This window comes from Nostoc sp. KVJ20 (genome assembly GCF_001712795.1).
Taxonomy (GTDB): domain Bacteria; phylum Cyanobacteriota; class Cyanobacteriia; order Cyanobacteriales; family Nostocaceae; genus Nostoc.
In genome coordinates, this window is sequence record NZ_KV757566.1 from 1 (window position 1) to 52231 (window position 52231).

The following is a 52231-nucleotide window of genomic DNA, read 5'->3' on the forward strand; positions in this document are numbered from 1 at the left end:
GCACGTATGTTCATGTGGCTGTGTAATGGATAGAGATGAAAACGCAGCTAGAATTATCCTTAGTCGAGGATTGAGTACTGTAGGGCATACGGGAACTTTTGCGCTAGACGCAAGCAACGCTTGGGGAGATGAAACCGCTACTCATGTTGGTGAAAACCTGCATGAGCAAGTTATGTCTTAGATTCAAGAATCCCCGTCTCTTTAGAGCGGCGAGTGTCAACAACAAGGGAATTATTCAGGCATAGGATGTGAAGTCGCTTCTCTACGAGATGCTGCGCGTAACTTGCTTCTCTGAAAGAGTACGCTCCAATTAAAAATTCAAAATTAACGCCTTATGTGAGTTAACAATTTTCAAACAATATCAAAGGTTTCAACCTTATACCAATTTTGTATGAAGCTGCATAGAATTAGATCCCCCCTAGCCCCCCTTTTTAAGGGGGGGAACTGGAAAAACATCTATCAAAGTCCCCTTTTTAAGGGGGATTTAGGGGGATCGAGATATGTGCAACTTCACATTAAATTGGTATTAGCTTTAATCGTAAACTCCAGCCTTATAAACGAGACTACGTTGTTTCAGGCTTCAACTCACTTAAGGCGTAATTATTAATTAAAAATTGCAAGACGCTCCTACGTCGCTAATGCTGCTCCAGTATTATTGCAGATTTGGTGAGACAGCTTTCTATGCCAATCTTTACGACAGTTAGCAACGTACTCATGCAGTGAAGCTACGGACAAATAAATTTGTCCTATTCGCATCCCCCAGCTAAAGCATCGGGGCTTTACGCATCACGACTCGTAAACCTTCTACTATACCGCAAAATTTTTTTGTAAGAGACATCTCGTAGGATGAGAACTTAAGAGATTAAAAGCAATTAAATAAAAAAATATTGAAGTAAAACTCTCATAACTAGAGGTAATAAGAGAGCCAGAGACATAGTTTTGCTCGTTTCCGCCGCAGGGAGATGGGTCAATCATCACGTTTAGGAGAAACCGATGAGAAAGCTGATGAGAATCGTTCTTCTCGTGCTAGCCGGTGTGGTGATGGCACTGGCGTTCACGCTCGCCTCGTTTTCCCAAGACCGACCGGCAAAGGCGAAAGTCGTTCACCTGGATCAAGGTTGGTCTCAAGAGGATCGGCTACGCTATTACTACACCTCACAAGGTTCGGCTGCGATGTCTTACGACATCTTCCTAAACCTCGATGCGGCGAATAACCAGGGGCTATTCAGTGCCAATGATAACCTCGCCAAGTATGGATTTATCCCCCAACCCGCCGATTCCAAATACAACCCGGACGGGCTACCCATCGGCATAACCAATACAGTAGTAGCGGACGGACGATGGAAAGGCAAGTGGGTCGGATTGAGCTGTGCCGCGTGTCATAACGGACAGATCGAACACAAGGGAACCAAGATCAGTATTTCGGGCGGTAACAACGCCACACTTGATGTTCATGCCTTCATTGAGGGACTGGATGATACCCTGGCGGCAACGGCTGCCGATCCGCAAAAGTTCGCTCGGCTAGCAGAGAAACTGGGACAGCGCGATGATGCCGGCAAGGAAGCGTTACGCAAGCGCTTGGAAGAGGATGCCGCGGCAGTTCATGGCTATCGCGGCATCCTTGCGGTGACACCGACCGTTGTTGGCCCGGGACGCATGGATGCACTCCGCCTGATTCACAATCAGGTGCAATCCCGTTGGCTCGACATTCCGCAAAACTGGGTAGCGCCGATCGCACCAGTCAAGCCGTCTTTCGTCTGGAACATACCGCAGTCAGCCTGGGCACAGTGGAGTGGCGTCCTGTTTGACCCCATTCTCCGCAATCAGGGTGAATCTCTGGGGGTGTTTGCAAGGATGGACTTAACGTCGAAGACGCCAAAGTTAGGGCTGTTCGACTCTACCGTAGACCTTAAGGGCCAAATTGCCAGCGAGGCTCTCTTACGGAGACTTGCACCACCTCAATGGCCCGAAGCTGTTCTCGGCAAGATCGATCAAGAGAAGGCTGCCAAGGGAGCGCAACTGTTCACGCAAAACTGCGCCGGATGCCACTCCACCTGGCCGCATCGTTGGAGCGAACCTAAAAAGCAAGACAAGCGATTTATTGAGAATGCGATCGTCTCCGTTGATGTTATCGGCACCGATCCGGGGCAGTTCTCAAGTCCGCAGTTCGAGAGCAACCCGACGGTGAAGACTGGACGGATGAGTGAGTATTTGCCAGCGCCGGACAATGGGGCTGCGATCGCTCCACCGCCCGTTGTCTTCCAGGCGATACAGCGCGGGATCTTTGATAAGGCAGTAGCCAAGCTCAACCTCAGCGATGAAGAACTCGTCTCGGCACACGGCTATCGGGCTTCTTATCCAGAGCCGCCCGATCCGATTCCGGCGATCGGCTACAAGGCTAACCCGGCTGAAGGTATGTGGGCCTCGCCCCCCTTCTTGCATAATGGCTCAGTGCCGAATCTCTACGAATTGCTGCTTCCAGACAATGAGCGGTCTAAAACGTTCTTTATCGGGCGAGAGTTCGATCCGGTGAAGGTCGGCGTGGACACTTCTGGGAAATCTGGGAAGTTCTTATTTGACACCTCGCTGGTCGGCAATTCCAACGCTGGACATTCCTTTGAGAATAGACCTACCGAGAAAGGGGTTATCGGACGACTGCTGACTGAGGATGAGCGCTGGGCATTGGTCGAGTACATGAAGTCCATCCCGAACCAGTCCCGACAGATTGCCCCATTTGGCGGGCCAAAAGATCCTATTCGTGCTTGGCAAGATAAGACGTTTTTCCACGTCAAAAACCCAGGCACTTACAACGGCGCACCCCAATTGTCACCGGCTTCAACGACAAAACATGCTCTAGCCCAAGAATCGATCAATCCAGGCGAAATTGTCACCAAAAACTTGGGTCTGTTCGCGAAGCGTCTCGTAGAGAAGCCCCGTCTTTTGAGGACGGCTTTTTATCATCGGTGACAGGACTTTAAATGAGTAATGAGTAATGAGTGGATGAGAAATGGGTATTTACTCATTACTTATTACTTATTACTCCAGAATCACCGCGCCTCTGGGTCGGTGAGTATGTCAACTTTAGGAGGGATTAATGAGCAAGCTGATAAGAATCGTTCTTCTGGTGCTAGCCAGTGGGGTGATTGCACTGGTTTTGACGCTCCCTTCCTTCTCTAACCAACCCCGACAGATCACTCCATTTGGCGGATCGAAAGACCCCATCCGTGCTTGGCAAGATAAGACGTTCTTCCACGTCAAAAACCTAGGTGCTGACGACGGCGCACCCAAGGAGATATCGGTGCAAAAGCCAACCGTGCCCGCTCTCGCGCAAGAATCCATCGAGCCGGGTGAAAAGGATCTCATTGATTCGATCCTCAACGCATCGCTGGCACGACTGCACACCCAGTTTCCGCCCGGTACTCGGCCAGTCTTGCGCGACGCGCATCCGAAAGCACACGGCTTGGTATATGCCGAATTCATCGTGCTTGATAATCTCCCAAAAGAATTGCGCTACGGCGTGTTCAAGACGCCGCGCACGTTTGATGCCCTGATCCGGTTTTCTGCCGGGAATGTCGAGGTTCAAGAGGACAGAGTGCCACAGGCTGCCGGAATGGCAATCAAACTGTTCGGAGTCGAGGGCGAGAAACTGCTTGCATCGGAAAAGGATGCTAAGACGCAAGATTTCGTGATGATCAATTTCCCGACCTTCTTCGTAAGAAACCTCAAGGATTATGAACTCTTGCATCAGCAGATGTTGAAGGGTCAGATAGAGAAGTTTTTTGAGACTCGACCCACGGAACTCAAGGCGATCATGTCCATGCGATCGCAACCATTCTTCAATCCCGTCCAGATTCGCTATTGGAGTCAGACGCCATACTTGCTAGGGCCGAACGCGATCAAGTTCTCAGCTACCCCCATCTCCCGAAGCACTAACCGCCAGCCAAAGACGACGGGGCCAGACTTTCTGAGGGAAGTCATGAAGAAACAGGTCGGATCAGAAGACGTTTATTACGAGTTTGCTGTCCAGATCCAAGCCGATCCAATGACGATGCCTGTGGAAGATCCTCTGGAACTGTGGGACGAAATGGTGTCTCCCTTTCAACAGGTCGCGATCATTCGCATCCCGAAGCAAGACATTGACGCCAAGGGTAGGGTAGAGATGGCAGAGAACCTCGCGTTCACGCCCTGGCATTCCTTACCCGAACATCGACCCTTGGGTTCTATGAACCGATCGCGACTGCTCATTTACGAGAAGGTGTCTGAGTTTCGCCGCAAGATGAACAATGTGCCTCGCAAAGAACCGAATCAGATCCCCATAGAGAACGACAGGCCATACTAGTAGTTCGCCAACCCAAAATTGCTGGGTGGAGGTCGGCAGAGGAGCAGAGGAGAGGCTTATACCAAGTTCTTTCCCCTCTGCTAACCACCATGCAAAGTTTCCTTGGCAGACTACTAGAAAAAATTCACCGCTTGGGTTTGTGGCGGATGCGTCGGTTGAATCTATTGTAGAGAGAAAAGGCATCTGCCGAACTCGACCCGAACTTGACAATTAAGACTTCAGACAAAAGTATTGTAGAAATAATCAAAAAAATATGTTGTGTCAGGCATGGAAAACCGCTAAAGGTTGTGTTTCACTGTGAAAATTTGACATCAATACCGCAAAACCAATGCAATTCGCTGATGAATGGATAGTGCTTCATCGTCCACAATTGCAATGTTTCCTCCCTTAGCCAAGACAACTTCTATAATTTCATCGACGGCATCATCCATCACCTCTGTACCACCTGGTTGATCCACTAACTCAAACCTGCCGTCTTCAGTCAGGATTGCTGGTACATGGTAGTTTTTTTCAACCAAAAGCAATTTCCCTCGACCTTCATGCGCTAATCGCCACGTTTCCCCAATCGTAGAAACGACACTTTGAGTACCCATCGCGTCATCTAATGCCTGGAGTGCATCAGCCTGTTGCGCCTCCCGAACGGACTGCATGATTGTCCACACTTGAGGGGTCAGTTCATGAATCGTCGCTTTGTCAAAATTGCCACTCAGGCTTCCTGCGTAGGTGTAGCCCGTCGTAGACATCCCTTGAGTATCTTGTGAAACCTCCTGGAAGAAAGATATTTGCCGATCAACACCTCCCACAACCAATGGTAGCGACTCATTTGGATTCTGATAGAGCTTCAATAAAGTGTCTACATGCTGAAAAAATCTGCGATGCCTATCGTCTCGATAGCTAGAGTCAGCGTCAGATGGAAGCGGAGCCGTGGCCCCGGGCCCTGTCATTTGCATTGGGAAGTTTTCATCATGAACTTCCTCAAGGGTTTCTCCTGTTCCAGCTAATAAGCGCGTGGATGCCTGACTTAACAGCAAAACCCAATAGCGTAGCGCCCGATGCGTTCCATAGACCAAATCTCGTGTCGCGAAGGTTTGATCAATTACAACCCGCTCAGGTACAGGAAAGGGCAGGTAATAAAGCTTGGCAAAGTCATGGCTGATGTATAGCGCTAACCCATCCAGCGTGTGGCGATAGTCAATTTCGCTCACGAGGGTTTCGAGCCGCTTCAACAATGGTTCCAACTCGCGGTTAGTAAATTCTGTGGCAAGCCGCTTCGTTGCCTCATCTACCAGATTTTTCACCCGAATCGGATCTTGTTTATTATCAGGTGATGTCCGATGAGTTGGTAACAGGATGGAAAGCGCCGGAACATTGCTCAAAAATTGCAACTGCTTAAGAGCCTGACGAGTAATCATGGATATCTCTTATCGATTTTTAGTGGTGATTAAGCTGTTTCCAATGTTAAAGACAGAACCACTCGTAATTCCTCTACCAAAAAAAGGAGATTGCATCCGCAGTTTTAGCTACCTATCTAATTGGTATGCATAGCCGTAGTCACACAGATTAGGACAGTGTTGATTGCTCAAAGTCTTGAAAAAACTGGGTTTTTACTCATCACGGGCTAAACGCAATACGCTTGGGTTAAGGGCTAATGGCACTAAGAAAAACCCAAAAGCTTGTGTCGTCTCGTTCCCAGCCTCCAGGCTGGGAATGTATTTAAAAGAGGCTCTGCCTCAATTCAAGCTACTGGAGGCGGAGCCTCCCAGAATGGATTCCCAGCCTGAAGGCTTGTTCCAGTCAGAACAAGGGCTGTATCTTTTCTTAGTGCCATTCGGTTAAGGGCTAAGTGTACAAAATTGTGGGTTTTCTAGACGCGATAAATCGCCGTCTCTACAAGTATTTTGGTCTTATCTGAACCGTATTGGGGCTAAACGCCCCGCTACCGCTAACAGCACTTAGCTATAAGAGGAATGGCACTAAGAAAAGCGGAAATGCTTGCCAGATGAAGATTACAGCTTTTAATCAAAGAGTACCGAGTTAATGGACAAGCCTCCCATTCGTAGTTAGCAGAGCCGTGTTTAAATTCAACTGCTTTCTGCATATCTACGCTCTTAAATTATTTCTGAAAAGGAAAAAACCGTGAAACATAGTATTTGTTTCACGGCTTTCCGTGTGGTGTGAGGAGCTTAACTATATATCATGATAAAGTAACTGCCTAAGTACAATACACTCGTAACATTTTTGGTAACAGAATTTTTTTGCGATGACACTATCAGATGTGAGATTTAATCAAATTATGGCTTGCTAAACCAACGATATTGACCAATAAAAATGCACAGCGCATTGATATTTCAAAGCAAGGGAATACCGCAACGGATAAGCTATATACATGGGGTAATAACTCTGAATTATTTATCAAGGAAGGCAGAGGGCAGCTATGCTGGAGGCTCAGTTGGAATACTGTTTTCTGCTCTGGAGTCCGTGACAATCATCGAACTTGCGGTTTAAGACCCCCATCAAATTTTCTTGTTTTGTGGCCCCAATTAAGTATGGTGTTGAATTCCCTACAAAACATTGAACCTTCTGCCTTCTGCCTTCTTCAATTTCCCCTGTTTCCCAGTCCCTAATCCCCACTCTCTACTCCCTTTTCAAGAGAGCAAACTAGCAGAATTAACATCCAAAAATAACATCGCTTGGGATTGTTGACGGAGAACAGAAGCCGGACAATCTGTAGTTATAGCTCCTTGCAACATTTCTTTTACCACATTCGCTTTACGTTTTTCTGGAGCAAGGCAGATAATTTTTTTAGCTGAACAAATCGCCGAGATGGTGACAGTAAAAGCATATTGGGGAACAGTTTCTAGATTTGGAAAGTGACCTGTACTAACTTGTTGCTGACGGTTCACTGTATCTAGTTTCACCAGTTTCACACTGTAAGGGTCTTGAAAATTTGCTACTGCTGGATCGTTAAAAGCCAAATGTCCATTTTCGCCAACACCAAGACAGCATAAGTCAATTGGTTGTGCTTGCAATAATTTAGTGTAGCGATCGCACTCTGCCACTGGTTGCAATGTATCACCTTCTATATAGTGAAATTCTTTAGGAATAACCCGTTTCTCTACACGTTCTCGCATATAGCGCCGGAAGCTGGCTGAATGGTCAGCAGTAATTCCCAAATATTCATCTAGATGGAACAGTATAATCCGTGACCAATCTACACCACCCAATGCAATTAAAGCATCGAGAAATTTGAGTTGGGAATTACCTGTTGCTAACAATACAGCAGCCGTATCTTGTTCGTTGAGAGTCTGCTGTAAATACTTTTGTGCAATTTCGGCAACATTCTGGGCCATTTCGACTTCAGAGTTGTGAATCCGCACCAGTAAATCATCAACGCGAAAAAAGTTTAGATCGGCTAGCATTTGCTTACATGGAAGGTTATCAATTATACGGCAATTTGCTGAGAGGCTCTACTTATCTGCCCTTACAGTTTTAGGATTTAGCAGATTATTTGTCACTTTTTACCCTGTATTAACCAAGGAACAATCACTAAGGACAAAAAACAATATAAACTATTTAAATTAAGTTAACAATTATTTACATTTTACCCAAAAATTATGCTGGCTGCAATTCTCTTTGACCTAGATGGCACTATTGTCAACACTGACCCTATACACTACCTAGCTTGGCAGGAAATGCTGTTAAATTACAGTATAGAAATTGACGAAACATTTTATCAAACCCGCATTAGTGGGGGGCTAAATCCAGAAATTGTTAAGGATATTCTGCCACAATTATCAGCAGCAGAGGGGCAAAAATTTGCAGATGAAAAAGAAGCGCTTTTCCGCAAACTCGCGCCAAATCTCAAACCTTTGAATGGATTTTCTGAACTACTAGCCTGGACAGATACACATCAATTGAAACGTGCATTAGTAACTAATGCTCCGAGGTTAAATGCAGAATTTATGCTAGAGGTGTTGGGAATAAAAGAAGCTTTTCATACAATTGTTTTAGCGGATGATTGTATTGCAGGTAAACCCGACCCTGCACCCTACCAAGTTGCTTTGAATAAGTTGGGGATTACAGCAGAAGAAGCGATCGCCTTAGAAGACTCTCCTTCTGGGATTCGTTCAGCGGTGAGCGCAGATATCCGCACCATTGGCATAGCGTCTACCCATAATCCCCAAGCTTTGCAGGAAATCGGTGCATTTATGGCAATACCAGATTTTACTGATTTGCAGTTGTGGACATTTCTGAACTCACTCATTGAGAAAAATTCAAGTGCGATCGCTTCTAATCTTTGAACGTATTGGGCCTCCTGAATTGAGGCTACTGAACTTTCTTGACACTCCCCGAATTTCTAATTCGGGGATTCTTGCTTCAAAGGGATTCCAATGAATTCAGAGGATGTTTGAAAAGTCTCCTCGTCGGTATCAAAACGTTTTCGATCCCCCTAAATCCACGCCACTTGCTCATGGGGGAAACCCCCAAGACCGCAGTGGCTCCCCTTAAAAAGGGGGACTTTAAGGATTTTCCCCCCTTTTTAAGGGGGGTTAGGGGGGATCAACCAGTGCTTAAAATCACAGCTAACCACTTTTCAAACATCCTCTCAGCAAGCATCTTGACTGTATGCCCTACGGCTGCAAGCCCCCTAATAGCGACTACTTGAGCGGCTGCTTATGTCTCTATCAGTTGTATAGCCGCAATTTGAACAAATATGAGTACGTATGACAAGTTCTTTTTTACCTGTCTCAACTCTACAGTTAGGGCAAGTCTGACTGGTTTTTCGTGCATCTACTTTCTGAAATTTTAAAATGACCACGATTCGACACTCAAAACTATCCTGTTTGCAGTTCGGAGGCATTTTGATTATTGGCTTCTACAGGTAAGAATCCACCTGCCTGCATTTTCCATAACCTGTAGTAAGCACCACGGCGTGCCAGCAGCTTGGCGTGAGTGCCATCTTCGATAATGCGCCCTTGGTCAAATACCAAAATGCGGTCTAAATGGGCAATGGTAGAAAGTCGATGAGCCACCACGATGACTGTTTTTCCATCCATCGCTAAATCTAGAGTATCTTGGATCGCTTTTTCGGTAATGGAATCCAGGCTGGAGGTAGCTTCATCTAGAATCAGAATTGGTGAGTCTTTGAGGATTACCCGCGCGATCGCAATCCTTTGTCTTTGCCCTCCAGAAAGTTTGACACCGCGTTCGCCCACCAAAGAATCATACCCTTCCTTAATCTGAGCAATAAAATCGTGAGCATAGGCTTGACGTGCCGCCTCGACCACTTCCTCGTCGGTGGCATCCAGTCGTCCATAACGAATATTTTCTATCAATGTCCGATGGAACAGAGACGGATCTTGAGGAATCAAGCTGATCTGGGAGTGTAGGGCATCTTGCGTCATGTCTCGAATATCCACCCCATCAATAAGAATCTGTCCAGATTGGGGGTCGAATTGACGCAAAATCAGATTCACGAAACTGGATTTCCCAGAGCCAGAAAAGCCAACCAGTCCGACACGCTGGCCTGGTTGGATAGTTATAGACAGGTTGTCGAATACTTTTTTCCCAAGGGAGTAGCTAAAATTTACTTGGCGAAACTCAATCTGTCCCTGAGTAATTGAATGGGCGATCGCACTATCACGATCAATGATCTCGTGGGGTTGAACAATAGTAAAGACACCATTGGCAATATTGCCGATATGTTCAAAAAATTCTAGAAACCGTTTACTTAAATTTCGGGCTTCACTGATGATCAACAGTGACAAACTAGTAGCAACCACGAAGTCAGCAGTTGCGATCGTTCCCTGACTCCAAAGTGAGAGCGAGTAATAAAGAGTGCCGATTTTCAGAACGGCTGCTGAGATAAACTGAAACCAACGGATTCGCTCCGAGTACCAATTGGATTTTCTCACCTCTTTGAGTTCGTCCCTTAATTGCTCATTCAAATAGCGTCGTTCAAAACCCAGGCGAGCAAACAGTCGGCTACTATTGAGGTTTGTTACTGCATCTACAATGATGCCAGTTGTTTCACTTCTTGCGGCTGCGGCTTTTCGGGAGTAAATTCGGCAGCGAGTTGCTAGCCAGAACGAAATACTGATGAAAAGAACTGCCCACAACCCCACGAATCCAGCAAGTGGAGGATAGACGCGATACAGTAATATCGTCGTGACACTATACACAATGATTACTGGCATAAATTCAGTAATCAGCATTTGCATCGTCTGAGTTACACCTAAAGAAGTTTCGCTAATCCGATGTGCCAATGCCCCGGAAAAACTGCTGCTGAGGTAACGATGAGAATGATGCTGCAAGTAGGCATATAGCGATCGGACGATGTGCTGTCGGTGGATCGGATGGAGGATTGTCTGTAAGAGTCCAGCCGATCGCCCAAATACCACTTCACCCAAACTCAAGGCGGTGAATAACATCAGGGGTTGGCTCACGGTATCAAAAATCTGCTGACTCTCCCCTGGCGATCGCGTCACGCCCCGGATGATCTCACCAATGGCATAAGGTAACATGATGCCACAAGTTGCGTGTATTACCTCCAGAATCACCATTGCCACATACCACCAGCGAAACTGGTTAACGAAATAGCAGATGAACCTAAAGGTCGTCGCTGGCAAGTTGGGCGCGTCGGCAGCACGTTGAAAGGATTTCGATTGTTTGGACTTTTTCTTCATGAAAGTCGATCTCGTAGCATCTTTTTAGGCTTCTCTTTAACAACTCGATTTAGTGGGGACAAATAACATTGAATTGAAGAAGAATTCAGAAGTCAGAATCAAGACGCTACGCTATCCGCCACTAGTACAGAATTCATGCTGAATTCTGGCTCCTGAGTCCTGAATTCTGTTTCGATAAAGCTAGAAGACTTTGTTCACAGTGTCAAAGCTTTCTTAAGTAGCAATATTCAAACGATAAATATCCATCTCAACTCTATGAAATATCGTTCTTCTTTCGTGTCTCATACCCAACTTCCCAAGCACTCTGATCGATGCTGTGTTTGCTCGTTCGACAATGCCAAGGATATATGGAAATCCTCATAACTAATGAAACAAAATACTAGACCGAATGGCACTAAGTTAAAATACAGCCCTTACCCTAACTGGTTCCCAGCCTCCAGGCTGGGAAACCATTCTTGGAGGCTCCGCCTCCTCTTTCTTGACAAGAGGCAGAGCCTCTCGGAACTTGTTCCCAGCCTGGAGGCTGGGAACGAGAATACAATAAGTCTTTGGGCTTTTCTTAGTGCCATTCGTACTAGACCATAATTTCTGGCGGTGTGATCGCAGCATATAAATCAGGCGGAAGTAACGCATCTTGAATGTTGATTTTCTTCGGTATGACACCCTCTTTAAAGAATAAATCTGCTACACGCTGTTGTTCCGCTATCAGTTCAGGACTTAGGCCTCTGCGTCCTGCGAAAGTGCGACGAGACATTACCTTGTCGGCCACATCCTCATCGAGCTTTTGTGTGGCGATCATCAACTTTTTCACTTCATTTCGATTCGCCTCTGCCCACTTATCAAGGGCATGAAGTTCTTCAATGATAATTTTGAGCAAGCCAGGGTTTTCTTCGGCAAACTTCCTATCAGCAATATAGTAGCCCCCAGGAGAATCTAGCCCAACAGAATCTCTGAGGACACGAATTCGACCCATCTTTTGAGCGATCGCATAGTGGGGATCTCCAGTCATCCAAACGGGAATTCTCCCTTCGAGAAACGCACCCCGCGCCTCGATGGTCGCCATACTTTTGATTTTAATATCCTTGATGGTCAAGCCGATTGACTGCAAAGCTCTAAGAATAAAATAGTGCGATGCCGAGCCTTTTTGAAAATAAACTTCTTGCCCCTTGATATCCTCAAATTTCTGAAGGGGAGACTCTGGAGGTACAGCAATTACACTACTTGTTCCTGTTCTTGCGGTTCTTTGTGTACCGACGACATAAACAAGGTCTGAACCAGCGACTTGGGCAAAAATTGGCGGCGTTTCTCCTACTGATCCTACGTCAACTCTTTTCGCAGCCATACCTTCCATGAGTTGTGGCCCTTGGACAAATTGCGCCCATTCCACCTTGATTCCCAGTGGCTCCAAGCGTTTCTCTAAAACTTGCCGATTTCTGAACAGATCCCCTGCACTCTGATAACCCATGCGGAGAACTTTCGTTTTTATCCCAAGAGAAATTGAATTGCCACTAGTACTTGCTACATTCTGTTGGCCTTGTTGGTTACAACTTCCCAACAAATATGCCATAGAAAAACCGCCCAGACTAGATGTAGCAACATTTAGAAAACGACGGCGTTTAATCATAGTTGTTTGATAGATAAAATAGTTTGGATTGGTTGGAAAGGTTAAAAGAAAGCAAAACTAACGCAGAGAATCTCCCCTGCGATATTCAGCGGTGATGTCGTCGAGTTTTTGTTTCAAATTGTCGTCGAGTTTTAGTTCTACAGCTTTGAGGGTGTCAGCAAGTTGTTCTGGACGACTAGCACCAATAATAGGGGCAGTAATAATCGGATTAGCCAGCACCCAAGCTACAGCTAAGGTAGTGAGCGACAATCCAGCAAATTCCGCCACTGTGCGTAATTCTTCCACAGTATTGAACTCGCGATCGCGCCAGTAACGCTCTTGATAACGTTCTGCGGCAGCACCCAGAGTAAAACGAGTCCCTGCGGTGGGGCCTTGAGTAAGATTGTGTTTGCCAGTGAGTAGACCACCTGCTAAGGGATTGTAAGGAATTACACCTAATCCTTCTTCTTTCGCCAAGGGCAAAAGTTCTCGCTCAATTTCGCGGAACAACAAATTATAGCGGGGTTGAATCGAGACGAAGCGAGTTAAATTTCGCACTTCGGCGCGACCCAAGGCGCGGGCAAGTCGGTAAGCTAAGAAGTTAGAAACCCCAATGTAGCGTACCTTGCCAGCACGAACTACTGTATCTAATGCTTCTAAGGTTTCATCGAGAGGAGTTGAAGCATCATCAGAGTGCAATTGGTACAGGTCAACATAATCAGTTCCCAGTCGTTTGAGGGAAGCATCGATCGCATCCAAAATGTGTTTGCGCGAAGCACCCTGATCCCAAGGTGCAGGGCCAACTTTACCTACAGCTTTGGTAGCCAAAATAAAATGTTCGCGTTTGCCTTTGAGCCAGCGCCCAATGATTTCTTCGGTACTTCCAGCCGTAGCTAGCCCACCCCCAAGAGGATACACATCGGCTGTATCGAGAAAGTTAATTCCCGCATCGGCGGCGGTGTCAAGGATTCGCCTTGAGGTTTCTTCATCTGTCTGCAATCCGAAGGTCATTGTACCAAGACAGAGGCGAGAAACAGTCAATCCAGTTTGACCAAGTTTGGTAGTTGGTAAGGTCATGGAAACGTTTTTTATGTCGTTAAATTTTGATAAGAAAACGAACCGCAAAGGCGCAAAGGACGCAAAGAAAGAAGAAAAATTCTCTGCGTTCCCATGTCACCGAGTCTTTGCGTCAGCTTTAACCCAAGAGAAGTTTTTCTTTTTTGTATTCTTCAGACAGCTACAGAAGTACGACGACTTTGTGAAATTAGCCATTGTTGCAATTTCGAGTCACTGTAGACTTCATCGGCAATAAAATGATCGCCTTCAGGTAGTACAGTAAAATCTACGGTTCCCCCGACACCACGTAAGCTATCGACAATAGACTGTGTATTTTCAACAGAGAGCTTTTCGTCTTTTGCGCCTTGGAATATTTGGATAGGAATGTTTTTTAGGGCAGCTAGTTGGCTTGCTTCTAATGTCGTAGGTACACGACCAGACACCGCTACCAAACCAGCGAAGCGAGTAGGATGAGAAGCAGCGATATGCCATGCCCCAGCTGTACCTAAGCTGAATCCAGATAAAATCACACGGGACGGATCTATGGGTTGGGAGGTAATGAGATTATCCAACAAAGCAATTACGTCAGATTCTCGATCTACCCAGGTTTGTCCTTCAGGAAGTTGGGGGGCTGCAAAGACATAAGGTAAGGGGCTGGATTCATCTACAAAACGAGGTAAACCCCATTTGAGTAGTACATTTATATCTGTACCGCGATCGCGTGCGCCATGCAAAAACAATACAAGAGGCGCGGGTTTTTTGGCATCATCAGAGACGCGGGATAATAAATAAGGGAATAAACCAGAACGGTGTTCGATAGCCATAGTTATAATTCCTCTGTATGTTTGGTGGTCAGATACCCGACTTCTTAAAGAAGTCGGGTATCTCGTAACATCTCAATACCTTGGCAAAGATTTAAGCTACTACAAGGTTCTTGTCTTCTTGGAGAGTAGGTACTTTCGATTCAACCGCCGTACCCTTGAAGAAGTCAGGGTTCGCTTGGGTATAGAACTTGTAAGGATTATTGAATACATAAGCCTTAAAGTCAGCTTCAGAAATCACACCTTCTTGTACCAAATCCCAGCTTTCCGCTAGTGGATCGGTCAAATCTGGTACATCCCAGTGACCAACATCTGAGGAATAAATGGCGTTGATTTTCACACCCAAGGGATTGGCTTTGTCGTTGAATGCTGCTGCAATGGTGCGATCGTCAGACTCGGAACCAAAGAAGAAACTGTTCACCCAGCGATCGCGGATGTCTTCAATTGTCTCAATCCCGGCTGCGGCAAAGTCTTCCAATTCACTACCAACGGGTGAACGGCTATGACGGTTGAAAGAAGAACCCAAGACACTCTTTTTCAGTTCCTCTTTACTCAGAGGATGTTCTTGCAGGAATTCGCTACCAAAACGCTCGAACAACACGAACAACTCGTCAGAATTGGCGTTATCTGGGTTGTAGTTTTGTAGTCCTTTTAGACTGCGCTTGGAGAAACGATCTACTAAATGAATGTAGACGTGTGCGCCCCAATCTGCACCGCCTTCAAGCATAGCTACACGCAACTCTGGGAAACGTTTGGTAACACCACCAAAGAACAGTGCTTTGGCAAATGCTTGTGAGCCATCGGCAAAGTGACCGATGTGGTTGTTCATGTAGTTACTGATGGAGGAGCGTCCAGTCCAACCTTGACTGCCGTAATGGGTAGTAATGGGTACACCTAATTCAACTGCTTTTGCCCAGAATGGATCGTAGTCATATTCACTATCCAATCCGTAAAAGTCAATGTAAGAAGCATACTTGGCGATTTCAGGGTATTGATCTGCTGGATATTTATCAGCGATCGCTTTAATTGGCCGTTTCACACCACCAGGAATATTTGCTACTTTTAGCCCTAGTGTTTTTACGGCGAACTCCAACTCCTCAACGGCTTCTTGAGGATTACCCATTGGGATACCAGCGACAGGTGTCAGGCGATCGCTATATTTCCGATATAAGTCAGCATGATAGTGATTAACTGCCCGTTGCAGTGCTTGACGGTTCTCTTTACTTGCTCCAGCTGGTGCAAGAACATTGTTAGGAAACAACACCGAATAATCTGATCCTTGCTCCGCTTGACGCTCATAGAAGAGTTCAGGAAGAGTGTAAGTAGCAAGATCCAAAGTATTGCGGGTTACTCTCGCCCACCAAGGCGATCGAATTGTGCGGTTGTACTGGCGTTCTTCTGGAGTTTGTTGATACCAGTCTTTACCATTGCTCTTGGAATTGAGACGAGAAGCTTCCGCCTTGCGTAATTCATCTACAAGTTTCGAGCCACCGTATTTAGCAATGTAATCCTCAAGCGCTGGAGTGAAATCATTGGTATGAACATCGGTGTCAATTATCGGATAATCAAGGTTTGCTTTGATTGCGGCGGAACGAGAAGTTTTTAATCTGCTATATTCAGTCATGTTTTTTTCCTTGAATAAATGACAGAAGTAGTGCTGAGAAATGAGTTATGAGTGCTGAGTACAACAAATACAGACGAGAGTTAGTTGATATTTATCGCGCACTGACTCACCACAAGAGCATCTACAGCACTCGAAACTCACTACTCTTTTTGCTTGTAGTAAGGACTTTAGTCCTAAGTTCACCTAGTGGTTCGCCAAGTTTCCTTGGCGGGGTAAAGGGCAAGGGGAAAGGGAAAATATGTTTATTCCTTTAACCTTTAACCTTTCCCCTTTTCCCAGCCCTCACCTAACAATTTTGGGTTGGCAGACTACTAGTGTCTGCAAGAGAGAACTAAAGTTCTTACTACGAACGAATCCTATTTATTTACGCCAAAACCAATCTCTCATTCGCTTGTTTGACAACGAATTGATTACCCGGACGACGCAGCCCTAAGTTTTCCCGCAAAGTACTACCTTCATATTCAGTACGGAACAGTCCGCGTTTCTGCAAGATGGGAACGACCAAGTTAACGAAGTCATCCAACCCTGTAGGCAAAATGGGCGGCATGATATTAAAACCATCTGCTGCACCGTTGTTGAACCATTCCTCTAGTTGATCGGCAATACTTTCAGGAGTACCAAGTATAGTGCGATGTCCTCGTGCAGTAGCCAGAGACAGATACAACTGACGCAGTGTGAGAGTCCCACGAGTAGCTAAATCCCTGACTAATTTCAGACGACTCTTATTATTGTTAGTATCACTGGGCAGTTCAGGAGCTACATCATCTAAAGAATATTTCGACAGATCCACACCCTTGTAATAGTTCTTTAAAATACCCCAAGCTACATCAGGATGAATCAACGATTGCAGAAATTCGTATTTCTCTTGAGCTTCTTCTTCAGTACGCCCAATAATGGGGAAAGCCCCAGGCATAATTTTCAGATCCTCTGGAGAACGCCCATATTGCGCCAATCGGCCTTTGACATCAGCATAAAATTCCTGGGCATCGGCTAGGGTTTGATTGGCAGTGAAGATTACCTCAGCAGTACGCGCAGCTAAGTCCCGTCCGGCTTCCGATGCTCCAGCTTGTACAATCACTGGGTAGCCTTGGGGCGGACGACCGACGTTCAAGGGGCCTTTGACAGAAAAATGTTTGCCCTTGTGGTTGAGTATGTGCAGTTTGTCCGGCTCGAAATAGATACCAGATTCTCTGTCACGAATGAAAGCATCATCTTCCCAACTATCCCACAGTCCTTTGACCACTTTCACAAACTCTTCTGCACGTTCATAACGCTGGCTATGTTCCGGGTGATGCTCAAGACCGAAATTTAGTGCAGCATTCTCGTTACCTGTGGTGACTACATTCCACCCCGCCCGGCCTTTACTCAAGTGATCCAAAGAAGCAAACTTTCGTGCCAGGGTGTAGGGTTCTTCGTAGGTAGTCGAGGCGGTGGAAATGAAGCCAATGTTTTGAGTTACAGAGGACAAGGCCGAAAAGAGTGTCACTGGCTCGAAATGGACAAGTTTACCATTGCGTTTTTGAGTTTCTGGTTCGCCACCCCAAACTCCTGGACTGTCCGCCAGAAAAACTGCATCGAACAAGCCACGTTGGGCAGTCTGGGTAATTTCTTTGTAATGCTCAAAATTGAATCCAGCGTCTATCTGTGCATCTGGATGTCGCCATGCAGAAACATGATGTCCAGTGGCTTGAATGAATGCACCTAAACGAAACTTGCGTGTTTTACTCATCTGCTTTTTTGTGTATAGCTAAATAGCATCCAAATTAATGCTTCCAAACGACTTCAATTGTTGCTGTGAGTTCTTCTGTAAAGTGTCCAGAAGGCTCAACTGCTAGTAATGCTTCTTTGATATCTGCTTCAAATTCTTCGGCTTTATCGCCATAGAAAATTTTCAAAGAGAAGGCTGTGGTGTATAAGTAGCCAAGATAGCTAGAGACTGTCCAAGATTTTTCAAATGGCACTTCATACACTTCTTGGCGAGCAAATTTTGAATTGGCAATTACAACTTCGTGGGGAGGATCAACTGATTTACGAATACCCTGTCCTCGTTGTCCAGTTCGCCGTTCTTCACCTAACCATTTTTTTACTACTTCTATGGCAGCCTGTTTCCAGGGTAGAGAACTTATCCAAGGATTATCACCTGTATTGAGCAGTGCGATCGCACCATCATCTGCCAACAATTCATAAAGGCGTTCTAGTACGAGTTCCCGTTCCATCCAGTGAAAGGCTCTGCCAATGGTAGCTAATTTAAATACCCCTAAACTAGGGTTAATCAGTTCTGCGCCTTGTTCTAGCCAAGTAATATTATTTGCCCCTACAACTGCTGCTTGCCGTTGCGCTTCCTTGAGCATTTCCGGATCGGGATCGATCGCAACTACGTCCTGAAATTTAGTGCTGAGGGGAATGGCAATTAAACCTGGCCCAGTACCCAAATCAAGCAGTCGTCCCTGACCATTAAGATGAAAAATTTCCGTTAGTTTGTCGAATACAGCCGATGGATATTTAGTTCTGTATTGAGCGTAAACCTCAGCAGCACCCTCAAATAATGTTGGGTCGTAGGTAGGAAGTGTTTTCAGTTGGGTCATAAGTTGGTTTTTTGGTGAATCAATTTCTATTCAGGGATTGGGGATTAGGCATTGGGAATATTATTCTGAATATTTCCCTAGTACCGCAAGGCGGAATTCGTAATGACGCTCCTGCGTCGCTAACGTAATTCGTAATTACAGCAGTTTGCAAGGGTTTCAGATATTTCAAATGGGTGGCTTATTTACGCCGTGCTGTACTAGTAGTCTGCCAAGGAAACTTTGCATGGTGGTTAGCAGAGGGGCAGAGGGGAAAGAACTTGGTATTTGCCTCTCCTCTGCTCCCCTGCTCCTCTGCCGACCTCCACCCAGCAATTTTGGGTTGGCGAACTACTAGTCTCTGTTGACAGAACAAATCTATAAAGGAGGACTTGTAGTATGAGAATGCTGAGGTTCTTACCAAGTTTGTTTGAACCACTTAGAACATTGATAGGGCGTTTCACTATTACTTGCATCAGGTACACGATTAAAACAATTCGCAATTATGTTTTGTAACGGGGATTTAACCCCGACACAAAACGTGCTGCCTATCTTGCTGGGGACTCAAACCCCCAAAGTTCGTTGAAATGCTGTAGTCTATTCTTTGCAAAATACTAAAACTTGATCGATTTGCCGTAGTTTGTGTATTTAACAGAGTTTTTCACACTTACGAGAAAAAGGCAAGTACTACTTAATACAAGTTTGCTAATATTTTTCTTTTTGAAAAATGTATCTTAAGATGCTTGTTTTTTTTATTTTTTTATGCAAATATCCAATGTGAACAGTAAAACCACTAAATTTCGATAAAGTTTTAGTGGTTTACTAAGAGCCACAAATTAGGCTAATTCAAATTCTTTCTTCTCAAGAGAGCATCCCACTTTTGCATCTCTTCCTTTGTGTGTAATCTGGATGTGAAAATCCTGTCGGGTGCTAGCAAGCAAAGATTTGTTAATTTTCTGTGCATAACCCAATAGCCGATGTTTAAAGTTTTGTGGAATTATGGGCTAGTTATCCCAGGTCTTTTTAATGTATTTTTAATCCTTTCTCCAGCCGCACTTGCTGCTGAAGCACCGGACTTATCCGAGCTAAAATCAGGGGTTGAGGAACTTTCGCCAAGTATTGCAACTCAGCCTGAATCGAATCAAACTGCCAACCCAGAAGTAACTGAAACGCCAGACTATTTACTATTCCAAGAACCAAGCCTACTTTCTCAGGAGACTTTCACAGAGCAAGATGACCCCCTAGCGCAAGTTAATTCTGTTTCTGAATTATCAGATGTTCAGCCTACAGATTGGGCATTTCAAGCATTGCAATCTTTAGTGGAACGCTATGGTGCGATCGCAGGTTATACAGATGGGACATTCAAAGGCGATCGCGCCCTGACACGCTATGAATTTGCGGCTGGTCTAAATACTGCTTTAGACCGAATCAATCAAATAATCGCCACTTCTACAGCCGACTTAGTTAAACAAGACGACTTAGACACAATCAAGAAGCTAAGAGAGGAATTTTCCACAGAATTGACTGCACTGCAAGGACGAGTTGATGCAGCAGAGGCAAAGCTAGGAGTCATCGAATCACAACAATTTTCACCTACAGTTAAACTCACAGGTCGAGTACAGTTTGTCCTTGGCTCACTTCTAGCCGGTAATAATGTTGTAACTGGAAGGCCAGCCCCCCGCGTAGTAACACTGCAAGATGCAGTAACTTTGCGATTGAATGCCAGCTTTACAGGTAAAGATTCACTAGGCATAACAATGGGGGGTGGAAGTATTGAATCATTGGGACAAACAAGAGCTGGATTATTAGGTACTTTTGATGGCAGAACGGCTGATAACGCTAATATTACAAGACCACGCAACGATTTTTCTCTTAGTGGTCTGCGTTATCGGTTTCCACTGGCTTCAAACACCCAACTCAACATTTATGCTTTATCCGATGGAGCTAATGAGCTAGGTTTTACTGTTCCGATTAACCCATACTTTGAAAGTAATTTAGCAACTGGTTCTAATGGGATTTCCCGATTCTCACGACGAGCTTTAGTCTATCAATATGGAGATAGTGGTGGCGGAATAGCGGTACTCCACAGATTAAATGAACAGTTCCAACTGGGAGTAGCTTATAGCGCACCTAACGCTAGTAACCCTGGAGACAACAATGGCTTCTTTACAGGCCGATATTTAGCTTTAGGACAGATACTATATACCAGTCCTCAGAAGAATTTTCGCGCGGCTCTAACTTACGTCAATACTTATAGTCCACCTAACGCCAGAGGTTTAAGTGGAACTAACTTTGGCCCAGCAGCAGGAAGTAACTTGGTCAATAGCACCGTAGCGGGAACGGGGACAGTTGCGAATCTTTATGGTGTACAAGCTTTCTATCAATTTAGTCCCAAGTTTGCTATCAATGGTTGGGTAAGTTATGGCGCACACCGCTATTTAGGGCGTGGCGATGGTAATGCTATGGATTGGGCGGTAGGACTGGCTTTCCCGGATCTTGGGAAGAAAGGAAGTTTAGGAGGATTGTTTGTGGGTATGGCACCAAAACTTACCCGTCTCAGCAGTAATGTAGACTTGGGGGCAGGCTTAGGACAAGCAGATAAAGATACTTCCTTGCATATTGAAGGATTCTATCAATATAAAATCACTGATAGGATTGACATTACGCCTGGTTTTATCTGGGTGACTGCACCAGATTCAAATGCCAATAATCCTGATAGTTTATTTGCATGGATTCGTACTGTCTACAGGTTTTAGGGATTATTAATAGATGTGGGGTTGGTTATTCTGTCGCTAACCCACCGTTATTTCAGGACTGATAGTCTATGACGCACTATCAGTCCTAAATCCCTACAAATTGGAGATTTTTTGAATTGGAAACCTCTTCGATATAGAAAATAGGTAGACTCGCTAATACTGGGTTCGTGCCAAAAGCTTAGTTGGGGTTGCTTTTTACATAATTTCGTGTAAGATTGTCTTTAATCTACGGTAATTCTCTCGATATATAGTAATTTAAAAAGAAATACTCAAACGGCAAGGTAATTTTTCGATTTTGTTCTCCTTTCTTTCCCTGTCTCAGTAAAACAAACATACATAACATCAAACCTATTCAGTCCTATTGACGAAATAGGCGTTAATGAGAACTTCATAAAACAACCAATTGGTAGCTTATGACTATTACTCTGAAAAAGACTAAAAGCAGCGAAAAATCCCTAGAAACCCTACTCAACAACAAATTCTCTGATAAAATCATCCCTTGGATAGTTCCTTTTACCGTACTCCTGCTCTGGGAAATTGCTTCCAGAACTGGTTTACTCTCCAGCAGAATTCTTCCAGCACCAAGTAGCGTAGTTTTTACAGCATTTAAGTTAGCCTCAACTGGAGAGCTTTTCCAACACATGGGAATCAGTGCTGCACGCGCTATATCTGGTTTTGTAGTTGGCGGCGGAATTGGCTTTATTTTAGGATTACTTACTGGGTTTTCTCGTATTGGAGAACAATTGTTAGATAGTTCCTTGCAAATGCTGCGTACTATTCCCAACTTGGCATTAATTCCCCTAGTAATTTTATGGTTTGGGATTGGTGATCAAGCTAGATTGTTTTTAGTTTCTATAGGTGTATTTTTCCCAATTTATCTTAATACCTATCATGGAATTCGTAGTGTAGATCCTGAACTTATTGAAATGGGCAGAGTTTATGGTTTAAAAACATCTCAACTCTTGTGGCAAATCGTTTTTCCAGGAGCTTTATCTTCGATTTTAATTGGTGTCAGATTTTCCTTGGGTATTATGTGGCTATCGTTGATTGTTGCTGAACAAATTGCAGCCGATTCCGGCATTGGTTATATGGCAATGAACGCCCGTGAGTTTATGCAAACGGATGTTGTGGTGTTAAGTATTGTTATCTATGCATTACTAGGTAAACTAGCAAACTCTATCGCTAAAGCTCTAGAAAACAAGTTTTTATCATGGAATCCTAATTACACATCTGCTGGGTAAAAAATCCAAATACTCAATAACTGAATCGCTCAATGATCTCTAAAAAAAGGAAAAATCAAAATGGTTTCAAATATACAAGGTTCACAACTTACAATTTTGGGTTTAAGCAAAGTTTTTGGAAATAAAACTGTCTTAAACTCATTAAATCTAGAAGTAGCACCAGGAGAGTTTATTGCTATTGTAGGGCGCAGTGGTTGCGGTAAAAGTACTTTACTACGCCTTGTATCAGGGTTAGATAAACCCACGACAGGCGGCATATTGCTAGATGGAGAACCGCTACGTAAGCTCAGTCATTCTGTAAGAGTGATGTTTCAAGACCCCCGCTTACTACCTTGGAAACGTGTAATAGATAATGTGGGTCTGGGTTTGCAAGAAAATTGGCGTGCAAAAGCTGCGTGGGTATTAGAACAAGTAGGACTCAAAGATAGAGCTGGTGAATGGCCTTACGTCTTATCTGGAGGGCAACGACAACGAGTAGCATTAGCCAGAGCCTTGGTGAGTCAACCACAACTATTACTACTTGATGAGCCTTTAGGAGCATTGGATGCGTTAACTCGCCTAGAAATGCAATATTTAATTGAAGATTTGTGGCAACAGAGAGGTTTTACGGCATTTTTAGTCACACATGATGTAGAAGAAGCTGTGGCGTTAGCAGACAGAGTGATAGTAATTGAAGAAGGACGAGTTGCGTTAGATTTACCTGTAAGATTGTCGCGTCCACGAGACAGAGCTAGTGAAGTATTTGTAAATATTAGGGAAGCAGTACTAGAACAAGTTATGAATAATGAAGGCACTCATGCACATCAATTATTGCAAATGAGTCATTAATACTCTACTTTTAAGTGGATATCTCAACAAAACCCCAACTACCAAGGGTGGTAATTGTGGTCAACAAGAGAGATATTCACTTAGTTTTTTGTACCATAACTAAGGATTTTTACTGAGTCGTTAGTTAATTTATGAGAAATTGATTTCTTCATGAGTACTTCGCTATTCAAATTCACAATCTCGACTTTTAGCTTTATAGAAATTGTTCATCTAGTGGTTGATATTTACTGTAAAGTAAGTTGATTAATAAAAACAAATATTATTTTTATTCAAATTGTTGAAGAAGAATTCAGAATTCAGAATTCAGAAGTCAGAATTCAGGAGTTAGAATAAATCTGTCGGTGATTCAGACCCGTTAACGCTACGCTATCCGCCAGTCATACAGAATTCATTCTGAATTCTGACTCCTGACTCCATTCAAATTCAACATTAGTGGAGAATCTTGGCAAGGCTAGGCTGAAAGTATCACGCTTGTCTCTGGGTACAATGATTTATAGCGTCAATGGCGAGAATAGGTGCTAGGAGAAGAGAGCAGTCTATTGCGGAGGTTTCCTCCATTGTAAAAACTGCGATCGCGTCTCCAATCTCCAAAGAAAAAGATGTTCTGGTACTCCTCCAGAGAAGCAAGGTAAGTGGAGTGTGCCAAAGGGAAGAGTATCTGAAGGGAGAACACAGAGGTAAAACCTAAATTAGTTAAATAGCATGATTTACTTTATTTTTAATTACGAATTACGTTAGCGCAGCGTTAGCGACGCAGGAGCGTCATTACGAATTACGAATTATTTTAATCTCTATTGGGCTGAGTAATTAAATCCAATTCTACATAAACTTGAGATATTAATTTTTTTATGTTTGGTAATTTTTTTACAAAAAAGATAGCTCCTATTAAACAACAAATACCACCGAAAAATAACGCATTATCAACTCCTATCTTACTTGCTAATCCTCCAAAAAATAAATTCCCAAAAGGTAATATTCCCAAAAAGCCTGTTGTAAATATACTTGTGACTCTACCCCTTTTAGTTTCATCCACCAAAATTAATTGCACAAAGTTACTAATAGCTGCCAAGGTAAGCGTATTCGTCATCCCGACAATGAAAATTAATACTAGGCAAGTCTGTAGATTATTAGAGCGAGAAAACAGTATTAAACCTAAACCTAAAACCATAGCAGAATACGCTATGACGTTTACTAATCCTGTGGCTTGTTTCCTTAAAATTAGATAAAGTCCAGCAATTATCGAACCCAGTGCGGAAGCAGTCATTAAAAATCCCATAGTTTCTGCATTACCATTTAATATTTCCCTGACGAAAACAGGTATGAGGTTAACGTGGGTCATTACCATGAAACAAATCAGAATTTGTAAGGTTAAAACATACCTAATGGGGAGAAAATTATAAGCAAAAGTAAAACCTTCTTTTAAATTTTGGAAAATGTTTGTGTTTTTTAGTAAATATTTATTAGAAACTGATTTAATTTGTACAGTTAATATAGCAAAAGCAAATGGTATATAGCTGATACTATCGACTAAAAAACATGAAGCTGCCCCAAATCTGGCAAGTAAGAATCCTCCTAGCATGGGACTGACAAACTTTGCTGTATTAATTAAGAATGAATGGATAGAAATGGCACTGTAAGTATCTGCTTTGTTATCCACCAATCTAGGAATAGTTACCAACCGTGCTGGCAGATCAAACGCTTTGACAGTTCCTTGCATAATACCGATGATGATAATCCACGTAACGGTAATATGACTGTTAATAGTGAGAATAGTAAGAGTAGAAGATAGTAAAATGGATACTAATTGAGTGGTTAATAATACATAACGTAAATTCCAGCGATCTAAATACACACCTACCAATGGCGTAATAATTAACCCCATAAATTGATTGGTGAATCCAACTATGCCAACTAACATGACTGAATTAGTGATTTGATAAACCATCCATACAAGAGCGATTTGAGTCATCCAAGAGCCAAAAAAAGATACACTCTCTCCAATTACGAAACAACAAACATTTGGAGATTTTAAAGCAGGTGGAATATCCCAAGAAGTAAACAATAGTTTGCTTACTTCAGAGCTTTTTTTATTACTTTTTTGCATCAATATTTTCCTTGAGGAGACTTGAGCCAATTTTTGGATGAAAAGTTCACTGACTTTGCTATTTTCTTCGCAATTATTCAGATAATTTAGAAATACTTAAATTTAGTTAAACATAAAGTTAGCAGACTTAATATATCCTGAGACGAATGGCACTAAAAAGAAAAGCCAAAAGGCTTGTGTAGCATCGTTCCCAGTCTTAAGACTGGGAATGTATTTTGAGAGGCTCCGCCTCCAGGCTGGGAACCAGTCTATGGTCAGAATACATTTAGTTTTGCTAAGAGTTAGTTTATCTTAAATTTTGAGTTACATATACTTTAGCTCCTAAGCACTTGTATTGTAGCTATGACTATGCAATAATATCAAGTAAATCTACGATAAATCGGTAGATAAATAGTATTTGTAGCTTTTGGCATAAGTACTGTACACACAGAGTAATCAGTGAGAACGCGAATACAGTAATACAACTCCAGTTGATATCGAGTTGAAAATTTTGATTTTTGCTTGGTTGTAAAGCTTGATTTTGCTCAAAGTTGACGGACATCTTAACTATGGAGACGTAATTATGACAATTGCACTTGAACGTCCTACTAAAAAATCTCGTTCAGCACAAATGAAGAATTTTAACCATTTCCATCAAAGTGATATATAGCAATCCGATAGCGAAGCGGTAGCGAGTCTTGTCTACGACACGCTACGCGAACGAGCGTCTTTGATTTCTGAATCACTCGTAGAGGTAAGGGACTGGGGATTAGGGACTGGGGACTGGAAAGAAGGAATAAAGGTGTACTGAGTTTTGTTCAAAAATCAAATATGAGTCCTATAGGAATCCGCTTTGATTTCTGAACGAATTTGCGTAGATAGGCAACGACGAACTTACGGTTTAAGAGCAATTACTCCAGAAATTATGGCGGGTCAACAGCAAATCGCGGATTTATTTACCCAAGAGAAAGTAATTCCTAAATCCATAGATGTAAAAGAAGCAATGCTGACACCTGAGCAATATGCAGCTATCACACCTAAAACCATGATTAGTCAGAAATAATTAGTAATTCATAATTACAATGTACAATCAACGCGCTGCTTTTACTGTTGTTTTGAATAATTAAAGGATTTTTATTTTATGGCAAAGACTTTTTCAACAATGCTACCTTTAGGTGTTTTAGCACCTGATTTTTATTTACCAGATGTAGTTTCGGGTAGAACGATTTCACTCTCTGATTTTGCTAGCGAAAAAGCCTTGCTAGTGATATTTTTGAGTCGCCATTGTCCATACGTACAGCACATCAAATTTGAATTAGCAAAACTGGGTCAGGACTATATACAAAATACAGATAGGAATCTGGGTATTGTGGCAATTAGTGCTAATGATATTACTACCCATCCTGACGATGCACCGGAATCTTTGAAAGCCTTTGCACAAGAGTTAGATTTAGCTTATCCACTCCTGTTTGATGAGACTCAGAAAACCGCGAAAAACTTTTTTGCTGCTTGTACTCCTGACTTTTTTCTCTTTGATGCTACTCGCAGACTGGTTTATCGGGGACAGCTAGATGATAGCCGCCCACAAAGCGAAATACCTGTGACTGGAAAAGACTTGCGGGCTGCAATTGAAACTGTCTTGAGAGGTCGGGCTGTGACTTGGGAACAAAAGCCTAGTATTGGTTGTAATATCAAGTGGAAGCCAGGGAATGAACCTGCTTATTATCAAAATCCGGCGTTAGCGTTCGCGTAGCGTTCCGCAGGAAAGCTCACCCTTGGTAAGCTAATCAGCATTTAACTTGCATTATCAGGGCGGGTAAGATGCTCACCCCACAAGACATTGGTAAAATTTTAATATGCAAATTAGATGTGTTTTAGCTTATCGCAGTTCGATAGAAACTAGGAAATAGGGGCTAGGGTTGATTCTATACCCAATGTCGCTGGAAATTACTTTTAATACGGAATGGTAGCAAAGGGTTGAGTTATGGCAGGGAAATTAGATAATAAAGTAGCAATTATTACAGGAGCTTCTGCGGGAATTGGCGAAGCTACGGCTATAGCCTTAGCCGCAGAAGGGGCAAAAGTGGTAATTGCAGCCAGAAGAGGCGATCGCTTGGAAGCATTATCCAAAAAAATTGCTACCAGTGGGGGAGAAGCATTACCTATTATTACTGATATCACCGACGAAACCCAAGCCAACAACCTAATTCACAAAGCCAACGCAGAGTTAGGGCGAGTGGATATTTTAGTTAATAACGCAGGTGTAGCCCTGACAGGTAATATTCATGGCGGTAATACTTCCGAGTGGCGACGGATGTTTGATGTCAATGTCTTCGGATTGCTTTATGCTACCCATGCAGTCTTACCAATTTTCAAAGCCCAAGGTAGCGGTCATATCGTTAATATCTCATCAGTAGCAGGCCGGATAGCCCGTGCAGGTGTGGGGATATACAACGCCACTAAATGGGGTGTGAATGCCATTTCCGAATCCCTACGGCAAGAAGTTTTACAAGATAACATCCGTGTCACTATTATTGAGCCTGGTTTGGTGGAGACAGAAATCAATAATCATGTCACCGATCCTGTAGCTAAAAAAAATGTTGAAGACCGGATCAAAGCAATTACACCACTACAAAGTGAGGATATTGCCAGAGCGATCGCTTATGCTGTAACTCAACCACCCCACGTTAATGTCAATGAAATTCTCATTCGACCAACTCAACAAGAACGGTAATGAAAGAAAATAGCATCATTACTGGTTTTCATGCTCATGTCTACTACGATACCAAGACTCGTGAGACTGCTGCCCGTATCCGAGAAGGATTAGGAGCTAGATTTGAAGTAAAACTTGGACGCTGGCACGATCAACCCATTGGCCCGCATCCACAAGCAATGTATCAAGTTGCCTTTTCACCAAACCAATTTACGCCAGTCGTCTCCTGGTTAATGCTCAACCGTGAAGGGTTAGATATTCTCGTCCACCCTGAGACGGGTGATGATGTCACAGATCATACAGCACATTCTTTATGGCTAGGAAATAAGCTAGATTTAAACGTCGATTTCCTACAACGCATCAAACCCCACGCCTCTTAAAAATCCTCTGCGTATCTCTGCGCTTTCCTTGGCGTACCAACCCTGCGGGAAGGCAAAGCGCCTATGCGTTTAAAAACCGCTAAAATTTTATGCGCTAATTCGTAATAGGCATACTTTTTCGGATCTTGCATTTGCGGCTTGTCTATGTGAATATTCTATCAGTAAAATACGGTAAATTGCCCAATTTATCGTAGTATTGTTATTGCTTGTAGTTTAATGTACGTATGCTTAGTAAGTATTTACCACATCGACTGATGAAGATTGTCAGCAGTTTTCTTCAGAATTATGAAATATCCAGAATTGGCACATTTGCCTTATTCTTTGCTGTCGGATTAAGTTTAACTCTTGTGATCTCGGCTTGTTCTCCCAACAACACAAGTAACTCCGCCGCAACGCAGACAGCAACTCAAGGTGTGGTAGTTCGTATCGGCTATCAAAAAGCGGCTACTATTCTCAACGCTCTCAAGAACCGAGGCAGTTTAGCGCAAACTTTAACTGCTGCTGGTGCTACAGTCACATGGGCGGAATTTCCCGCCGGCCCACCTATGCTAGAAGCCATGAATGTAGGTAGTATTGACTTTGGCTACACAGGAGAATCACCACCAATATTTGCCCAAGCCGCAGGTACTCCCTTGCTTTATGTTGCTTACGATCCTTGGAGTCCCAAAGCCGAAGCAATTGTTGTGCCGAAAAACTCGCCGATTAAAAGTGTTGCTGACCTTAAGGGGAAAAGAGTAGCCTTTGCTAAAGGGTCAAACACTAACTATCTTGTAGTCAAAGCTATAGAAGCTGCCGGATTAAACTATAGTGACATCCAACCAGCACATCTGACACCAGCAGATGCCCGTGCAGCCTTTGAAGGCGGTAACGTTGATGCTTGGGCAATTTGGGATCCTTACCTAGCAGCAGTTGAACACGATCTAGATGTCAGGATATTAACAGATGCGACAAATTTAGCACCAAATCGGGGTTACTATCTTGCTCGTCAAGAGTTTGTCAATTCTCACCCAGATTTGTTGAAAACCCTTTTAGATGAAATCAGCAAAACAGATAAATGGGCAGCAGATAATCCAGAGGAAGTTGCCAAGTTTCTAGAACCAGAATTAGGTATTAAAGCAGCAGCATTGGAAATTGCTGAAAAACGCCGGGAGTATGGCGTTTTACCGCTAACAGATGAAGTCATCACTCAGCAACAAAACATTGCTGACACTTTTCATAAAATTAAGCTAGTTCCCAAGCAAATCCAAGTCAAAGATATCGTTTGGAATGGTAATTCGTAATTCGTAATGACGCTCCTGCGTCGCTAACGCTGCGCTAACGTAATTCGTAATTTAGGAAGTCCCATCCCCATCATCTCCCACCCTGCGGGTTCGCGCTAGCGTCTCTGCAAGAGAAGCTAAAGCTACATCTCCACCACTCCCCACTTCTAAAAGCTTATGGACATCAATACCCAACAAATAAAAACTGATGTACTTGTCATTGGTGGCGGTACAGCCGGGACGATGGCTGGAATTAAAGCCAAACAAGCGAATCCAGATGCAGAGGTGCTGATCTTAGAAAAGGCTAACATCCGACGGAGTGGTGCGATCGCAATGGGTATGGATGGCGTGAATACCGCAGTCATTCCCGGACATTCCACCCCAGAACAATACGTGCGCGAAATCACCCTTGCTAACGATGGGATTGTCAACCAAAAAGCCGTTTATCAAACAGGTAAATTAGGTTACGAAGTCATCCAAGAACTAGAAAGTTGGGGTGTGAAATTTCAAAAAGATGCCCAAGGCAACTATGACTTAAAACAAGTGCATCGTGTGGGTAAATATGTCTTACCCATGCCAGAAGGAAAAGACCTCAAAACAATTCTCACTCGCCAAGTCAAACGCCACAAAGTCAAAGTTACAAATCGCGTCATGGCAACCCGCGTCTTAGTTAAAGAAGGACGTGCTATTGGTGCAGTCGGATTTGATGTCAGAAACGGCGATTATATTGTCATTCAAGCTAAAGCAGTCATTTTATGTACAGGTGCTTGCGGCAGATTAGGATTACCCGCTTCCGGTTATCTCTACGGCACTTATGAAAATCCTACTAATGCCGGGGATGGCTATTCAATGGCTTATCATGCAGGTGCAGAACTTAGTAATATTGAATGCTTTCAAGTTAATCCTTTAATCAAAGATTACAACGGTCCCGCCTGTGCCTACGTTGCTGGGCCTTTTGGCGCACATACAGCCAACGCCGAAGGAAATCGCTTCATTAGCTGCGACTATTGGAGTGGTCAAATGATGTTGGAAATCTGGAAAGAATTAAATTCTGGAAAAGGGCCAGTCCAACTGAAAATGACCCATCTTGATGAAGATACAATTGCTGAAATTGAATCTATACTGTGGGCAAATGAACGACCAAGTAGAGAACGCTTTCATCAAGGTAGAAATGAAGATTACCGCACCCACGGCATAGAGATGCACATTTCCGAAATTGGCTTATGTAGTGGTCATAGTGCCTCTGGTGTGTGGGTGAATGAAAACGCTCAAACAACCGTTCCAGGTTTATATGCAGCCGGAGACATGGCCAGTGTTCCTCATAATTATATGATTGGGGCATTTGTTTTCGGTCGTATAGCCGGAAGTCATGCCATTGAATATATTGAAGATTTAGATTTTATCGAACCAGATACAGATTTTTTAGAAGCTGAAAAAGCCAGAATTTATGCACCATTAACACGTCCCAATGGCGTACCTCATACTCAAGTTGAATTCAAATTAAGACGGTTAGTTAATGATTATCTGCAACCACCAAAATCAGGCAATAAAATTGAGATTGGTCTGAAACATTTTGTCCAATATCAACAAACATTAGATATAATGGGCGCTCGTGACCCCCATGAATTAATGCGTTCTTTGGAAGTTCATTTTATTCGAGACTGTGCAGAAATGGCAGCTAGAGCATCATTATATCGTCAAGAAACTCGTTGGGGACTTTATCATTACCGTTTAGATTATCCTGAGAAAAATGATGATGAGTGGTTTTGTCACGTCAATTTAAAAAAAGATGAATCAGGACAAATGATATTGTTTAAACGTCCTGTAGATCCTTACATAGTAGAAGTAGATAAAATCAAAGACATTTATGATGTAACTGTGAGGTAAAATATTCAACAATTAATTTATTCAGATGCTTAAAGCATTGACTTAGTAAAAAAAGATGCAACTAACTAATTTTGAAATACCCAAAGGATTTAGCAGTTTTGTAAGCAACTTAGGTATTAAAGATAATACTGATGATTTCGTTTTGGTTAAATCAGAAGTTCCATGTGTTGCTGATGGAGTCTTTACTCAAAGTCTATTTGCAGGGCCAAGTGTCACTATCAGCCGCCGAAATTTAACAGATGCTCAAGCGCAAGGCATTATAGTCATATCTAAAAATGCCAATGTTGCTAATGGTGCTATTGGCGTTGCTGATGCAGAAGAAATTATTCAACTTGTCGCAACTGAAACTGGGATAGCTGCTCAAGATATTGTTATAGCATCTACAGGTGTTATTGGAAGACGTTACCCCATAGAAAAAATCCGAGGTAGTTTATCAGGTATAGGTACAAAATTAACTACTGCCGATTTTGAAAAAGCAGCAGTTGGCATTATGACAACTGACACCGTACCTAAACTAGCTACGCGACAAATTGGCAATGCCAAGTTAATCGGAATTGCTAAAGGTGTTGGCATGATTGAGCCTAATATGGCTACGCTGTTAGCTTTCTTCTTCACCGATGCAGCCATTCCCAAAGATATACTTCCTGCTATTTTCCGACCTATTATAGATAAAACATTTAACTGCCTGAGTGTAGATACTGATACTTCTACAAGTGATTCTGCTGTAATTCTTGCCAATGGTTTAGCTGGTGAAGTTTCGCAACAAGAATTTACTCAAGCTTTGCAAGAAATCGCACATGAATTAGTGCTAAAAATCGCACAAGATGCAGAAGGTGCTACTAAAGTTATTGAAGTTACTGTAGATACTGCTATTGACTATGCACAAGCTAAACGAGTTGCCAAAGCAATTGTTAATTCCCCTTTGGTAAAAACTGCTATTTATGGAGCCGATCCCAACTGGGGAAGAGTCGCTATGGCTATAGGCAAATGCGAAGATGATAAAGAGATAAATCAAGAAAAAGTTGTAATTAAATTTGATTTTATCCAAGTTTATCCTGACACTTATTCTGAGGAAAAGTTAGAGCAACTACAAAAAATTATGTCCCAAGAAAAAGTAAATATTCATGTCAGTCTCAATATTGGCGAAGCTGCTGCAACTGTATGGGGATGTGACCTTTCAGAAGGTTATATTGATATTAATGGTAAATATTCAACTTAAAATAATATGTGTTATAAAAATAACAATGTCTATTTATAACTCAATTGGTAAACAATATTCAAAAACTCGCATTCCTGATATCCGCATTGTCAATCAACTAATTGATTTACTCAATTTACCCAAAGGTAGCATTATCGCTGATATTGGTGCCGGTACTGGTGGTTACAGTCTAGCCCTAGCTAACAAAGGATTTCTTGTTAATGCTATTGAACCTTCTTTAGTAATGCAAAAACAAGCAGTAGAACATCCGCAAGTTAAGTGGTTCACTGGCTATGCAGAAAATTTACCTTTACCAGATAAGTCTGTTGATGGCGTTATAAGTATCCTAGCAATTCATCACTTTACTCATCTTGAAAAAGCGTTTCAAGAAATGCAACGAGTTATTAGAGATGGGACAATAGTTTTGCTCAGTTTTGATATTAGGTTTGCTGAGAAAATATGGCTTTATGATTATTTCCCGTTTTTGTGGGAAGATGCTTTACGATTTTTACCACTTAACGAACAGATAAACTTAATTCAGAGTAATACTCAAAAGCATGTTGAAGTCATACCTCTTTTATTACCATACGATTTATCTGATTTATTCGCAGCAGCAGCCTGGAGACGACCAGAGTTATATCTTCAACCAGAAGTACGTGCTGGAATATCATCTTTTGCGTTAGGAAATCAAGATTTAATAAATAAAGGATTACAGTTATTGGCAGCAGATTTAAGTAGTGGTGCATGGGTAAATAAATATGGTGATGTTCGTAATTTAATGGAGATTGATTTGGGTTATCGTTTTATTCGCACAATGTTGAATAACTGAATAAATGTGATTTAAACTTATGCTAATTCAAATGACTATAGGTCAGACAATTAAAATTAGACAAGCTGAGATTAAAGATGTAGAGAGAATTGCTAGTCTTTGCGAACAACTTGAGTATTCTGTGACAAATCAACAAATAGAACAGCGCCTTACTAAAATTAAAAATAACGATGCTCATATTGTGTATGTTGCCACTCTAGAAGATGAATATGTAATTGGTTGGGCACACGCTCATATTTCAGAATTAATAATTATTCCTACCCAAGCAATCATTTTCGGTTTAGTGGTAGATAAAAATTATCGACATAATGGAGTTGGAAGGCTTTTAATGCAACAAGTTGAACAGTGGGCTAATCTGCTTGGCTGTGAAGGAGTCATACTCCGTTCTAATATTAAACGTAAAGAGGCTCACTTGTTTTATGAAAAAATTGGTTATACGAATATCAAGCAGTCGGTGACATTCTATAAAAAATTGCAGTCTCAAGAGTAAATAACTTAAAAAATGGTTACTGGAGTTATCCGTGGGAATGATTAGAATTTTTTGTTTAAAGTTAATTAATTGAATTAGGGAATAATAAATGTATGGCTTTAATCACACAAAGAATAGATGTTCCTGTCATCGTTGATGAATCGAAATGTTTAGAAAAATGTACAGCTTGTATTGAGGTTTGTCCTTTAGATGTGTTGGCGAAGAATCCAGAGACAGGCAAAGCTTACATGAAATATGATGAGTGCTGGTTTTGTCTACCTTGTGAAAAAGAATGTCCTACTAATGCAATTACAGTACAAATTCCCTTTTTATTACGTTAAAGATTCTCTGTAACTCTGTGCTTCTGTGGTAAAAATAATGAATGATGACCTCAAAGATTGGCTAGAAATGCTGCGATCGCCTGATGTAAATGATCGCTTAGTAGCTGTCAAAACGTTACAACATTTAGGCGATGATGACACAATAGATGCTTTAATTATCGCTTTAAAAGATGAAAATGTTACTGTCCAAAAAATAGCGATCGCTGCTCTTTGGGAAATTGCTAATCCCGTTGCCATACCTGCCTTAATTGAAAGCCTCGGTTCAGCAGATACAGATATTCGCACTGAAGCTGCATCAGCATTAAATGAGTTAGTTACACAAGATGAATTGTTACTTTTACTAGATAAACTCCAAAGTAATGATATAAATCTTCAATTAAATATTTTAGTACTTTTGCGGAAGATACATGATATTCAATCTTTACCCGAAATTTTACCATTTTTAGAATCAAAAAATCCTGAGTTAAGAGAAGCAGCCGTTACGACACTGCGATATATCAATCAACTAGAAAAATGTCCACAAGCTTTAAATTTAATCTTTGATGAGGAAGCAAGTGTACGTCGTGCTGCTGCTTTAACTTTAGAACATTTACAAGATGTAGAAGTGATTACAATACTTTCTCAAGCACTCACAAATGATAGTGATTGGCAAGTTCGCCGAAATGCAGCTAAATCTCTGGCGATTCATGCAAATAATCAAGCAATTTCAGCATTAGAAATAGCTTTAAGTGATGAACATTGGCAAGTGCGGAAATCAGCAGCACAAGCTTTGCAAAAAATTCCAGATATTCAAGTTATACCGAGATTAATTCAAGCATTAACAGATGAATATGCAGATGTCCGCAAAGAAGCTGCGATCGCACTTGGTAATTTAGCTCACCCTGATATTATTAACCCTCTGCAACAAGCCTTAGATGATCCTGACAAAGAAGTGTCCATCCAAGCGCAACGGGCAATTCATAAGATTCAAACAGCTAAAATAGTCTCAAGGGAGCAGTAAATAACTAAGGTAAAACGCAATGGGAAATCCATTTCCTGGAATGAACGCGTATTTGGAACAGCCTGAACTTTGGTATCAACTTCATAATCGTTTGATTGTAGCGATCGCTGACGATTTAACTCCTCAAATCGCGCCTAAATACAGAGTTTCCATAGAGGAGCGAGTTTACACTAGTGTAGATGATATCTTACTTGTGGGAATTGCTGATGTAGCCGTTGCCAATCGTAACACTACAGATACTAGCACCACTTTGACGGCTGCAAAACTTACCGAACCCAGTAAAGTGAAAGTTCCCATACCGGAACAAGTAAATGAAAGATTTTTAGAGGTGCGAGCAACTCAAAGTAAAGAAGTAGTTGCGGTGATAGAAATACTTTCCCCTAAAAATAAACGCTCCAAAGAAGGTAGAGCCGCTTACGAAAACAAACGACAAAAAATTTTAGCTTCTGCAACCAATTTGGTAGAAATTGATCTCTTAAGACAAGGAGAGTCAATGCCTGTTTTAGGAGCAACAGCCACAGATTATAGTATCTTGGTTAGTCGCAGCTACAACAGACCTGATGCAGATTTATATACTTTTGATTTAAAAAACCCAATTCCTGTTTTTCCTGTACCTTTGCGTGAGGGAGAACCTGAACCTATAGTTGACTTGCAAAGGTTATTAAATGAAGTTTACGAACGTGCTAGATTTGACTTGGCAATTGATTATTCACAACCTTTAAAGATAGCGCAATCGCCCGAAGAAGAAGCTTGGGTGAGAGAAGTTTTGCAGAGGATCTAAATCAGAGCGATCGCTTTTACTATATTGCAACTAGCAAATTTCTAATCCCTAAGCTTCTCTTAACCATGTCTAACCACCAATCGCCCTTTCAGCATCCAGAAGATCACGCAAAACCAGACACTAATTTATATCAGCAAGAAGTCGTCCAACTACTCAAACAGGTTATTGAACCTATTTTAAAAAATGACATCGTTAGTTTGGGAATGGTACGAAACTTACGCATAGTTGATGACTATATTTACTTGCGTTTATATGTTGGTTATCATCAGCACCAATTACAGCCAGAGATTGAATCTAAATTATCATCTCTATCTTGGTGTAAAAAAACTTATATTCAAATTTGTACAATTCCCGGTGTTAAAACAACTCTAGGCATTTCTAGTGGTAAAGGTGGTGTGGGGAAATCCACAACAGCCGTTAATATCGCCGCAGCTTTAAAATTACAAGGTGCAAAAGTAGGACTATTAGATGCTGATGTTTATGGGCCCAATATTCCCCAAATGTTGGGTTTAGGAAAAGCTGATATTCAAGTGATTAATACTCCCACAGGTGATAAGTTTTTACCTCTAGAAGCTCAAGGAATAAAAATAATGTCAGTGGGTTTACTTGCAGAAGCAAATCGCCCTTTGGCATGGCGAGGGCCTGTATTACACAAAATTATCACGCAATTTTTGCAAGATGTAGAATGGGGCGAATTAGATTATTTATTGATAGATTTACCTCCTGGTACAGGTGATGCTCAAATTACAATTATCCAAGAAAGCCCAATTTGTGGAGTCATTTTAGTGACAACTCCTCAACAAGTGGCTGTTGCAGATGTACGACGTAATATATATATGTTTCGCCAAGTGGGTGTTCCTGTGCTTGGCATCATTGAAAATATGAGTTATTTAATTTGCGGTGATTGTGGTTCACGCACACCGATTTTTGGTAGTGGTGGCGGCGAACAACTGGCCGCAGAATTACAAGCGCCTCTGTTGGGACAAATTCCCATTGATCCCCGCATTTGTAGCGGTGGAGATACTGGAAATCCGATCGCAATTAGTGAACAAGCTTCTCCAGCCAGTGAGGTTTTTAGAAAAATTGCAATATCACTTAATGCAACTTTTAAAAACCAGGCTGCGTAGATATTTCACAGCCTAGTTTAAAACTATCTAGCTTACGCCAGCACTGGTTGGGCTTCTAGTTTCTCAGCTTTCTGCTTGAGGACAGTCGGTAATTCACTGGTTAACGGCTCACCTTCAACCACTTGTGAACGGAAACCATCTGGCCCAACTGGAACATCACCTGTGATGGTAGTGCGATAGAGTACGCGCTCAACTTCTATATGATCCAAATCTTGTGGGGCTAAATGTGAGGTGGCGCGGTTGTCCCAGAATGCGATATCACCATTGTTCCAACGGAAGCGGGTGGTGTAAGCAGGTTTGGTAATTTGATTGAAGAACAACTCAAGTAATAGTTCGCTTTCTTGTGGTGACACGTCCAGAATGTGGGAAGTGAAGCCAGGATTGACGAACAATGCACGTTCACCTGTCTCTGGATGAACCCGCACGACTGGGTGAACAGAAACCAGTGGATTAGCTGCAATGCGCTGGGCGAGTTTGCTATTGCTTGGTATCCGTAACCGAGCATTGAACCGATTTTCTGCTTTTAATCCATCTGCCAACTTCCTTAGAGGTTCTGATAGACCCTCGTAGGCTGCAACTAGATTAGTCCACTGTGTATCACCGCCAATGTTGGGGACATTCACCGCACGTAAAATAGACCCTGCTGGTGGGTTAACAACTGCTGTCACATCGGTATGCCAACGGCTTTCGTAGCTGGAACGGCGCAGTCCATTGCGACGTTCGTAGCGACTGCGATCAATCGGCAGTATTTGTGAGAAGCCTTCGATTGGCTCATCCTCGTGGGGATGTGCATAAGTCACTTCGCCGAAACGAGATGTGAACGCAATCTGTGCAGCATGATCGATGTTCTGACCGCGAAAGAAGATAACTTTCCACTTCAACCATGCTTGCCGAATTTCGGCAACCGCTTCATCATGCAGAGGACGCGACAAGTCTACACCACTGATTTCTGCACCGATGAAACCAGCTACCGGTTTGACTTCAATATGCTTGTTGCTCATATAAATCTCCAGGGTTGTACCCAATATATAGCTGTGTTTGCACTCGTTCACTTCCTTCGTGTTGCAATCCAATACCAGCAATATCTCGAAGGAAGCGATCGTAGCCAAAATTATTATACTGCAACTTGATAGATTTACCGTATTTTATTTTAAATGGGACAAAAAGATCCCCAATTTTTTGAAAAAATCGGGGATCTGAGGCGAATGGCACTAAGAAAAGATACAGCCCTTGTTCTGACTGGTTCCCAGCCTGGAGGCTGGGAATCCATTCTGGGAGGCTCCGCCTCCAGTAGCTTGAATTGAGGCAGAGCCTCTTTTAAATACATTCCCAGCCTGGAGGCTGGGAACGAGACGACACAAGCTTTTGGGCTTTTCTTAGTGCCATTCGGATCTGAGGCTTTTAATATTTGCAAATCGAATTTAAATTACTGATACTGATTCGTGAATCCTGGTGGGAATGGCACTAAGAAAAGGGAAAATCGTTGAGGCAGCAAGGGTGCAGAGGAGCGGAGGTGCAGGGGAGAAAGAAGAAGTTTTAAGCATTGCGTTCGGATATTTAGAAACTCCCCCCTGCGCCCCTGCTCCTCTGCAATCCTTACGCTGCATACCCTTCAGCTTAACTTAGTGCCATTCAATCCTGGTGGTATCAGTGCATCTTCCAAATCAGCCCCTAGTAAGTTTGCACCTTGGATGTTGGCATTTGTGAGATTTGTTTTTTGTAAATCTGCCTTTTGTAAGTTTGCTCCTTGCAAATCAGCCCCTAACAAGTTTGCTGCTTCTAAATCTGCATCAAATAAGTTTGCACCTTGCAAATTTGCTCCAGCTAGGTTTGCTTTGCTTAAATCTACTCCCTGTAAATTAGCTGATGTTAAGTTTGTTCCTTGCAGATTCGCCTTTTCTAATTCGGCTTCTTGTAAATTTGCACCCGCTAAGTTAGCAGCTTGCAGATTTGCATTGTCTAATTGCGCTTCTACTAAGTTGCATCCAACACATTCATTGGTTATTAATAGACGTTGAACATTTGCAGCTACAGTGTTTACTGGCAATATTGTTGGAGGTATGACAGGAGAGGGAGACACTATTGGAGTTGACGTGGATTCTGTAGTTACTGGTGGTATTTCTGATTGAGCTAAAGCATAAGGCTGATCAAAAAGAGAAAATACCGTCATAAATACCATAAATACAGCAGTTAAAAGCCAAGAAGTTACTTTTTTCGAGTTTGTTTTTTTCATTGGTTTACTTTCCTTGAATTTAGTATCGGGTTTTGTTTTGTTTAATGTTGATTCTACTTTAATACTAATTAATCTTCAAAATCAAATGCTATTATTTTGCATAAACATAAATAAAAATGATGATTAGTTTTAGGTTAGTCATGCAAACTATAAATATGCGATCAAAATTAGTTTTGGAATAAATTATATATTTATTTTATTTGAAAAAATGGTCACCTTTATCAACTTCTAGTCTGTCTCGATTTACCCAACGATTAACGAACTCATTTTTATTTTTCTGCACTTTTACTTGCACTTGCTTAGAGCCTAATTTGACGACTTCGCCAGGAATTTTCTGGGTTTTTTCTGAGTCAGCACGAGCTTTATAAAGCCAGATAACTTTTTGCCCTACGAAATAGTCAGAATTTGCGCTTAAGTGTGATGTTACATCTGCCCAAGAGGGAGCAGCAATCGCTAAGTTAATTAAAAGAATTAAAGTCATTAAAGCTATTTTGAGAATTTTCATGTGTTTGATTTAAGCTTCTATCTAAAAAGCATTGCTAGATTAGGTACAAGTTGATAAGTTCCACTTTTAAACATGATGGATAATCCTAAGTATATTAATACAAATGGAAAGACTTTCCGACCATAGCGAGTCATAACAGAAGCCATGACAGGATTCCGGGTTAGGTTGTAAGAGACAAAGCACCACATTCCAATCGCTAAATAGCAAACACATAAAATGACTGCCAGACTAGGAACGTTACTGCTAGCAAATAGCGGAACATAGATACCGATATTATTTCCACCATTAGCAATGGTAACAGCAGAAACCCGATAGGTTTGACGATCTTTTAGCGTTGCTACTAATGATTTTTTCTGGCGTTTTTTTTTGGCTGAATTAGTAAAATTAACTGATACAGCTTGTAAAGTCTCTTCTTCCTCTTCTCTGCTCATTAGATGACTAATACCAATTATAATTGGGAGAATTCCTAGCAAACCAATCCATGCTTCTGGGAGAACTAAACCACCAAAAAAACCAGGAAGACTAGCAAACACTAGTGCAGTAAATCCTACAAATTCGCCAATAATAATATGCTTAGGACGAAAAGTATGATTCACTTTGCCAAAGAAAGCTGTCAAATATAAATTGTCATCAAATGTCGTTGCAAAAGCCGCAGATATTCCAATAAATAATGTACCAATTAGCCAAGCCATATTTTTTCTCCGCAACGATTTAACAAAATTCTTTTAGAAGATGGTTGAAGCGATCGCAATTAATTACAGATGTAATTTTGTCCTTCAACGGGTAAGCTTAGTAGCTTATGAACTTCATATTATGGGCTGGACAGGATAAGAGCAAATACTCTTTTTTGTTAAAATGATAAAATGAAGTTATTGAATAAAAAATAAAAAGCACCAGGCGTGAGAATTGCCTGGTGCAAGATGTAAATTACGGCTCAGATACCCGAATTCTTTAAGAAGTCGGGTATCTTGTTTTTCACAAATGATTTAGAACGGCTCGATCAGTTAAACACCAGGAGTATTGCCGCCATCAACCAGAATCTCCGCCCCAGTAATGGAAGAGGCAAGATCAGAAACTAAAAATAAAGCCAGTGCAGCAATCTCTTCTGGCTTAACGATTTTCCCTAGAGGTATTGCTTTTAATGATTCTGCCTTGATTTCTTCTACACTCACACCACGGATTTGAGCATTTTGCTCTGCTAAACGTTCGGCACGCTCTGTACCAGTTAGACCAGGTGAAATAGCGTTAATGCGAATATTATGTTGGGCTAACTCTTTAGAAATTCCTCGCGTGAAGTTCAATAAGGCAGCATTGGTTGTACCGCCTGGGAGGAAGGACGGACGAGGTGTGCGTCCTGCACCACCAATAATGTTGACAATTCGCCCATCATGCCGATTTTTTTGATGTGGGACAACGGCTCTAACTAATCGGATGTAGCCCAACAATTTCAGATTCCAAGCATCTAAAAAAGCATCATCACCCAACTCCAAGAAAGATCCTGCACGCGCTGAACCAGCATTGTTAATTAGGATATCAATCTGACCAAATTGTGCCAGGGTTGTAGAGACAACCTGATCAATACTTTCTGCTTGAGTGAGGTCGGCACTGACAGAAATCACTTTAGCGCCTGGAGTCGGTAAGGATTGGATATCGGCTACTGCTTTCTCTAGCTTTTCTTGATTACGAGCAGCAATCACTACATTCACACCTTCAGTGTAGAGAGCTTTAGCCGTGGCTAATCCAATACCTGCACTTCCACCTGTAACAATTGCTGTTTTACCTGATAGTTGTAGGTCTAAGCTCATAATGATTTACCTGTGTTGAAAATATTAATTGTTTGAATTTCAGACTCAAATCAAATTAGACTCAGCGCGAATTAATAATATTGCTGACTGAGAGCCTGTATTGTGGATATTCAAGATGCCTTGACTCTCACCAGATGTGCAGTCTAAAAGTATCTTGATTTCTGTATCACGCTTTTCTAAATCCACACTACAAATAATGGCAGTTATTTTTTTACCAGATAAACTTCCGATCCAAACATCAATATTAGACCTATCTCCAGCTTGAGTATCTTGCAAATATCCATAGTCCAAAGGGTAAATCAAGGATGGATATCTGGGGTGTGGGGTTCCTCTTGGACGCTCAATTTTAAGATTGCTAGTGGCTACTAGCCGATCTAGTTTGTGCCAGAATTCATTGCTGTCTGTCATTACCGAAGAAGAATTCAGGAGTCAGGAGCCAGAATTCAGAATTGAATTCTGTGCGACTGGTGGATGAATCATGGTAAGATAGCCCCCGACTTCAGTCGTGGAGGAGAAAAAAGTATTCCTTGCTTGAAACCCCTGACTTCAGACATGGGGTATTCTGACTCCTGAATTCTGACTTCTGACTCCTTTTCATAGTGCGAATAAAACATCAATAACGATTAGATATCGTGCTTTTACTTTCCACTGTTAAGAAAAGGTTGATTTTGCTGCTCTAGCAGTTTTGGTAATAATTTCATGTCATTAAATACGACAGATGCACCAACTGCTCTTAGTTTTTCTGGGTTAATCAGTTCTGCATAACCAAATACTGTCATACCTGCATTAACTCCAGCTGTGACACCTGTGGGTGTATCTTCAATAACGACACAATCCTTTGGGGAAAATCCCATTTTATCGGCTGCATATAAAAATACATCAGGATATGGTTTACTACGTGAAACTTCTGAAGCACTAAATATTTTATCTGAAAAGTAAGGAAGCAAATCTGTTACAAATAAAGCTTTTTGTATCCACTTAGGGCTACTATTTGAAGCAACACAACAAGGAAGATTGAGCTTACTCAAAACATCATGTATTCCCTGGACTGGATGCAAATCAGTCATGAAAGCTTGCATGGTTCGTTGCTCAAATTCAGTAGCAAAGTTCTCTGGTAGAGATTTGCCAAGCAAATTTCTAACTATTTCTAAACAGTGGGTCATTGATGCGCCAACAAAAATATCGAACACATCATCTAAAGTTAAAAATAGTCCTATTTCCTTGAGCATTTCCAACAAAATAGTATTTGCGATTCGCTCACTATCTATCAAAACACCATCACAATCAAAAATAACTAAATTAAATTTGTTCATGAATTTACTAAAAATTCAAAGTCAACAACAGCACGGATTAATTTACAAGCTTTAGTTTGATGCAGTTTCGTCGGAAAGAATAGTAATGATTTCGCTCAATGAGCGTTCGCGAAGCGTGTGCGAAGCACTCTCGCGGTTACGTTCTTCTGGTGTCTCTTTGCCTAACGATGTATCCTTCACCAAGCGGTAAACGTCGGCGGCTCCGTAAAAAGTCCGCTCAGTCAAACCTACCTCTTTAAAAGTTTCTGCAATCTCTTCCATTTCCCCTATCCAACGATGTGCTTTTGGTGTCATGGATGGAATAGAACGGGTGAGAATAGCAGCAAGTTCTGGTTGGCTACTAGATACTTCGTTCCATAGTTGCTCATCCAAACCTAAACGATGGGCAGCAATTAATAATTCTGTACTAATCGCTGTCAGTCCTTTGGTGAGGGCGGCGTAAGACATTTTCAATCCAGAAGCCTGACCAACTTCATCGCCAATCACTCGGATATCCAATCCATAATTCTGCAATTGTTGCAATTCATTGGCGTGTTTTCCTGACGCATAGATGCGCGTGCGACCGGGAACTCTAGGAGGTGGGCCAATGATGGAAGCATCTACAAAAGTTGCCCCAGATGATTCAATCAGTTGGGCAATACGCTTTACTTTTTGAGGTGCGTAGACGCTTTGCGGCTTGTCGTCAGACATCGCATTACCATCAACATAAAGAATCTGTTTCCCCACATTATTTATCACCTCAGCTACCTGCTTTGCTACCTCTGCGGCGGCGGCAGGAACTAAAACTGATAACACCAGATCAGATTCAATTACCAGTTGTGTGAGAGAACCTACATCTTGGATATTGGCTGCGGCAGCTAATTGCCGAGTTCTTGGACTACGATCGTCTAAGGCCGCAATGGTCTTCAATCCATTTTGATTGAGAACGGCTGCGATCGCCTGCCCCATGTCACCTGGACTTAAAATACCAACTGTTTGGATTTGCATGGAAAGCTTGATTGTTATCTGTATGAAGCTTTTAACTAAATACGCTGATTTTGGTGATTGAGTTATCCAAAAAGTACAGTAAATTGATAGAGTTATCGTACTTATCTAAATAGCAACTTATCACAAATCATTCCAAGGAAGCAAGCTACCTGATGACTCAAAAAGCAGATGTATTTCGATTTGTCCTAGCTTTCGTTGCTGGATTTGTGGCTGTGCTGGTATTTCACCAAGGCTTGCTGGCGTTGCTTCATGCAATTAACTTTGCACCCCGTGCGCCTTATCAAACCACACCGATACCGCCTTTTGGTATACCGCAATTTCTATCAGGTGCTTTCTGGGGAGGAATTTGGGGTTTAATTTGGGCTACTATTACACTGCGCTGGCAAGTTAATAGAAATTATTGGTTAACTGCGCTGCTTTTTGGCGCTGTTGCACCCACATTGGTGGCTTGGTTTGTAGTTGCACCATTGAAGGGTTTACCCATAGCCGGAGGTTGGAAGCTACCAGCGATGATTACAGCTTTATTAGTCAACGGTGCTTGGGGACTAGGAACAGCTTTATTGTTCAGTTGGTTTGCTAGAAGACAAGTATTGCAGTGAAAGCGACAATCAGACTAGCTACTGTAAACGACGCATCACAAATGCTGGCAATTTATGCACCAATTGTCCGCGAAACTACAATTTCCTTTGAGCTAGAACCGCCCAGTGAAACGGAGTTTCAAAAGCGGATCAACAGCTATCAACAGCAGATGCCTTGGCTTGTTTGCGAAATTAATGGTGAGGTTGTCGGCTACGCTTATGCTAGTCCTTATCGTACCCGTGCGGCTTATCAATGGTCTGTCGAAACTTCTGTGTACGTCAGTGCGGATTATCACAGAAAAGGAATTGCTAAAGCTTTATATACTTCTTTGTTTCAATTGCTGCGACTCCAAGGATTTTATAACGTTGTGGCCGCGATTGCTCTACCCAATCAACCAAGTTTAGCTATACATGAAGCTGTTGGTTTTACGCCTGTAGGTGTCCTATGTCGAGTTGGGTATAAATTTAGTCGGTGGCACGATGTAGGATATTGGCAATTATCTCTCCAATCAGAGCAATCTTTCTTGAATGATGGCGAATCTATAAATCCACCTCTTTCTGTATCAGAAATACAAAAATCGCCTTTGTGGGATGAAGCATTAACAACTGGACTGTTGCTACTTCGGGTTTAACTGATACAGCTTTTAAGACGTTAAATATCACGTTATTGAATTGGATAAAGCAATTTTTTTGGCAAGGTTAAATTAATGGAAAATTTTCTAAAACGCTCTGAAACCGAAATAGTTAAAAGCGAGATAGCAAAGCAAATTTATACAGTTTCACATCTAGTTGGGTCGTTTCAACTTCGCTCTGGACGAATATCAAACGAATACTTTGATAAGTATCAATTCGAGGCAGATCCAATTTTACTTAATGCTATTATTAAGCAGATGCTTACTCTTATTCCAAGCGATATCGAAGTACTTGCAGGTCTTGAACTGGGTGGCATTTCGATAGTGACACTATTATCACATTACTCTGGTTTACCTGCTGTATTCGTGAGAAAAGAGGCGAAAAAATATGGAACTTCTCGATTAGCTGAAGGTGTACAGATTAATAATCGGAAGGTACTGATTGTAGAAGATGTAGTAACTTCTGGTGGTCAAATCGTTATCTCAGCCAATCAACTGCGTCAACTTGGCGCTCAAATTGATTATGTACTCTGCGTGATTGACCGCGAGGAAGGTGCTATTGATAAACTCTTAGCAGAAGGGATTACACTGCTTTCTCTGCTCAAGCGGAGTGATTTTCCTAATTAATATTTAGGTCATATAAAAAGTGCTGTTGTTACTGTTACCGAAAAAAGAGTTATGACTCAAAATTTATGGACAGAAGTTGATCGTTACATCACTGATTTGCTTGTGCCTGCCGATCCCGTATTGGATGAGGCGCTTCAGGCTAGTAATACGGCTGGTTTACCACCACATAATGTTTCGCCGAACCAAGGTAAGCTGCTCATGCTATTAGCTTTAATCCATAAAGCACGCACTATTTTGGAGATTGGTACGTTAGGCGGCTACAGTACAATTTGGTTAGCCAGAGCATTGCCTGCTGACGGTCATTTGATCACCCTAGAGTCAAATCCCAAGCACGCCGAAATTGCCCGCGAGAATATTGCCCGCGCTAATCTAGCTCATCTTGTCGAGGTGCGTGTTGGCCAGGCAGTAGATACACTGCCGCAACTGGATAACGAGAAATACAATCCATTTGATTTGATTTTTATTGACGCAGACAAGTCCAGCAACCCAGAATATTTTGCGTGGGCGTTAAAGCTTTCCCACCAGGGTAGCCTGATAATTGCTGATAACGTTGTACGCAATGGATCTGTAATTGAGGTGAACAGCGATGATCCTAGTGTTCAAGGAGTACGTCGTTTTAATGAATTACTCGCATCTGAACCGCGTGTGAGTGCAACAGCCATCCAGACTGTAGGCAACAAAGGGTATGACGGTTTTGCGATCGCACTTGTGACATCTGACAATTAGCAACCTTCTCCAAACTCCTTAACTAAGCCGTAGTTTCAATAAATCTATTCAAACCGAAATATGTCAGACATTGCTGATTTTTCTGCTTCTCAACTGTTATCGCTATATCGCGATCGCCAATTGTCACCAGTTGCAGTCACCAAAGCAGCCCTAGAACGAATCAATACTTACAATAACTCAGTTAACGCCTTTGCGATCGTAGATGAAAAAACCGCCCTGGCTGAAGCCCAAGCCTCAGAAGTGCGTTGGCTAAATGGAAATCCCCTTGGCTTGGTGGATGGAATACCCTTTACTGCTAAAGATTTACTGTTAACCAAGGGTTTGCCAACGCGCCGAGGAAGTAAAGCAATTAACGTCAATCAACCTTGGGAAGAAGATGCACCTGCGGTAGCCCGTTTACGGGAACAGGGAGCAGTTTTATTAGGAAAAACCACAACCTCTGAATTTGGTTGGAAGGGTGTCACCGAAAGTCAAGTAACTGGTATCACTCGCAATCCCTGGAATTTAAACTTGACTCCTGGAGGAAGTAGTGGTGGGGCTGCTGTCGCTGCTGCATTGGGAATGGGAACACTGCATCTCGGTACAGATGGCGGCGGATCATCCAGAACACCGGCGGCGTTAACAGGTGTGTTTGGTTTCAAACCGACTTTTGGACGTGTGGCTGGCTATCCATCAGCCCATACAGGAAATTTGTTTCATGTTGGCGTTTTGGTTCGCACTGTCACTGATGCAGCCGTCGCATTAAATGTTATTGCCCATCCTGATGTGCGTGATTGGTATGCTTTACCAGATGATCGACAAGACTATACTTCTGATTTAGATAAAGGTGTAGCCAGATTGAGAATTGCTTACAGTCCTAACTTTGGCTACGCTGAAGTTGATTCAGAGGTAGCTGGTTTAGTTAAAGCCGCAGTAGATGTTTTTTCCAACCTCGGTGCGATTGTTGAAGAAGTCGATCCAGGTTTTGTAAATCCTCGCCCGATTTTTCAAACTTTTTGGCAAGCTGGCGCAGCTAAGTTATTACGTGGCTTTAGTCCAGAACAACAAGCTGTAATTGAAGAAGGTTTGCGGAGTATTGCTCAAATAGGCGATCGCCTCACTTTAGCAGAATATCTCAGCGCCCAAGATGCGCGGGAAGCTTTGGCAAGACAAATGCAAAGATTTCATCAAAACTATGATTTACTGATTACTCCCACCTTACCTGTAGTTGCTTTTCCTGTTGGACAAAATCGACCCCTGTCATATATTGACAATCCGCAACGAGATTGGTCGCCTTTTTCTTATCCTTTTAATCTCACACAACAACCTGCTGCATCTGTACCTTGTGGCTTCACCAAAAACGGCTTACCTGTAGGTATACAAATTGTCGCTGCCAAGTACAGAGATTTACTACTATTGCAAGCAGCTAAAGCTTATGAAACCGTTTCTCCTTTCATTATGCCTTCGGAAGTGAACACAAATTTTTCCCAGTAATTTCAGATGTACTACAAACGAAAAAGACTATGACTGAACTCGTCACAGGAGGGTGTCTTTGCGGCTATGTGCGATACGAGTATAAGGGAGAACTAGGAACCGCGAACTATTGCCATTGTCGAGATTGTAGAAAGACGACGGGTAGTGCTTTCAATATTGGAGTTCGCCTACAATCAGCCGCGCTGCGTATCGTAACAGGTAGAGTTAAGAGTTATACGAAAAATGGAGACAGTGGTAACAGCATCACTCGTGAATTCTGCCCAGAATGCGGTTCACCCCTGTTTACGAGAGCGCCAGCAAAGCCCCAATTCGTCTGGCTGAAAGCAGGAAGTCTGGACAATCCCCAGTTGGTTAAGCCGATGCATCAAATCTGGACTGATTCCGCAGTGCCTTGGGCTTATATTGATCCTGAACTACCTGGTTTTTTTCGAAATCGCCATAGCTAGTAGCGACTGTCTTAAAATGTTGAGTTCATCAGAGGGAAAAATAAAATTCAATTATGATCATTGATTATTTGAGCCAACAAATTAGACTAGACGCGCTACTACTGATCTGGTGACAAATTCTGGTTTTGACCACTTCTGGTGTAGGGGTATTAAAGCTTATCGAAAGTTAATTAATAGCTCAATCAGGGCTTCTATATCAATTAAAAAAGCATCGTGACCATAAATTGATTTCAGCAAACCTAGTTGAGCATTAGGAATTAAATCTGCTAATTCTTGTTGTTCTATTGGTGGATAAAGAATGTCAGAATCAATAGCAACAACTAAAGCAGGTTGTTTAATGCTTTGCAAAACAGATTTATAGTCTTGACCTTGAGCAATATCATGACTATCCATCGCTTGGGTGAGAGTGATGTAAGTATTGGGATCAAATCTCTCTACTAGCTTTTGACCATGATGTTGTAAGTAGCTAGCGATCGCAAATTGGTCAGCAGAAGCATCATACTGTCGTCCAAAACGATCTGTAAAGGTCTGCCAAGAACGATAAGCACTCATCGCCATCATCCGCGCTACAGCTAATCCTTGGTTTGGTGGCTGTTCTGGTGTGTAGTCACCCCCAAGCCAATTGGGATCGGCATAGATAGCTTGTCTTTGAGCTTCACTTAACCCAATACACCAAGCTGAATGTCTACCGGAAGTAGCGATAGGTGCGATCGCTTCCACGATTTCTGGATATAACAACGCCCATTCTAATACCTGCATCCCACCGAGTGACCCGCCAATGACTAGCTGTAAAGATTTAATTCCCAAATATTTAATCAGTGCAGCTTGTAAGTGAACCATATCCCGAATCGTAATCGCTGGAAATGATACACCGTAACGGATTCCTGTTTGGGGATTGATGCTAGTTGCTCCGGTAGTGCCATAACAACTTCCCAAAATATTGCTGCATACAATAAAATTGCGATCGCTATCCAGTGCTTTTTTTGAACCTAACAAACCTTCCCACCAGTCATCTGCATCAGCCGAACCAGTTAAAGCATGACAAATTAGCACTCCATTATCGCCTGCTAAGTTTAACTTTCCCCAAGTCCGATAAGCGACCTGAACCCCAGTTAAAACTTCACCTCCTTCTAACTCAAATGGCATCGGCAAATGATAATACTGAGTTTGTGGTGAAATGAAGTGCTGATAATTCATCTAGAACAGGGAATAGGGAATAGGGGAACTGACGAGGCATAAGAGAATAATGACCAATGACCAATGACTAATGACCAATGACTAATGACTAATGAATTGAAATGCTTGCTCAAAATCTTCTTTGATATCGTCGATGTGTTCAATACCCACTGATACACGCACCAAATCAGGTGTCACACCGGCGGAAATTTGTTCCGTATCACTTAGCTGTTGATGAGTTGTGGAAGCAGGATGAATCACGAGGGTTTTAGCATCGCCTACGTTTGCTAAATGACTTGCTAATTTGACATGATTAATAAAGGTTTTACCCGCTTCTAATCCGCCCTTGATACCAAAATTTAAGACACCGCCAAATCCGTGTCTGAGATATTTTTTGGCTCGTTCATGATAAGGGTGATGGGGAAGTCCTGGATAATTGACCCATGCTACTTGTGGTTGCTTTTCTAACCACTGGGCTAATTCTAAAGCGTTGCTCACATGGCGGTCTACACGTAAAGACAAAGTTTCTAATCCCTGTAATAACAGAAAGGCGTTAAATGGACTCAATGAGGGGCCAAAATCCCTTAACCCTTCTACTCTGGCACGGATAATGAAGGCAATATTACCAAATTGACTACCTACACCAAATACTTCTTGAAAAATCAGCCCATGATAACCGGGGGATGGTTCAGTAAAGACGGGAAATTTGCCATTACCCCAGTCAAATTTACCAGAATCGACAATTACGCCACCGATAGAAGTGCCGTGACCACCAATCCACTTAGTTGCAGATTCGACTACGATATCTGCACCGTGTTCAATTGGTCGAGCCAGATATCCGCCAGCCCCAAAGGTATTATCGACAATCAGGGGAATCCCATTTTCATGAGCAATTTGGGCTAAGGCAGCAAAGTCAGGAATATTGAATTGGGGATTGCCGATGGTTTCCACGTACAATGCTTTTGTGCGATCGTCGATCGCCTGACGAAATTTTTCTACCTCGTCTCCTTCGACAAATTTGACATTTATCCCTAAACGTGGTAGCGCAACTTTAAATTGGTTATAGGTTCCCCCATATAAAAAACTGGTGGAAACAATATTATCCCCAGCTTGTGCGATCGTACTTAAAGCCAAGAACTGCGCCGCCTGACCGCTAGAGGTAGCTAACGCTGCTACACCCCCCTCTAAAGCAGCAATTCGCTTTTCAAATACATCCGTTGTCGGATTCATGATCCGCGTGTAAATGTTGCCAAACTCTTGCAGAGCAAACAACCGCGCCCCATGATCCGCATCGTCGAAAACGTATGACGTTGTTTGATAAATCGGTACAGCGCGGGCATTAGTTCCTACAGATGGTTCTTGTCCCGCATGGACTTGCAATGTTTCAAAGCGATATTTTTCAGACATAAAGAATTACTGTAGTAAAAATATTTTGATAAACAGTCATAAGTCTATCGGCTTTTAGTATATTAACATTCCTGGGTCAAGTCCCCATCTGCTGAGTTATCCTTCTGAGGAGCATCTCATCTTTGCAAATATACCAGTCTCTTAGAAATCGCGGTTCATCTTGCACACAAAGGTTCGTATAGCGTCTCGCAGGAAAGTCCGTCTACGCGCAATACGGTTCGGATAAGGTTTTTTGATGACACGCCCTAGATCCAAAGACGCGATAAATCACCGTCTTTACAAGAATCAGTCCTTTGTAGAGACGGCGATTTATCGCGTCTCTTGCCTTAACCGAACTGTATTGGAAGGTATTCTTAGAAGTCTCTTAACTTGGCAGATGGAACAGAGGGCGCAGTTTAATACCAACAGCGGTTCCAAACAAAGCGCAAATAATCCAAACCCAACCATGTAGGCTAGTGGAAGCTATAGCACTGAAAAAAGCACTGACATTACACCCAAAGGCAGTAAATGCACCATAACCCATGAGCAATCCACCAATCACTGTGGCAATAACTTTTGATGAGGTAATTTGAGTTTGTAGTGTGAGTTTTCCTGCTAGGGCGGCGGCTAATAATGTTCTTCTTAAGCAAGCTAGCAAGAGCATCTCGTACAGAGCGTAATTACGAATTAATTAGAGGATGTTTTAAAAGTCGAAGCGAGTCAAAAATTATGCCAGTCGCCTGACCATAATCCGGATCATCG

General features: G+C 42.3%; 47 protein-coding genes and 2 pseudogenes. 26 read left to right on the top strand and 23 right to left on the bottom strand.

The genetic code is table 11. The features are described from left to right. From A4S05_RS38555 to A4S05_RS05070, 3 genes and pseudogenes are all read left to right on the top strand, one after another. Nucleotides 1-181 (top strand): annotated as a pseudogene (locus A4S05_RS38555) (RNA-guided endonuclease TnpB family protein); the annotation flags it as partial. An 812-nt stretch (nt 182-993) separates the two neighbouring features. Beyond that, on the top strand, nt 994-2967 hold the full coding sequence (locus A4S05_RS05065) for a di-heme-cytochrome C peroxidase (RefSeq protein ID WP_069068742.1): 1974 nt from the start codon (nt 994-996) through the stop codon (nt 2965-2967). 127 nt (nt 2968-3094) lie between these two features. Further along, complete coding sequence (locus tag A4S05_RS05070; RefSeq protein WP_084226983.1) at nt 3095-4339, top strand: catalase family protein; 1245 nt, start codon at nt 3095-3097, stop codon at nt 4337-4339. Between the two features lie 311 nt (nt 4340-4650). Here the strand turns inward: A4S05_RS05070 and A4S05_RS05075 are convergent, their stop codons facing one another. Together A4S05_RS05075 and A4S05_RS05090 are read right to left on the bottom strand one after the other, a co-directional pair. Further along, nucleotides 4651-5751 carry an AOC03_06830 family ribosome hibernation factor gene (locus tag A4S05_RS05075; RefSeq protein WP_069068743.1) on the bottom strand — a complete coding sequence of 367 codons (1101 nt, stop codon included), beginning with the start codon at nt 5749-5751 and terminating at the stop codon, nt 4651-4653. Between the two features lie 1233 nt (nt 5752-6984). Further along, on the bottom strand, nt 6985-7758 hold the full coding sequence (locus tag A4S05_RS05090) for a glucosamine-6-phosphate deaminase (protein WP_069068746.1): 774 nt from the start codon (nt 7756-7758) through the stop codon (nt 6985-6987). 195 nt (nt 7759-7953) lie between these two features. Here A4S05_RS05090 and A4S05_RS05095 point away from each other — a divergent pair, with 195 nt between their 5' ends. Next, nucleotides 7954-8640: an HAD family hydrolase gene (locus A4S05_RS05095; RefSeq protein ID WP_069068747.1), complete on the top strand. Its 687-nt coding sequence runs from the start codon at nt 7954-7956 to the stop codon at nt 8638-8640. A 259-nt stretch (nt 8641-8899) separates the two neighbouring features. On the opposite strand, the pseudogene A4S05_RS38560 reads toward A4S05_RS05095, so the two are convergent. From A4S05_RS38560 to A4S05_RS05130, 8 genes and pseudogenes are all read right to left on the bottom strand, one after another. Further along, a pseudogene (locus A4S05_RS38560) lies at nt 8900-9143 on the bottom strand (zinc ribbon domain-containing protein); the annotation flags it as partial. Between the two features lie 31 nt (nt 9144-9174). Then, a complete protein-coding gene (locus A4S05_RS05100) occupies nt 9175-11025 on the bottom strand; it encodes an ABC transporter ATP-binding protein (RefSeq protein ID WP_069068748.1) in 1851 nt (616 codons plus the stop codon). A gap of 574 nt (nt 11026-11599) precedes the next feature. After that, complete coding sequence (locus A4S05_RS05105; protein WP_069068749.1) at nt 11600-12649, bottom strand: aliphatic sulfonate ABC transporter substrate-binding protein; 1050 nt, start codon at nt 12647-12649, stop codon at nt 11600-11602. Nucleotides 12650-12706: 57 nt separating this feature from the next. Continuing rightward, nucleotides 12707-13705, bottom strand: coding sequence for an aldo/keto reductase (locus A4S05_RS05110; RefSeq protein WP_069068750.1), 999 nt, complete (start codon nt 13703-13705; stop codon nt 12707-12709). Nucleotides 13706-13857: 152 nt separating this feature from the next. After that, on the bottom strand, nt 13858-14508 hold the full coding sequence (locus tag A4S05_RS05115) for a carboxylesterase family protein (RefSeq protein WP_069068751.1): 651 nt from the start codon (nt 14506-14508) through the stop codon (nt 13858-13860). A 91-nt stretch (nt 14509-14599) separates the two neighbouring features. Beyond that, nucleotides 14600-16129 (bottom strand): amidohydrolase family protein, encoded by a 1530-nt coding sequence (locus tag A4S05_RS05120; RefSeq protein ID WP_069068752.1) that lies wholly within the window; start codon nt 16127-16129, stop codon nt 14600-14602. Nucleotides 16130-16493: 364 nt separating this feature from the next. Further along, nucleotides 16494-17858 (bottom strand): LLM class flavin-dependent oxidoreductase, encoded by a 1365-nt coding sequence (locus A4S05_RS05125; RefSeq protein WP_069068753.1) that lies wholly within the window; start codon nt 17856-17858, stop codon nt 16494-16496. A gap of 34 nt (nt 17859-17892) precedes the next feature. Next, a complete protein-coding gene (locus A4S05_RS05130) occupies nt 17893-18714 on the bottom strand; it encodes a class I SAM-dependent methyltransferase (protein ID WP_069068754.1) in 822 nt (273 codons plus the stop codon). Between the two features lie 953 nt (nt 18715-19667). On the opposite strand from A4S05_RS05130, the gene A4S05_RS05135 reads away from it, so the two are divergent. From A4S05_RS05135 to A4S05_RS05145, 3 genes are all read left to right on the top strand, one after another. After that, the gene (locus tag A4S05_RS05135; RefSeq protein WP_069068755.1) at nt 19668-21446 is read left to right on the top strand and encodes an iron uptake porin; all 1779 of its coding nucleotides are present in this window, start codon (nt 19668-19670) and stop codon (nt 21444-21446) included. A gap of 413 nt (nt 21447-21859) precedes the next feature. Continuing rightward, on the top strand, nt 21860-22687 hold the full coding sequence (locus tag A4S05_RS05140; protein ID WP_069068756.1) for an ABC transporter permease subunit: 828 nt from the start codon (nt 21860-21862) through the stop codon (nt 22685-22687). A 60-nt stretch (nt 22688-22747) separates the two neighbouring features. After that, nucleotides 22748-23515: an ATP-binding cassette domain-containing protein gene (locus A4S05_RS05145; protein ID WP_069068757.1), complete on the top strand. Its 768-nt coding sequence runs from the start codon at nt 22748-22750 to the stop codon at nt 23513-23515. A gap of 784 nt (nt 23516-24299) precedes the next feature. Here the strand turns inward: A4S05_RS05145 and A4S05_RS05155 are convergent. Then, complete coding sequence (locus tag A4S05_RS05155) at nt 24300-25619, bottom strand: MFS transporter (protein WP_084226984.1); 1320 nt, start codon at nt 25617-25619, stop codon at nt 24300-24302. A gap of 832 nt (nt 25620-26451) precedes the next feature. Here A4S05_RS05155 and A4S05_RS05160 point away from each other — a divergent pair. The 13 genes from A4S05_RS05160 (at nt 26452) to A4S05_RS05220 (ending at nt 37582) form a co-directional block, all read left to right on the top strand. Then, entirely contained in the window at nt 26452-26661 is a 210-nt protein-coding gene (locus tag A4S05_RS05160; RefSeq protein ID WP_069068759.1) for a hypothetical protein, read from the top strand. Between the two features lie 78 nt (nt 26662-26739). Continuing rightward, a complete protein-coding gene (locus A4S05_RS05165; protein ID WP_069068760.1) occupies nt 26740-27351 on the top strand; it encodes a thioredoxin family protein in 612 nt (203 codons plus the stop codon). A gap of 231 nt (nt 27352-27582) precedes the next feature. Continuing rightward, entirely contained in the window at nt 27583-28332 is a 750-nt protein-coding gene (locus A4S05_RS05170) for an SDR family NAD(P)-dependent oxidoreductase (protein WP_069068761.1), read from the top strand. Beyond that, nucleotides 28332-28691, top strand: coding sequence for a DOPA 4,5-dioxygenase family protein (locus A4S05_RS05175; RefSeq protein WP_069068762.1), 360 nt, complete (start codon nt 28332-28334; stop codon nt 28689-28691). Before A4S05_RS05170 ends, A4S05_RS05175 begins: the two co-directional genes overlap by 1 nt. Before the next feature lie 224 nt (nt 28692-28915). Next, nucleotides 28916-29971, top strand: coding sequence for a sulfonate ABC transporter substrate-binding protein (locus A4S05_RS05180; protein ID WP_069068763.1), 1056 nt, complete (start codon nt 28916-28918; stop codon nt 29969-29971). A 156-nt stretch (nt 29972-30127) separates the two neighbouring features. Continuing rightward, on the top strand, nt 30128-31837 hold the full coding sequence (locus tag A4S05_RS05185; RefSeq protein ID WP_084226985.1) for a fumarate reductase/succinate dehydrogenase flavoprotein subunit: 1710 nt from the start codon (nt 30128-30130) through the stop codon (nt 31835-31837). A 55-nt stretch (nt 31838-31892) separates the two neighbouring features. Continuing rightward, nucleotides 31893-33056 carry a bifunctional glutamate N-acetyltransferase/amino-acid acetyltransferase ArgJ gene (gene argJ / locus A4S05_RS05190; protein ID WP_069068764.1) on the top strand — a complete coding sequence of 388 codons (1164 nt, stop codon included), beginning with the start codon at nt 31893-31895 and terminating at the stop codon, nt 33054-33056. A 25-nt stretch (nt 33057-33081) separates the two neighbouring features. After that, nucleotides 33082-33864: a class I SAM-dependent methyltransferase gene (locus A4S05_RS05195; protein WP_069068790.1), complete on the top strand. Its 783-nt coding sequence runs from the start codon at nt 33082-33084 to the stop codon at nt 33862-33864. Nucleotides 33865-33883: 19 nt separating this feature from the next. Then, entirely contained in the window at nt 33884-34354 is a 471-nt protein-coding gene (locus tag A4S05_RS05200; protein ID WP_069068765.1) for a GNAT family N-acetyltransferase, read from the top strand. 92 nt (nt 34355-34446) lie between these two features. Continuing rightward, nucleotides 34447-34674: a 4Fe-4S dicluster domain-containing protein gene (locus tag A4S05_RS05205; RefSeq protein WP_069068766.1), complete on the top strand. Its 228-nt coding sequence runs from the start codon at nt 34447-34449 to the stop codon at nt 34672-34674. A 37-nt stretch (nt 34675-34711) separates the two neighbouring features. Further along, a complete protein-coding gene (locus A4S05_RS05210) occupies nt 34712-35674 on the top strand; it encodes a HEAT repeat domain-containing protein (RefSeq protein WP_069068767.1) in 963 nt (320 codons plus the stop codon). 19 nt (nt 35675-35693) lie between these two features. Continuing rightward, complete coding sequence (locus A4S05_RS05215) at nt 35694-36455, top strand: DUF4058 family protein (protein ID WP_069068768.1); 762 nt, start codon at nt 35694-35696, stop codon at nt 36453-36455. 65 nt (nt 36456-36520) lie between these two features. Further along, nucleotides 36521-37582, top strand: a complete 1062-nt coding sequence (locus A4S05_RS05220; RefSeq protein WP_069068769.1) for an Mrp/NBP35 family ATP-binding protein — start codon at nt 36521-36523, stop codon at nt 37580-37582. 32 nt (nt 37583-37614) lie between these two features. On the opposite strand, the gene A4S05_RS05225 is transcribed toward A4S05_RS05220, so the two are convergent. The 9 genes from A4S05_RS05225 to A4S05_RS05265 form a co-directional block, all read right to left on the bottom strand. After that, a complete protein-coding gene (locus A4S05_RS05225) occupies nt 37615-38583 on the bottom strand; it encodes a TauD/TfdA dioxygenase family protein (protein ID WP_069068770.1) in 969 nt (322 codons plus the stop codon). Beyond that, a complete protein-coding gene (locus A4S05_RS41360; protein ID WP_176726920.1) occupies nt 38564-38707 on the bottom strand; it encodes a hypothetical protein in 144 nt (47 codons plus the stop codon). The genes A4S05_RS05225 and A4S05_RS41360 overlap by 20 nt, the downstream gene beginning before the upstream one ends. Nucleotides 38708-39194: 487 nt before the next feature. Next, nucleotides 39195-39815: a pentapeptide repeat-containing protein gene (locus tag A4S05_RS05235; protein ID WP_069068772.1), complete on the bottom strand. Its 621-nt coding sequence runs from the start codon at nt 39813-39815 to the stop codon at nt 39195-39197. Between the two features lie 196 nt (nt 39816-40011). After that, nucleotides 40012-40320 carry a hypothetical protein gene (locus tag A4S05_RS05240; protein WP_069068773.1) on the bottom strand — a complete coding sequence of 103 codons (309 nt, stop codon included), beginning with the start codon at nt 40318-40320 and terminating at the stop codon, nt 40012-40014. A gap of 17 nt (nt 40321-40337) precedes the next feature. After that, nucleotides 40338-41012: a cadmium resistance transporter gene (locus A4S05_RS05245; protein WP_069068774.1), complete on the bottom strand. Its 675-nt coding sequence runs from the start codon at nt 41010-41012 to the stop codon at nt 40338-40340. 312 nt (nt 41013-41324) lie between these two features. Further along, nucleotides 41325-42125 (bottom strand): SDR family oxidoreductase, encoded by an 801-nt coding sequence (locus A4S05_RS05250; protein WP_069068775.1) that lies wholly within the window; start codon nt 42123-42125, stop codon nt 41325-41327. Between the two features lie 45 nt (nt 42126-42170). Continuing rightward, the gene (locus A4S05_RS05255) at nt 42171-42533 is read right to left on the bottom strand and encodes a hypothetical protein (RefSeq protein ID WP_069068776.1); all 363 of its coding nucleotides are present in this window, start codon (nt 42531-42533) and stop codon (nt 42171-42173) included. 230 nt (nt 42534-42763) lie between these two features. Then, complete coding sequence (locus A4S05_RS05260; protein WP_069068777.1) at nt 42764-43438, bottom strand: HAD family hydrolase; 675 nt, start codon at nt 43436-43438, stop codon at nt 42764-42766. A 51-nt stretch (nt 43439-43489) separates the two neighbouring features. Then, nucleotides 43490-44425, bottom strand: a complete 936-nt coding sequence (locus tag A4S05_RS05265) for an NAD(P)-dependent oxidoreductase (protein WP_069068778.1) — start codon at nt 44423-44425, stop codon at nt 43490-43492. A gap of 152 nt (nt 44426-44577) precedes the next feature. Between A4S05_RS05265 and A4S05_RS05270 the strand changes: the two genes are divergently transcribed. The 6 genes from A4S05_RS05270 to A4S05_RS05295 all read left to right on the top strand — a co-directional run bounded on the left by A4S05_RS05270 (nt 44578) and on the right by A4S05_RS05295 (nt 48907). Beyond that, nucleotides 44578-45024 carry a hypothetical protein gene (locus A4S05_RS05270; RefSeq protein WP_069068779.1) on the top strand — a complete coding sequence of 149 codons (447 nt, stop codon included), beginning with the start codon at nt 44578-44580 and terminating at the stop codon, nt 45022-45024. Next, nucleotides 45021-45635, top strand: coding sequence for an arsinothricin resistance N-acetyltransferase ArsN1 family B (locus tag A4S05_RS05275; protein WP_084226986.1), 615 nt, complete (start codon nt 45021-45023; stop codon nt 45633-45635). Before A4S05_RS05270 ends, A4S05_RS05275 begins: the two co-directional genes overlap by 4 nt. A gap of 75 nt (nt 45636-45710) precedes the next feature. Continuing rightward, the gene (pyrE, locus tag A4S05_RS05280) at nt 45711-46262 is read left to right on the top strand and encodes an orotate phosphoribosyltransferase (RefSeq protein WP_069068780.1); all 552 of its coding nucleotides are present in this window, start codon (nt 45711-45713) and stop codon (nt 46260-46262) included. Between the two features lie 51 nt (nt 46263-46313). Next, a complete protein-coding gene (locus A4S05_RS05285) occupies nt 46314-46988 on the top strand; it encodes an O-methyltransferase (RefSeq protein WP_069068781.1) in 675 nt (224 codons plus the stop codon). A 60-nt stretch (nt 46989-47048) separates the two neighbouring features. Continuing rightward, entirely contained in the window at nt 47049-48461 is a 1413-nt protein-coding gene (locus A4S05_RS05290) for an amidase (RefSeq protein ID WP_069068782.1), read from the top strand. A 29-nt stretch (nt 48462-48490) separates the two neighbouring features. Further along, nucleotides 48491-48907, top strand: a complete 417-nt coding sequence (locus tag A4S05_RS05295) for a GFA family protein (RefSeq protein ID WP_069068783.1) — start codon at nt 48491-48493, stop codon at nt 48905-48907. A 156-nt stretch (nt 48908-49063) separates the two neighbouring features. Here the strand turns inward: A4S05_RS05295 and metX are convergent, their stop codons facing one another. From metX to A4S05_RS05310, 3 genes are all read right to left on the bottom strand, one after another. Further along, the gene (gene metX, locus A4S05_RS05300; RefSeq protein ID WP_069068784.1) at nt 49064-50104 is read right to left on the bottom strand and encodes a homoserine O-acetyltransferase MetX; all 1041 of its coding nucleotides are present in this window, start codon (nt 50102-50104) and stop codon (nt 49064-49066) included. 81 nt (nt 50105-50185) lie between these two features. Beyond that, on the bottom strand, nt 50186-51490 hold the full coding sequence (locus A4S05_RS05305) for an O-acetylhomoserine aminocarboxypropyltransferase/cysteine synthase family protein (protein ID WP_069068785.1): 1305 nt from the start codon (nt 51488-51490) through the stop codon (nt 50186-50188). 364 nt (nt 51491-51854) lie between these two features. Then, the gene (locus A4S05_RS05310; RefSeq protein ID WP_256090832.1) at nt 51855-52127 is read right to left on the bottom strand and encodes a YeeE/YedE thiosulfate transporter family protein; all 273 of its coding nucleotides are present in this window, start codon (nt 52125-52127) and stop codon (nt 51855-51857) included. Nucleotides 52128-52231: the final 104 nt, after the last annotated feature.

What these genes read in the sequence shown, in the direction of transcription:
- A4S05_RS05200 (WP_069068765.1), top strand. Translation starts at nt 33,884, where the DNA reads ATGCTAATTCAAATGACTATAGGTCAGACAATTAAAATTAGACAAGCT.
- A4S05_RS05195 (WP_069068790.1), top strand. Translation starts at nt 33,082, where the DNA reads ATGTCTATTTATAACTCAATTGGTAAACAATATTCAAAAACTCGCATT.
- A4S05_RS05260 (WP_069068777.1), bottom strand. Translation starts at nt 43,438, where the DNA reads ATGAACAAATTTAATTTAGTTATTTTTGATTGTGATGGTGTTTTGATA.
- A4S05_RS05295 (WP_069068783.1), top strand. Translation starts at nt 48,491, where the DNA reads ATGACTGAACTCGTCACAGGAGGGTGTCTTTGCGGCTATGTGCGATAC.
- A4S05_RS05145 (WP_069068757.1), top strand. Translation starts at nt 22,748, where the DNA reads ATGGTTTCAAATATACAAGGTTCACAACTTACAATTTTGGGTTTAAGC.
- A4S05_RS05120 (WP_069068752.1), bottom strand. Translation starts at nt 16,129, where the DNA reads ATGACTGAATATAGCAGATTAAAAACTTCTCGTTCCGCCGCAATCAAA.
- A4S05_RS05180 (WP_069068763.1), top strand. Translation starts at nt 28,916, where the DNA reads ATGCTTAGTAAGTATTTACCACATCGACTGATGAAGATTGTCAGCAGT.
- A4S05_RS05210 (WP_069068767.1), top strand. Translation starts at nt 34,712, where the DNA reads ATGAATGATGACCTCAAAGATTGGCTAGAAATGCTGCGATCGCCTGAT.
- argJ (WP_069068764.1), top strand. Translation starts at nt 31,893, where the DNA reads ATGCAACTAACTAATTTTGAAATACCCAAAGGATTTAGCAGTTTTGTA.
- metX (WP_069068784.1), bottom strand. Translation starts at nt 50,104, where the DNA reads ATGAATTATCAGCACTTCATTTCACCACAAACTCAGTATTATCATTTG.
- A4S05_RS05065 (WP_069068742.1), top strand. Translation starts at nt 994, where the DNA reads ATGAGAAAGCTGATGAGAATCGTTCTTCTCGTGCTAGCCGGTGTGGTG.
- A4S05_RS05245 (WP_069068774.1), bottom strand. Translation starts at nt 41,012, where the DNA reads ATGGCTTGGCTAATTGGTACATTATTTATTGGAATATCTGCGGCTTTT.
- pyrE (WP_069068780.1), top strand. Translation starts at nt 45,711, where the DNA reads ATGGAAAATTTTCTAAAACGCTCTGAAACCGAAATAGTTAAAAGCGAG.
- A4S05_RS05235 (WP_069068772.1), bottom strand. Translation starts at nt 39,815, where the DNA reads ATGAAAAAAACAAACTCGAAAAAAGTAACTTCTTGGCTTTTAACTGCT.
- A4S05_RS05250 (WP_069068775.1), bottom strand. Translation starts at nt 42,125, where the DNA reads ATGAGCTTAGACCTACAACTATCAGGTAAAACAGCAATTGTTACAGGT.
- A4S05_RS05240 (WP_069068773.1), bottom strand. Translation starts at nt 40,320, where the DNA reads ATGAAAATTCTCAAAATAGCTTTAATGACTTTAATTCTTTTAATTAAC.
- A4S05_RS05285 (WP_069068781.1), top strand. Translation starts at nt 46,314, where the DNA reads ATGACTCAAAATTTATGGACAGAAGTTGATCGTTACATCACTGATTTG.
- A4S05_RS05070 (WP_084226983.1), top strand. Translation starts at nt 3,095, where the DNA reads ATGAGCAAGCTGATAAGAATCGTTCTTCTGGTGCTAGCCAGTGGGGTG.
- A4S05_RS05090 (WP_069068746.1), bottom strand. Translation starts at nt 7,758, where the DNA reads ATGCTAGCCGATCTAAACTTTTTTCGCGTTGATGATTTACTGGTGCGG.
- A4S05_RS05165 (WP_069068760.1), top strand. Translation starts at nt 26,740, where the DNA reads ATGGCAAAGACTTTTTCAACAATGCTACCTTTAGGTGTTTTAGCACCT.
- A4S05_RS05215 (WP_069068768.1), top strand. Translation starts at nt 35,694, where the DNA reads ATGGGAAATCCATTTCCTGGAATGAACGCGTATTTGGAACAGCCTGAA.
- A4S05_RS05110 (WP_069068750.1), bottom strand. Translation starts at nt 13,705, where the DNA reads ATGACCTTACCAACTACCAAACTTGGTCAAACTGGATTGACTGTTTCT.
- A4S05_RS05305 (WP_069068785.1), bottom strand. Translation starts at nt 51,490, where the DNA reads ATGTCTGAAAAATATCGCTTTGAAACATTGCAAGTCCATGCGGGACAA.
- A4S05_RS05175 (WP_069068762.1), top strand. Translation starts at nt 28,332, where the DNA reads ATGAAAGAAAATAGCATCATTACTGGTTTTCATGCTCATGTCTACTAC.
- A4S05_RS05265 (WP_069068778.1), bottom strand. Translation starts at nt 44,425, where the DNA reads ATGCAAATCCAAACAGTTGGTATTTTAAGTCCAGGTGACATGGGGCAG.
- A4S05_RS05100 (WP_069068748.1), bottom strand. Translation starts at nt 11,025, where the DNA reads ATGAAGAAAAAGTCCAAACAATCGAAATCCTTTCAACGTGCTGCCGAC.
- A4S05_RS05270 (WP_069068779.1), top strand. Translation starts at nt 44,578, where the DNA reads ATGACTCAAAAAGCAGATGTATTTCGATTTGTCCTAGCTTTCGTTGCT.
- A4S05_RS05255 (WP_069068776.1), bottom strand. Translation starts at nt 42,533, where the DNA reads ATGACAGACAGCAATGAATTCTGGCACAAACTAGATCGGCTAGTAGCC.
- A4S05_RS05155 (WP_084226984.1), bottom strand. Translation starts at nt 25,619, where the DNA reads ATGCAAAAAAGTAATAAAAAAAGCTCTGAAGTAAGCAAACTATTGTTT.
- A4S05_RS05205 (WP_069068766.1), top strand. Translation starts at nt 34,447, where the DNA reads ATGGCTTTAATCACACAAAGAATAGATGTTCCTGTCATCGTTGATGAA.
- A4S05_RS05130 (WP_069068754.1), bottom strand. Translation starts at nt 18,714, where the DNA reads ATGACCCAACTGAAAACACTTCCTACCTACGACCCAACATTATTTGAG.
- A4S05_RS05225 (WP_069068770.1), bottom strand. Translation starts at nt 38,583, where the DNA reads ATGAGCAACAAGCATATTGAAGTCAAACCGGTAGCTGGTTTCATCGGT.
- A4S05_RS05220 (WP_069068769.1), top strand. Translation starts at nt 36,521, where the DNA reads ATGTCTAACCACCAATCGCCCTTTCAGCATCCAGAAGATCACGCAAAA.
- A4S05_RS05140 (WP_069068756.1), top strand. Translation starts at nt 21,860, where the DNA reads ATGACTATTACTCTGAAAAAGACTAAAAGCAGCGAAAAATCCCTAGAA.
- A4S05_RS05075 (WP_069068743.1), bottom strand. Translation starts at nt 5,751, where the DNA reads ATGATTACTCGTCAGGCTCTTAAGCAGTTGCAATTTTTGAGCAATGTT.
- A4S05_RS05095 (WP_069068747.1), top strand. Translation starts at nt 7,954, where the DNA reads ATGCTGGCTGCAATTCTCTTTGACCTAGATGGCACTATTGTCAACACT.
- A4S05_RS05290 (WP_069068782.1), top strand. Translation starts at nt 47,049, where the DNA reads ATGTCAGACATTGCTGATTTTTCTGCTTCTCAACTGTTATCGCTATAT.
- A4S05_RS05115 (WP_069068751.1), bottom strand. Translation starts at nt 14,508, where the DNA reads ATGGCTATCGAACACCGTTCTGGTTTATTCCCTTATTTATTATCCCGC.
- A4S05_RS05125 (WP_069068753.1), bottom strand. Translation starts at nt 17,858, where the DNA reads ATGAGTAAAACACGCAAGTTTCGTTTAGGTGCATTCATTCAAGCCACT.
- A4S05_RS05105 (WP_069068749.1), bottom strand. Translation starts at nt 12,649, where the DNA reads ATGATTAAACGCCGTCGTTTTCTAAATGTTGCTACATCTAGTCTGGGC.
- A4S05_RS05135 (WP_069068755.1), top strand. Translation starts at nt 19,668, where the DNA reads ATGTTTAAAGTTTTGTGGAATTATGGGCTAGTTATCCCAGGTCTTTTT.
- A4S05_RS05185 (WP_084226985.1), top strand. Translation starts at nt 30,128, where the DNA reads ATGGACATCAATACCCAACAAATAAAAACTGATGTACTTGTCATTGGT.
- A4S05_RS05170 (WP_069068761.1), top strand. Translation starts at nt 27,583, where the DNA reads ATGGCAGGGAAATTAGATAATAAAGTAGCAATTATTACAGGAGCTTCT.